At 75.3% G+C, this 56,292-nt stretch carries 50 protein-coding genes and 1 pseudogene (1 of these 51 only partly in view); 21 read left to right on the plus strand and 30 right to left on the minus strand.

Annotated features, from left to right (window positions below):
- Positions 1-424 precede the first annotated feature (424 nt).
- The 8 genes from ACFU5J_RS16100 to ACFU5J_RS16135 all read left to right on the plus strand — a co-directional run bounded on the left by ACFU5J_RS16100 (position 425) and on the right by ACFU5J_RS16135 (position 8,459).
- Entirely contained in the window at positions 425-1,084 is a 660-nt protein-coding gene (locus ACFU5J_RS16100; protein WP_430579385.1) for a GNAT family N-acetyltransferase, read from the plus strand.
- A 203-nt stretch (positions 1,085-1,287) separates the two neighbouring features.
- Positions 1,288-2,484: an inositol-3-phosphate synthase gene (locus tag ACFU5J_RS16105; RefSeq protein ID WP_430579386.1), complete on the plus strand. Its 1,197-nt coding sequence runs from the start codon at positions 1,288-1,290 to the stop codon at positions 2,482-2,484.
- Positions 2,481-3,371 carry an SCO3242 family prenyltransferase gene (locus ACFU5J_RS16110; RefSeq protein ID WP_430579387.1) on the plus strand — a complete coding sequence of 297 codons (891 nt, stop codon included), beginning with the start codon at positions 2,481-2,483 and terminating at the stop codon, positions 3,369-3,371. The genes ACFU5J_RS16105 and ACFU5J_RS16110 overlap by 4 nt, the downstream gene beginning before the upstream one ends.
- Positions 3,368-4,333 (plus strand): sugar phosphate isomerase/epimerase family protein, encoded by a 966-nt coding sequence (locus tag ACFU5J_RS16115; RefSeq protein WP_430579388.1) that lies wholly within the window; start codon positions 3,368-3,370, stop codon positions 4,331-4,333. The genes ACFU5J_RS16110 and ACFU5J_RS16115 overlap by 4 nt, the downstream gene beginning before the upstream one ends.
- Positions 4,330-4,965 (plus strand): EboA domain-containing protein, encoded by a 636-nt coding sequence (locus ACFU5J_RS16120; protein WP_430579389.1) that lies wholly within the window; start codon positions 4,330-4,332, stop codon positions 4,963-4,965. Before ACFU5J_RS16115 ends, ACFU5J_RS16120 begins: the two co-directional genes overlap by 4 nt.
- Positions 4,966-4,967: 2 nt before the next feature.
- Positions 4,968-5,840 carry a TatD family hydrolase gene (locus ACFU5J_RS16125; RefSeq protein WP_430579390.1) on the plus strand — a complete coding sequence of 291 codons (873 nt, stop codon included), beginning with the start codon at positions 4,968-4,970 and terminating at the stop codon, positions 5,838-5,840.
- A gap of 10 nt (positions 5,841-5,850) precedes the next feature.
- Complete coding sequence (eboE, locus tag ACFU5J_RS16130) at positions 5,851-7,047, plus strand: metabolite traffic protein EboE (RefSeq protein ID WP_430579391.1); 1,197 nt, start codon at positions 5,851-5,853, stop codon at positions 7,045-7,047.
- Positions 7,044-8,459, plus strand: a complete 1,416-nt coding sequence (locus ACFU5J_RS16135; RefSeq protein WP_430579392.1) for an alkaline phosphatase family protein — start codon at positions 7,044-7,046, stop codon at positions 8,457-8,459. Before eboE ends, ACFU5J_RS16135 begins: the two co-directional genes overlap by 4 nt.
- Positions 8,460-8,553: 94 nt before the next feature.
- On the opposite strand, the gene ACFU5J_RS16140 is transcribed toward ACFU5J_RS16135, so the two are convergent.
- From ACFU5J_RS16140 to ACFU5J_RS16165, 6 genes are all read right to left on the minus strand, one after another.
- Complete coding sequence (locus ACFU5J_RS16140) at positions 8,554-9,525, minus strand: sugar phosphate isomerase/epimerase family protein (RefSeq protein ID WP_430577369.1); 972 nt, start codon at positions 9,523-9,525, stop codon at positions 8,554-8,556.
- Between the two features lie 74 nt (positions 9,526-9,599).
- On the minus strand, positions 9,600-10,601 hold the full coding sequence (locus ACFU5J_RS16145; protein ID WP_430577368.1) for a sugar phosphate isomerase/epimerase family protein: 1,002 nt from the start codon (positions 10,599-10,601) through the stop codon (positions 9,600-9,602).
- A 53-nt stretch (positions 10,602-10,654) separates the two neighbouring features.
- Complete coding sequence (locus ACFU5J_RS16150; RefSeq protein WP_430577367.1) at positions 10,655-11,884, minus strand: Gfo/Idh/MocA family protein; 1,230 nt, start codon at positions 11,882-11,884, stop codon at positions 10,655-10,657.
- Between the two features lie 44 nt (positions 11,885-11,928).
- Complete coding sequence (locus ACFU5J_RS16155) at positions 11,929-12,996, minus strand: substrate-binding domain-containing protein (protein WP_430577366.1); 1,068 nt, start codon at positions 12,994-12,996, stop codon at positions 11,929-11,931.
- A 116-nt stretch (positions 12,997-13,112) separates the two neighbouring features.
- Positions 13,113-14,117, minus strand: coding sequence for an ABC transporter permease (locus ACFU5J_RS16160; RefSeq protein WP_430579393.1), 1,005 nt, complete (start codon positions 14,115-14,117; stop codon positions 13,113-13,115).
- Positions 14,114-15,595 (minus strand): sugar ABC transporter ATP-binding protein, encoded by a 1,482-nt coding sequence (locus ACFU5J_RS16165; protein ID WP_430577364.1) that lies wholly within the window; start codon positions 15,593-15,595, stop codon positions 14,114-14,116. Before ACFU5J_RS16165 ends, ACFU5J_RS16160 begins: the two co-directional genes overlap by 4 nt.
- 240 nt (positions 15,596-15,835) lie before the next feature.
- Between ACFU5J_RS16165 and ACFU5J_RS16170 the strand changes: the two genes are divergently transcribed.
- From ACFU5J_RS16170 to ACFU5J_RS16180, 3 genes are all read left to right on the plus strand, one after another.
- Positions 15,836-16,975 carry an ROK family protein gene (locus ACFU5J_RS16170; protein ID WP_430579394.1) on the plus strand — a complete coding sequence of 380 codons (1,140 nt, stop codon included), beginning with the start codon at positions 15,836-15,838 and terminating at the stop codon, positions 16,973-16,975.
- 134 nt (positions 16,976-17,109) lie between these two features.
- Positions 17,110-17,775 carry a ThuA domain-containing protein gene (locus tag ACFU5J_RS16175; RefSeq protein ID WP_430579395.1) on the plus strand — a complete coding sequence of 222 codons (666 nt, stop codon included), beginning with the start codon at positions 17,110-17,112 and terminating at the stop codon, positions 17,773-17,775.
- Positions 17,776-17,797: 22 nt separating this feature from the next.
- A complete protein-coding gene (locus ACFU5J_RS16180) occupies positions 17,798-18,700 on the plus strand; it encodes a dihydrodipicolinate synthase family protein (protein WP_430579396.1) in 903 nt (300 codons plus the stop codon).
- A gap of 26 nt (positions 18,701-18,726) precedes the next feature.
- Here ACFU5J_RS16180 and ACFU5J_RS16185 read toward each other — a convergent pair whose 3' ends face one another.
- Both ACFU5J_RS16185 and ligA read right to left on the minus strand, forming a co-directional pair.
- The gene (locus tag ACFU5J_RS16185; RefSeq protein WP_430579397.1) at positions 18,727-19,842 is read right to left on the minus strand and encodes a hypothetical protein; all 1,116 of its coding nucleotides are present in this window, start codon (positions 19,840-19,842) and stop codon (positions 18,727-18,729) included.
- A 22-nt stretch (positions 19,843-19,864) separates the two neighbouring features.
- Positions 19,865-22,381, minus strand: a complete 2,517-nt coding sequence (gene ligA, locus ACFU5J_RS16190) for an NAD-dependent DNA ligase LigA (protein WP_430579398.1) — start codon at positions 22,379-22,381, stop codon at positions 19,865-19,867.
- 110 nt (positions 22,382-22,491) lie between these two features.
- Here ligA and ACFU5J_RS16195 point away from each other — a divergent pair, with 110 nt between their 5' ends.
- Positions 22,492-23,988 carry a flavin-containing monooxygenase gene (locus ACFU5J_RS16195; RefSeq protein WP_430579399.1) on the plus strand — a complete coding sequence of 499 codons (1,497 nt, stop codon included), beginning with the start codon at positions 22,492-22,494 and terminating at the stop codon, positions 23,986-23,988.
- Positions 23,989-24,045: 57 nt separating this feature from the next.
- Here the strand turns inward: ACFU5J_RS16195 and ACFU5J_RS16200 are convergent, their stop codons facing one another.
- The 5 genes from ACFU5J_RS16200 to ACFU5J_RS16220 are packed head-to-tail and all read right to left on the minus strand — an operon-like array spanning position 24,046 to position 28,146.
- Positions 24,046-25,275 carry a hypothetical protein gene (locus ACFU5J_RS16200; protein WP_430577357.1) on the minus strand — a complete coding sequence of 410 codons (1,230 nt, stop codon included), beginning with the start codon at positions 25,273-25,275 and terminating at the stop codon, positions 24,046-24,048.
- A complete protein-coding gene (locus ACFU5J_RS16205) occupies positions 25,272-25,889 on the minus strand; it encodes an ATP/GTP-binding protein (RefSeq protein ID WP_430577356.1) in 618 nt (205 codons plus the stop codon). The genes ACFU5J_RS16200 and ACFU5J_RS16205 overlap by 4 nt, the downstream gene beginning before the upstream one ends.
- Complete coding sequence (locus ACFU5J_RS16210) at positions 25,870-26,229, minus strand: DUF742 domain-containing protein (protein WP_430577355.1); 360 nt, start codon at positions 26,227-26,229, stop codon at positions 25,870-25,872. The genes ACFU5J_RS16205 and ACFU5J_RS16210 overlap by 20 nt, the downstream gene beginning before the upstream one ends.
- 10 nt (positions 26,230-26,239) lie before the next feature.
- Positions 26,240-26,707 (minus strand): roadblock/LC7 domain-containing protein, encoded by a 468-nt coding sequence (locus ACFU5J_RS16215; RefSeq protein WP_430577354.1) that lies wholly within the window; start codon positions 26,705-26,707, stop codon positions 26,240-26,242.
- Positions 26,704-28,146: a hypothetical protein gene (locus ACFU5J_RS16220; protein WP_430577353.1), complete on the minus strand. Its 1,443-nt coding sequence runs from the start codon at positions 28,144-28,146 to the stop codon at positions 26,704-26,706. The genes ACFU5J_RS16215 and ACFU5J_RS16220 overlap by 4 nt, the downstream gene beginning before the upstream one ends.
- Before the next feature lie 190 nt (positions 28,147-28,336).
- Between ACFU5J_RS16220 and ACFU5J_RS16225 the strand changes: the two genes are divergently transcribed.
- The gene (locus ACFU5J_RS16225) at positions 28,337-30,553 is read left to right on the plus strand and encodes a prolyl oligopeptidase family protein (RefSeq protein WP_430579400.1); all 2,217 of its coding nucleotides are present in this window, start codon (positions 28,337-28,339) and stop codon (positions 30,551-30,553) included.
- A gap of 73 nt (positions 30,554-30,626) precedes the next feature.
- On the opposite strand, the gene ACFU5J_RS16230 is transcribed toward ACFU5J_RS16225, so the two are convergent.
- The 6 genes from ACFU5J_RS16230 to ACFU5J_RS16255 form a co-directional block, all read right to left on the minus strand.
- Positions 30,627-31,760, minus strand: coding sequence for a Gfo/Idh/MocA family protein (locus ACFU5J_RS16230; protein ID WP_430579434.1), 1,134 nt, complete (start codon positions 31,758-31,760; stop codon positions 30,627-30,629).
- Positions 31,761-31,792: 32 nt separating this feature from the next.
- Positions 31,793-32,596: a ThuA domain-containing protein gene (locus ACFU5J_RS16235; RefSeq protein ID WP_430579401.1), complete on the minus strand. Its 804-nt coding sequence runs from the start codon at positions 32,594-32,596 to the stop codon at positions 31,793-31,795.
- 159 nt (positions 32,597-32,755) lie between these two features.
- Positions 32,756-33,766 (minus strand): LacI family DNA-binding transcriptional regulator, encoded by a 1,011-nt coding sequence (locus tag ACFU5J_RS16240; protein ID WP_430579402.1) that lies wholly within the window; start codon positions 33,764-33,766, stop codon positions 32,756-32,758.
- A 171-nt stretch (positions 33,767-33,937) separates the two neighbouring features.
- The gene (locus tag ACFU5J_RS16245; RefSeq protein WP_430577349.1) at positions 33,938-36,415 is read right to left on the minus strand and encodes a glycoside hydrolase family 65 protein; all 2,478 of its coding nucleotides are present in this window, start codon (positions 36,413-36,415) and stop codon (positions 33,938-33,940) included.
- Entirely contained in the window at positions 36,412-37,176 is a 765-nt protein-coding gene (locus tag ACFU5J_RS16250; protein ID WP_430579403.1) for an HAD family hydrolase, read from the minus strand. The genes ACFU5J_RS16245 and ACFU5J_RS16250 overlap by 4 nt, the downstream gene beginning before the upstream one ends.
- Before the next feature lie 150 nt (positions 37,177-37,326).
- Positions 37,327-38,364, minus strand: coding sequence for a hypothetical protein (locus tag ACFU5J_RS16255; protein ID WP_430579404.1), 1,038 nt, complete (start codon positions 38,362-38,364; stop codon positions 37,327-37,329).
- Between the two features lie 147 nt (positions 38,365-38,511).
- On the opposite strand from ACFU5J_RS16255, the gene ACFU5J_RS16260 reads away from it, so the two are divergent.
- Both ACFU5J_RS16260 and ACFU5J_RS16265 read left to right on the plus strand, forming a co-directional pair.
- Positions 38,512-38,994 (plus strand): ester cyclase, encoded by a 483-nt coding sequence (locus tag ACFU5J_RS16260; RefSeq protein ID WP_430577346.1) that lies wholly within the window; start codon positions 38,512-38,514, stop codon positions 38,992-38,994.
- A gap of 54 nt (positions 38,995-39,048) precedes the next feature.
- Entirely contained in the window at positions 39,049-39,861 is an 813-nt protein-coding gene (locus ACFU5J_RS16265) for a TrmH family RNA methyltransferase (RefSeq protein ID WP_430577345.1), read from the plus strand.
- Positions 39,862-39,888: 27 nt separating this feature from the next.
- Here the strand turns inward: ACFU5J_RS16265 and ACFU5J_RS16270 are convergent, their stop codons facing one another.
- Positions 39,889-40,455 carry a TetR/AcrR family transcriptional regulator gene (locus tag ACFU5J_RS16270; protein WP_430577344.1) on the minus strand — a complete coding sequence of 189 codons (567 nt, stop codon included), beginning with the start codon at positions 40,453-40,455 and terminating at the stop codon, positions 39,889-39,891.
- A gap of 132 nt (positions 40,456-40,587) precedes the next feature.
- On the opposite strand from ACFU5J_RS16270, the gene ACFU5J_RS16275 reads away from it, so the two are divergent.
- Positions 40,588-41,148: a hypothetical protein gene (locus ACFU5J_RS16275; RefSeq protein WP_430579405.1), complete on the plus strand. Its 561-nt coding sequence runs from the start codon at positions 40,588-40,590 to the stop codon at positions 41,146-41,148.
- Positions 41,145-42,599, plus strand: a pseudogene (locus tag ACFU5J_RS16280) (dihydrolipoyl dehydrogenase family protein). The gene ACFU5J_RS16275 and the pseudogene ACFU5J_RS16280 overlap by 4 nt, the downstream one beginning before the upstream one ends.
- Here ACFU5J_RS16280 and mnmA read toward each other — a convergent pair.
- The 6 genes from mnmA to ACFU5J_RS16310 all read right to left on the minus strand — a co-directional run bounded on the left by mnmA (position 42,596) and on the right by ACFU5J_RS16310 (position 50,133).
- A complete protein-coding gene (mnmA, locus tag ACFU5J_RS16285) occupies positions 42,596-43,735 on the minus strand; it encodes a tRNA 2-thiouridine(34) synthase MnmA (RefSeq protein ID WP_430577341.1) in 1,140 nt (379 codons plus the stop codon). The pseudogene ACFU5J_RS16280 and the gene mnmA overlap by 4 nt on opposite strands.
- The gene (locus ACFU5J_RS16290) at positions 43,732-44,907 is read right to left on the minus strand and encodes a cysteine desulfurase family protein (protein WP_430579435.1); all 1,176 of its coding nucleotides are present in this window, start codon (positions 44,905-44,907) and stop codon (positions 43,732-43,734) included. The genes mnmA and ACFU5J_RS16290 overlap by 4 nt, the downstream gene beginning before the upstream one ends.
- A gap of 174 nt (positions 44,908-45,081) precedes the next feature.
- Positions 45,082-47,328, minus strand: coding sequence for a PhoX family protein (locus tag ACFU5J_RS16295; RefSeq protein WP_430579406.1), 2,247 nt, complete (start codon positions 47,326-47,328; stop codon positions 45,082-45,084).
- Between the two features lie 143 nt (positions 47,329-47,471).
- Entirely contained in the window at positions 47,472-48,593 is a 1,122-nt protein-coding gene (locus ACFU5J_RS16300; protein WP_430579407.1) for a molybdenum cofactor biosynthesis protein MoaE, read from the minus strand.
- Positions 48,590-49,168: a cyclic pyranopterin monophosphate synthase MoaC gene (moaC, locus tag ACFU5J_RS16305; protein WP_430579408.1), complete on the minus strand. Its 579-nt coding sequence runs from the start codon at positions 49,166-49,168 to the stop codon at positions 48,590-48,592. The genes ACFU5J_RS16300 and moaC overlap by 4 nt, the downstream gene beginning before the upstream one ends.
- Positions 49,165-50,133, minus strand: a complete 969-nt coding sequence (locus ACFU5J_RS16310; protein ID WP_430579409.1) for a molybdopterin-binding protein — start codon at positions 50,131-50,133, stop codon at positions 49,165-49,167. The genes moaC and ACFU5J_RS16310 overlap by 4 nt, the downstream gene beginning before the upstream one ends.
- Positions 50,134-50,315: 182 nt before the next feature.
- Between ACFU5J_RS16310 and ACFU5J_RS16315 the strand changes: the two genes are divergently transcribed.
- From ACFU5J_RS16315 to ACFU5J_RS16330, 4 genes are read left to right on the plus strand one after another with little or no spacing between them, the layout of a single operon-like run.
- Entirely contained in the window at positions 50,316-50,711 is a 396-nt protein-coding gene (locus ACFU5J_RS16315) for a molybdopterin-binding protein (protein ID WP_430579410.1), read from the plus strand.
- A 23-nt stretch (positions 50,712-50,734) separates the two neighbouring features.
- Positions 50,735-51,514, plus strand: coding sequence for a molybdate ABC transporter substrate-binding protein (gene modA, locus ACFU5J_RS16320; RefSeq protein ID WP_430579411.1), 780 nt, complete (start codon positions 50,735-50,737; stop codon positions 51,512-51,514).
- Positions 51,515-51,538: 24 nt separating this feature from the next.
- Complete coding sequence (locus ACFU5J_RS16325; protein WP_430579412.1) at positions 51,539-52,360, plus strand: ABC transporter permease; 822 nt, start codon at positions 51,539-51,541, stop codon at positions 52,358-52,360.
- Positions 52,357-53,412 carry a sulfate/molybdate ABC transporter ATP-binding protein gene (locus ACFU5J_RS16330; RefSeq protein WP_430579413.1) on the plus strand — a complete coding sequence of 352 codons (1,056 nt, stop codon included), beginning with the start codon at positions 52,357-52,359 and terminating at the stop codon, positions 53,410-53,412. Before ACFU5J_RS16325 ends, ACFU5J_RS16330 begins: the two co-directional genes overlap by 4 nt.
- Here ACFU5J_RS16330 and ACFU5J_RS16335 read toward each other — a convergent pair.
- The 4 genes from ACFU5J_RS16335 to ACFU5J_RS16350 form a co-directional block, all read right to left on the minus strand.
- Entirely contained in the window at positions 53,400-53,825 is a 426-nt protein-coding gene (locus ACFU5J_RS16335) for a hypothetical protein (RefSeq protein ID WP_430577332.1), read from the minus strand. The genes ACFU5J_RS16330 and ACFU5J_RS16335 overlap by 13 nt on opposite strands.
- A gap of 32 nt (positions 53,826-53,857) precedes the next feature.
- Positions 53,858-54,256, minus strand: coding sequence for a hypothetical protein (locus tag ACFU5J_RS16340; protein ID WP_430579414.1), 399 nt, complete (start codon positions 54,254-54,256; stop codon positions 53,858-53,860).
- Positions 54,253-55,935, minus strand: coding sequence for a polymorphic toxin-type HINT domain-containing protein (locus ACFU5J_RS16345; RefSeq protein ID WP_430579415.1), 1,683 nt, complete (start codon positions 55,933-55,935; stop codon positions 54,253-54,255). Before ACFU5J_RS16345 ends, ACFU5J_RS16340 begins: the two co-directional genes overlap by 4 nt.
- A gap of 146 nt (positions 55,936-56,081) precedes the next feature.
- Positions 56,082-56,292 carry the end of a uroporphyrinogen-III synthase gene (locus tag ACFU5J_RS16350; RefSeq protein WP_430579436.1) on the minus strand. Its footprint extends 890 nt past the window's final position, so the window shows 211 of its 1,101 coding nt (coding positions 891-1,101); the start codon falls outside the window, past its right edge; it ends in the stop codon at positions 56,082-56,084.

The raw sequence follows: 56,292 nt of genomic DNA on the forward strand, positions 1-56,292 counted from the left end.
ATAGGAACCATCAAAGATTCCAAATAATTGGCATTGACTATCAAACACACTGTTGAGTTCTCAAACAACCGACGCACACCCACAAGACCAGAACCCTTCGATTCCGACCCCGCCGGGGCAACCCCTCAAACTTACCAGATTCTTTCCGGCCGTTCCAACCGCCTGTTTTCCAGGTTTCGGACCGTCCGACTTTCATCGGCAAGCCCCACGAACGATGTCCGGGGCGCACGAATGCTAACCCGTTCTCGTAGTGAGTTCCAACCCCGGTCGGCCACCCGAGCTGCCCGGTGTCCCGGTCATGCTCTTCGGTGTCCGTCTCCCTGTCGGGCTGACGTCGTAGAACATTACACGCTCCACGGCACCCGGCCAACTCCGTCCGCGGTGACGCGGCGCACACGCCCTCCGGGCGCGCGAGAATCGTCGCGTGACCACCCCGCCGACCGCCGTCCCGCGCCCCGCGTCCGTCCTCGTCCGCCCCGCCCGCGCCGCCGAGGCGGCCCACGTCGCATGGCTCGCCGCCCTCACGTTCCCGCTCGCCTGCCCGCCCGGGACGCCGGTCGCCACCATGGCCGCGCACGTCGCCGCGCACCTCGCGCCGGCCGACTTCCGTGCGTGGGCCGTGTCCGACCGCCACGCGCTCCTGGTGGCGGTCGACGAGGCGGGCGGCAGGAGGGGCGCGACCTCCGACGACGTACCCCCGCTGCTCGGCTACGCGCTCGTGGCGTTCGGCGAGCCCGCCGGTGCCGAGGAGCGCGCGGTGCTCCGCGCCGTCGCGGGCCCAGGCCCGTACGCGGAGCTGTCCAAGATCTACGTGCACCCCGAGGCGCTGGGCGGGGGCGTCGCGGCGCACCTGCTCGACGGGGCCGCCGCCGCGGCCGCCGAGCTCGGGTCCGCGGCCGGCGTCGCCGCCCCGCTGTGGCTCGGCACCAACGGCCAGAACGTGCGGGCCCAGGCGTTCTACCGCAAGCACGGCTTCGAGGTCGCGGGCACGCGCACGTACGACGTCGGGGGCGTGCAGCACGACGACGTCGTCATGCTGCGTGCCACGGGCGAGCCCGGCACGGGAGCGCGCCCCTCGGCGTGACCCGGGCCGCCGGCGCGCCCGACGCACGTCGGGCGACGGTGCCCACGGCGGAACCTGTCGACCGGACCCCACCATTCGACGGTACGAGATCCATCTTTTGATTGCGGACCGTCAGAAGCCTCGCTAGCGTGGCGGCCGTCGGGGGCAGAGGGGCCCTCGACGTGGTGCTCGGCGCCGAGCACCGCCGACCTCGGGGAGCGACGATGCACCACGCCACAGCGGACCACCACCACCCGACCGGACGTACGGGCCTCTGGCTCGTCGGCGCGCACGGCTCGGTCGCCACGACGGCCACCCTCGGGCTGGCGGCGCTCTCCGAGGGGCACGCCCCCGCGACGGGCTGCGTCACCGCGGGTGCCGGGTTCGAGGACGTCCCGATGCCCGCGTTCGGCGACCTCGTCGTGGGCGGGCACGACCTCTCCCCCACGACGATGACGAAGCGCGCCGAGGGCCTCGTCGAGGCGGGCATGATCCCGCCGCGGCTCCTGGCCGCCACCCACCACGCGCTCGAGGTCGCGGACGCCGACGTCCGCACCGGCTACGACCCGGCCGAGCACCGGGGCAGCCAGCAGGACGCCGCCGACCGGCTCGCCACCGACATCACCGGGTTCCGCGAGCGCCACGGCCTCGCGCGGGTGGTGGTCGTCGACGTCTCGGCGACCGAGCCCCCGGTCACGCCGACCCGCGAGCACGACGACGTGGCCGCGCTGCGCACCGCGCTGACCGACCCGGGCCGCGCCGTGCTGCCGGCGTCGTCCGTCTCCGCGTACGCGGCGGTGCTCGCCGGCGCCCCGTACGCCGCGTTCACGCCGTCGGCGGGGATGTCCCTGCCGGCCCTCACCCGGCTGGCCACGGAGGCCGGGCTCCCCGTCGCGGGGCAGGACGGCAAGACCGGGCAGACCTGGCTGCGCACCGTCCTGGCGCCGGCCTTCACCGCCCGGGGCCTGCGCGTGCTGTCGTGGGCCGGCACCAACCTGCTCGGCGGCGGCGACGGCGCGACCCTGGCCGACCCCGAGGCCGCGCGCAGCAAGCTCGCCACGAAGACCCGCGGCCTGCACGACCTCACCGGCAGCGACGTCACGCCCCTGCACATCGACAACGTGCCCGACCTCGGCGACACGAAGGTCGCGTGGGACCACGTGCACGTCGAGGGGTTCCTCGGCTCGCGCCTGACCCTGCAGACCACGTGGAGCGCCTACGACTCCATGCTGGCCGCCCCCATGGTGCTCGACCTCGCCCGGCTCCTCGCCCTCGCCCACGCCGCCGGCGTCGCCGGCCCCGTCCCGGAGCTCGGGTTCTTCTTCAAGGACCCGTGGGCGTCCTCGGTGCACGACGCCGCGTCGCAGGCCGCCGACCTCGCCGCGTGGGCGGTGCGCGCGGCGGACCAGGCGCGCCGGTGACGCCCCGCGACGCCGCGGAGCTCGTCCGCGCCCCCGCGGCGCTGACGGTGCTCGGCGACACGCTCGCCGGCATGGCGTCGTCGCCCGGGCGCGGCCCCGCCCGCCGCCGGGTGCTCCTGCCCGTGGCGTCGGCGTGCCTGTACCTGGGCGGCATGGCGCTCAACGACTACGCCGACCGCGACCTGGACGCCGTCGAGCGGCCGGAGCGGCCGATCCCCTCGGGCCGGGTCACCCCCGGGCAGGCCCTGGCGACGGGCGCCGCCCTCACCGGCGCCGGCGTGACCCTGGCCGCGCTCGGCGGCGGGCGGGCCGCGCTGACCGTCGCCGTGCCCCTGGCCGCCTGCGTCCTGACCTACGACCTGGTCGCGAAGGACAGCCGGTCGGGGCCGCTCGTCATGGCCGCGTGCCGCGGCCTCGACGTGCTGCTCGGCGCGGCGCCGACCGGCGTGCGGCCCGCCCTGCCCGCGGCGGCCGCGCTCGCGGTGCACACCCTCGGCGTCACCGTGCTCTCCCGCGGGGAGGTGCACGGCACGACGACGGCGGTCGGGACGTCCGCCGCCGTCACCACCGCGGTCGTCGCCGCCGGGACGGCCGCGGCGGCGCTCGCCCGCCCCGGGACCGCCCCCGCCAGGGGGTGGGCCCGCGGGGGCGCGGTCGCGGCGGCGGCCGCGTACGCGGCCGCGTGCCTCCCCGGCCAGCTCCGGGCCGCCCAGGACCGCTCCGCCGGCGCGGCGCGGTCGGCGACGAGGGCGGGGATCCAAGCGATGGTGCCCCTCCAGGCCGCCTGGGCGCTGCGGGGCGGGCGCGTCGAGGCGGTGGCGCTCGCGGGGGCCTCGGCGGCCGCCACCGCGCTCCTGCGCCGGCGGGGCCGGGTGAGCATCACGTGACCGCGCCGACGCCGTCCCCCGGCTCGTCCGCCGGCTCGTCCGCCGACCCGTCCGCCGACCCGGCGGCGCGGCCCGGGTTCCGCCTCGGGTACGGCACCAACGGCTTCGGCGACCACCCGCTGCCGGCGGCCCTCGACGTGCTGGACGAGGTCGGGTACGACGCCGTCGCGCTCACCCTGGGGTTCCCCCACCTCGACCCGTTCGCGCACGACGCCGACGCACAGGTGGCCCGCGTCGCCGCGCGCCTCGCGCGCATGCGGGACGGCGCCGGGGCCGCCGTCGTCGTCGAGACCGGCACCCGCTACCTGCTCGACCCGTGGGTCAAGCACCGCCCCACCCTCGTCGACGCCGACGCCGACGTGCGGCTGCGGTACCTGGAGCGGGCCGTCGACGTGGCGGCCGCCCTGGACGCCCGCTGCGTCTCGTTCTTCTCCGGGATCCTGCCCGCCGGGGACCGCGCCTCCGACGGGTGGGCGCGGCTGCACGACCGCCTCCCCCGCCTGCTCGAGCACGCCCGCGAGCGCGGGGTGCGGATGTCGCTGGAGCCCGAGCCCGGGATGCTCGTCGAGACGGTCGCGGACGCGCTGCGGCTGCGCGCCGAGCTCGGTGCGGCCGGGGACGACCTGGGCCTCACGGTCGACGTCGGCCACTGCCTCGTGGTCGAGCCCGACGGGGTCGTCGGCGCCCTGCGCGCCGCCGCGCCGCACCTGGCCAACGTGCAGCTGGACGACATGCCCTCCACCCACCACGAGCACCGCCCCTTCGGGGAGGGCGAGATCGACCTGCCCCTGGTGCTCGCCACGCTGGCGGACCTCGGCTACTCCGGCGTCGCCGCCGTCGAGCTCCCCCGGCACTCCCACGACGCACCGGACCTCGCCCGCCGGAGCCTGACGGCGCTGCACGACGCGTGGCGGACGGCGTCCACGCGCGAGACGTCCACGACCACGGAGGTCCGACCATGACACCCACCCCCACCAGCGCGGCGACCGCGTGGCTCGAGCAGGCCCACGCGGACGTCGCGCGCGACCCCGACGCGGTCACGCGGGCGTTCGCGCTCGTCCCCCGCCGGGTGGGCCGAGCACCGCTGCACCCCGACGCCGACCCCACCGGCGTCGTGCGCGGCACCGTCGACGACGCGGCCCGGGCCGAGCTCGTCGTCACGCTCGCGGCCTCCTCCGGCGACGGGCTCGGCGACCGGCTCGCCGCCCTCTACCGCGGCGGGGACGCGGCCGAGCGCCGCGGCGTGCTGCGCGGCCTCGACGCCCTCGCGGCGCGTGGCGCGCCGGCGGACGACGTCGTCGCGACCGGCGTCGAGCTCGCCGCTGACGCCCTGCGGTCCAACGACCAGGCGCTCGTCGCCGCCGCCACCGGGACCTTCGGCTCGCGGTACCTCGACCAGCACGCCTGGCGGCACGCCGTCCTCAAGCTCGTCTTCATGGGCGTGAGCCTCGACGCCGTCGCCGACCTGGAGTCCCGCGCGGACCCCGAGCTCGCCCGCATGGCCACCGACTTCGCCGCGGAACGGCGGGCGGCCGGCCGGATCGTCCCCCCGGACGTCGACCGGCTGATCCCCACGACCACCACCCAGGAGTGAGCATGCGCATCCTCGACCCCCACATCCACATGACGAGCCGCACCACGGACGACTACGAGGCCATGTACGCCGCCGGCGTGCGCGTCGTCGTCGAGCCGGCGTTCTGGCTCGGCCAGCCGCGCACCTCGGTCGGGTCCTTCTGCGACTACTTCGACGCCCTCCTCGGCTGGGAACGGTTCCGGGCCGCGCAGTTCGGCATCCGGCACCACGCGACCATCGCGCTGAACCCGAAGGAGGCGAACGACCCGCGCTGCCGGGCGGTGCTCGACGAGATCCCGCGCTACCTGCTCAAGGACGGCGTCGTCGCCGTCGGCGAGGTCGGGTACGACTCCATGACCCCCGCCGAGGACGAGGTGTTCGCCGCCCAGCTGCAGCTCGCCCTCGACGCGGACCTCCCCGTCCTCGTGCACACCCCGCACCGGGACAAGCTCGCCGGCACCCGCCGCACGCTGGACGTGGTGCGCGAGTCCGGGCTGCCGCCCGAGCGGGTGCTCGTCGACCACCTCAACGAGACGAACGTCGCGATGGTGCGCGACGCCGGCTGCTGGGCCGGGTTCTCGATCTACCCGGACACGAAGATGGACGAGGGCCGGATGGTCGCCCTGCTGCGCGAGCACGGCACCGAGCGGATGATCGTGAACTCCGCCGCGGACTGGGGCCGCTCGGACCCGCTGAAGACCGCACGGACCGGGCGCGCGATGCTGGCCGACGGGTACACGCACGGCGACGTCGACCAGGTGCTCTGGCGCAACCCCGTGGCGTTCTACGAGCAGTCCGGGAACCTCGTGCTCGACCCCGTCCCCGGCTTCGTCCCCGGCGAGGCCGCGAGCGCCACGTTCGAGGGCTCCTCCGTCCTTCGCGGCGCACGGGTCTGAGGGGCGCGCGATGCTGCTCTCCTACTGCACCAACGTCCACCCCGCCGAGGACCTCGACGGCGTGCTCGACCAGCTGGCGCGCACCGCCGGGCCGGTGCGCGAGGCCGCCGGGCTCAAGACGCTCGGCGTCGGCCTCTGGCTCCCCGCCGCGCTGGCGCACCGGCTCGACCGGTCCCCCGAGGACCGCGAGCGGCTGCGCCGCGTGCTCGCCGAGCACCGGCTCGTGGTCCACACGCTCAACGCCTTCCCGTACGGGGGGTTCCACGACGAGGTGGTCAAGCACGCCGTCTACTCGCCCACCTGGGCCGAGCGGGCGCGCCTCAACTACGTGCTCGCGTGCGCCCGGGTGCTCGCCGACCTCCTGCCCGAGGGCGTCGACGGCTCGATCTCCACCCTGCCGCTGGCGTGGCGCGCGCCGTGGACGCCCGCGGACGACGACGAGGCCACCCGCGCGTTCGCCACCCTCTCCCGCGGCCTGCGCGACCTCGCGGACCGCACGGGCCGGACGGTCCGCGTCGCCGTCGAGCCCGAGCCCGGCTGCGTCCTCGACACCGTGGACGACGTCGTCGCCTGGCTCGCGGCCCGCACCGCGACCGACCTGCCGGCCGAGCGCCGCATCGACCCGGAGCTCGTCGGGGTCTGCCTCGACACGTGCCACCTCGCGGTGTCGTTCGCGGACCCGGCCGCCGCCGTCGCGCGCATCACGGACGCGGGCCTGCGCGTGGTCAAGGTCCAGGCGTCCGCGGCGCTGCACGTCGACGACCCGGCCGACCCCGGCGCGCGGGAGGCCGTCGCGCGGTTCGCCGAGACCCGGTACCTGCACCAGGTCCGCGAGCGCGGGGCCGACGGGGCGGTCGCCGGTGCCGACGACCTGCCGGAGGCCCTGGCCGGCCGCCTCCCGGCGCACGGGCCGTGGCGCGTGCACTTCCACGTGCCGCTGCACCACGCGCCCGCCGCCCCGCTGGCGGCCACCACCGACGTGCTCCGGGCGGCCGTCGCCGCCGTCGCGGCGGCGCCGCACGGCGACCGGGCGCACCTGGACGTCGAGACGTACACGTGGTCGGTGCTCCCCGCCGACGTCCGCCCCGACGGCCCGGCCGAGCTGGTCGCGGGCATCGCGGCGGAGCTGCGCTGGGCGCGCGACCACCTCGGCGGCGGGGCCGCCGAGCCGAGCACCACCCCCCTGAACGCGAGGAGCGTCGCATGAAGCCCGTCCTGCTGCTCGACGTCGTCGGGCTGACCGCCCGCGCCCTGGCGCACATGCCGCGCCTGCGCCGCCTGGCCGCCGGCGGCTGGTCCTCCGAGCTCGCCACGGTGCTGCCGGCCGTGACCTGCAGCGTCCAGTCCACCCTCCTCACCGGCCTGATGCCGGCGCAGCACGGGGCCGTCGGCAACGGGTGGTACTTCCGCGGCCTCGGCGACGTCCACCTGTGGCGCCAGCACAACCGGCTGGTGGCCGGGGAGAAGCTCTGGGAGGCCGGCCGCGCGGCCGACCCCGAGTACTCCGCCGCGAACGTGTGCTGGTGGTACGCGATGGGGATGACCACCGAGGTCACCGTCACGCCCCGGCCGATCTACCACGCCGACGGCCGCAAGTCGCCCGACGCGTACGTGCGCCCGGCCGCGCTGCACGACGAGCTCGTGGGCCGGTTCGGCGAGTTCCCGCTGTTCACCTACTGGGGGCCGACGGCGTCGATCGACTCGAGCCGCTGGATCATCGGCGCCACGGGCCACGTGCTCTCCGAGCGCGCCGACGACCTCACCCTGGCGTACGTGCCGCACCTCGACTACGACCTGCAGCGGTTCGGCCCCGACTCGCCGCAGGCCGACGCCGCGGCGGCCGAGCTCGACGCCGCCCTCACCCCGCTCCTCGACCAGGCGGAGGCCGACGGCGTGACCGTCGTGGTCGTGTCGGAGTACGGGATCGCGGGCGCGGACCGGCCGGTGCACCTCAACCGGCTGCTGCGCCGCGAGGGGCTGCTCCAGGTCTACGTGCAGGACGGGCGCGAGCAGCTCGACCCGTGGGCGTCCCGCGCGTTCGCCGTCGCGGACCATCAGGTCGCGCACGTGTACGTCGCCGACGAGTCCGACGTCCCGCGGGTCGCCGACCTGCTGCGCTCCGTCCCGGGCGTCGACGAGGTGCTCGACCGCCAGGCGCAGGCCCGGTACGGGCTCGACCACGAGCGCTCCGGCGAGCTCGTCGTCGTCGCGGAGCCCGGGGCCTGGTTCACGTACTACTTCTGGCTCGACGACGCGCGGGCCCCGGAGTACGCGCGGGGCGTCGACATCCACCGCAAGCCGGGCTACGACCCCGCGGAGCTGTTCTTCGACCCGGCGGACCCGCTCGCCAAGGCGAAGGCGGGGCTGAACCTGGTGAAGAAGAAGCTGGGGCTGCGGTACGCGATGAGCACCGTGCCCCTCGACCCGTCCTGCGTGCGCGGCACGCACGGCCGGCTGCCGACCTCCTCGGCGAACACCCCGCTCATCCTCTGCTCGGACGACGCTGTGCCCGCGTCGGTCGCCGCGCTCGTGGCGGCGGACGACCGGCAGGTGCCCGCCACCGCGGTCAAGGACCTCGTGCTGGAGCTCCAGGGGCACGCCGCGCTCACGGCGCGGTAGCGAGGCGCGGCCACCGGCCCGGACAGCAGTGCGGGACGCCACCCGGAGGTGGCGTCCCGCAGTGCTGTCGGCCGTTGGTCGACCGAGGCGAGGGTCAGCCCTTGGCGCGCAGCGCCAGGAGCGCGTCCGCGCTGCGGCCCGCGTTGCCGAGCGAGTCGAGCGCGTGCGGCGGCTCGGCGACCTGGGCGGCGTTGTCCTGCTCCCAGATCCCGTGCTGGCGGCCCGAGCCGCCGAGCGCGCCGAGGAACGCCTGGTAGTCGATGTCGCCCGCGCCGAACTCGACCATGTCGTAGCCCGCGCCCGACGCCGGGTTCGCCTTGCCGTCCTTGAGGTGGAACATCGGGTAGCGGGACCGGTGCGCGAGCACGTAGTCGACCGGGTCGAACCCCGGGTACCGGTGCTGGCCCACGAACGCCCAGTACACGTCCATCTCGAGGTAGACCGCCGCCGGGTCGGTGTTCTCGAGGAAGACGTCGTACAGCCGCACCGACGGGTCGTCGGTGGCGAACCCGAACTCGCCGTCGTGGTTGTGCTGGTAGAACTTCAGGCCGCGCGCGGCCGCGGCCGCCCCGAACCCGTTGAACTGCTCGGCGGCGGCGAGGTAGCCGCCCACGGTCCGGTTCCCCGTGGGGGCGTCCGCCGTCCCGACGTGGGCCATGCCCAGGGTCTGGGCGATGTCGAGCTCGGCCTCCAGGTTCCTGCTGTAGTCGCCGATCCCGCGGTGCGAGCCGACGGCGACCAGGCCGTTGTCGTCGAGCAGCACCCGGATCTCCTCCGGCGTGATGGCGCCGACGGAGCCCTGCGTGTAGCCGGCGAACTCCACCTCGGCGTACCCCAGCGCGGAGAGCCGCTCGAACACCGTGCGGAAGCCGAGCGAGGACACCTTGTCGCGGATGGAGTACAGCTGGATGCCCAGCTTGCCCGGCGGCACCAGGCGTCGCCCGGGCGGCGGCGTCCCCGCCGCGAGCGCCGGCGCGGCGCCGCCGACCACGGCCGCCCCCACGGCGACGGTGGAGCCCGCGAGGCGGAGGAACGTCCTGCGGTCGACCTCGGAACGGATGCTCATGGTGATCTCCCTCGATCAGTGCGGCATGCGGTCTGTGCGGTCATGCGTCGTGCGGGGTCAGCGGTCGCGCACGGTCATCTCGTCGAGAACGCGGCGTCGAACGCTGCCTCGGGGGCGTCGAACGCGAGGCGCCGCACCAGCTCCAGCGCCTCGGGCGCGCCGACGAGCCGGTCCATGCCGGCGTCCTCCCACTCGATCGAGATGGGCCCGGCGTAGCCGATCGTGTTGAGCATCCGGAACGCGTCCTCCCAGGGCACGTCGCCGTGCCCCGTCGAGATGAAGTCCCACCCGCGCCGCGGGTCCGCCCACGGCAGGTGCGACGACAGGCGCCCGTTGCGGCCGTTGCCCATCCGCTTCTTCGTGTCCTTGCAGTCCACGTGGTAGATGCGGTCCTTGAAGTCCCACAGGAAGCTCACCGGGTCCAGGTCCTGCCACACCATGTGCGACGGGTCCCAGTTGAGGCCGAACGCCTCGCGGTGCCCGATCGCCTCGAGGGTGCGGACCGTGGTCCAGTAGTCGTAGGCGATCTCGCTGGGGTGCACCTCGTGCGCGAAGCGCACGCCCTCGTCGTCGAAGACGTCGAGGATCGGGTTCCAGCGGTCGGCGAAGTCCTGGTACCCGGCCTCGACCATGGCCTCCGACGCCGGCGGGAACATCGCCACGTACTTCCAGATCGACGACCCGGTGAAGCCGACGACGGTGTCGACGCCGAGCCGCCGCGCCAGGCGCGCGGTGTGCTTCATCTCCTCGGCGGCTCGCTGGCGCACGCCCTCCGGGTCGCCGTCGCCCCACACGACGTCCGGCAGGATGTCGCGGTGCCGCTCGTCGATCGGGTCGTCGCAGACGGCCTGGCCCTTGAGGTGGTTGGAGATGGCGTACACCTTCAACCCGTGCCGCTCCAGCAGGTCGAGCCGGGACTGGACGTACGCGTCGTCGTCCCACCGCCACGGGTCGAGGTGGTCACCCCAGCAGGCGAGCTCGAGGCCGTCGTAGCCCCAGCCCGACGCCAGCCGCGCCACCTCCTCCAGCGGCAGGTCGGCCCACTGGCCCGTGAACAGCGTGATCGGTCGTGCCATCGTGATTCCTCTCGATCTCAGCGAGCTCTCGGTCTCAGCGGGTCGGGGAGGTGCTACCGCCCGGACGGCGCCGGCGCCGCGGCGGGGGCGTCCTCCCCCAGGCGGACCCACCCGCCCTCGGCGGCGGAGCTGCGCTCGACGGCGTCGAGCACCCGCTGCACGGCGAGGCCGTCGGCGAACGACGGGGTCGGCTGGCGGCCGGCCGCGAGGTCCCCGACGAGGTCGACGACCTGGTGGGTGAACGCGTGCTCGTACCCGAGGCCGTGGCCCGGGGGCCACCAGTGCCCGCCGTACGGGTGGACGGGCTCGGTGACGACGATGCGGCGGAAGCCCGCCACCTCGGCGTCGTCCGAGGCGTCGAAGAAGTGCAGGAGGTTCATGTCCTCGAAGTCGAAGGCGAGCGAGCCGCGGGTGCCGTTCACCTCGAGCCGGATGGCGTTCTTGCGGCCCCAGGCGAAGCGCGTCGCCTCGAAGCTCGCGAGCCCCCCGCCCGCGAGCCGGCCGAAGAACACGGCCGCGTCGTCCACCGTCACCGGGCCGGTCCCCTCGCCCGCCTCCCCCGACAGGCCGGAGAACGACGCCGGCAGCGGCCGCTCGCGGACGAACGTCTCGAGCATCCCGGCCACGCCGACCAGCTGCTCCCCCGTGACGAACTGGGCGAGGTCGACGACGTGCGCCCCGATGTCGCCCAGCGCCCCCGAGCCGGCCTTCTCCTTGTCGAGCCGCCACGACAGGGGCGCCTCCGGGTCGGACAGCCAGTCCTGGAGGTACTGGGCGCGCACGTGCCGCACCTCGCCGATCCGACCCTCGGCGACGAGACGCCGCGCGAGCTGGATCGCGGGCACGCGGCGGTAGGTGAACCCCACCGCCGCGCGCACCCCGCGCTCGGCCGCCGCCTCGGCGGCCCGGACCATCTCCTCCGCCTCCGCCACCGAGTTGGCGAGCGGCTTCTCGCACAGCACGTGCTTGCCCGCCTCGAGCGCCGCGACGGCGATCTCGGCGTGCGTGTCGCCCGGCGTGCACACGTCGACGAGGTCGACGTCGTCGCGCGCCAGCAGCTCGCGCCAGTCCGTGACGGCGTCGTCCCAGCCGAGCCGGTCCGCCGCCTCCCGCACCCCGTCGGCGCTGCGGCCCGCCACGACCCGCATCCGCGGAGCGAGCGGGAGGTCGAAGAACCGCGGCGCCGTGCGCCACGCGTGCGAGTGCGCGGCCCCCATGAACGCGTACCCGACCATCCCGACTCCCAGCGTGGGCGTGCCCCCTGCCGTGGCGTGCTCGCTCATCGAGCGACCTCCTTACGTGGTGCGGATCGTGACGTGCCGGCAGGTCAGGAACGGAAGCCGATCGACTTGTACTGCTCGACGTTGTCCTTGGTGACGACGGGCGCGTACAGCTGCGTGGTGCGCGGCACGCCGGCCGAGACCAGGTCGCCCATGCTCTTGTCGTGCACCACGAGCCGGGCCAGCTTGATGCCGTCGGCGGCCTGCGTGGACGGGTAGACGACCGTGGCCTGGAGCACGGAGTCGCCGGCCTCGATGTGCTCCATGACGTCGAGCGAGCCCGCCCCGCCGACCATGAAGAACTCGTCGCGGTCCGCGTTCTCGATGGCGGCCAGGACGCCGACGCCCTGGTCGTCGTCGTGGTTCCAGATCGCGTCGATCTTCGGCTGCGCCTGGAGCAGGTTCGACGTGGCCGTCTCGCCGCCCTGGACGGTGAAGTCCGCGGCGACGCGGGCGTCGACGTCGAGGCCGCAGTCGGCCAGGGCGTCCTTGAACCCCTTGCTGCGGTCCTGGGTGAGCGGCAGCGAGTCGATGCCGGCGATCTCGGCGACGACGGCGTCGGGCTTGTCGCCGAGCTGCTCGCAGATGTAGGTGCCGGCGCTCACGCCCATGCCGTAGTTGTCGCCGAGCACGGTGGCACGGGCCGCGAACGGGCTGGAGAACTCACGGTCCACGTTGATCACGGGGATGCCCGCGTCCATCGCCTTCTTGGCGACCTCGGTGAGCGCCGCGCCGTCGAACGGCAGGAGCACGATCGCGTCGACCTTGTCGTTGATGAACTGCTCGACCTGGCTGATCTGGACGTTGACGTCGTTGGTGGCCTCGGCCTGGCGGAGCTCGACGTCCTCGTACTGCTCGGCGGTGTCGACCGCCGACTTGGTGATGGCGCCCATCCAGCCGTGGTCGGCGGCGGGGGCGGAGAAGCCGATGACGACCTTCTCCCCGGGCTCGTCGTTGCCCTCGGCGGCGACCTGCGGGGCGGCCGAGGTCGTGTCCTCGGGCGGCTCGTTGCTGGTGCAGCCGGCGGCGAGAAGGACGGCGGTGGTGGCCACGGCGGCGAGCGCGACGGTGCGCCCGCGGCGGTGGAGACGCCCCAGCTCGGTGCGTGCGGACATGTGATCATCCTCGATTCGGTCCGGCCCTGCCGGGCGGAGGGCCCGGTGCGGGTGGTGCGGGTGGTGCAGGGGGTGCGAGCGATGCAGGAGGTACGGGGGTGCGGCGGCCGCGGACGTCAGGTCGACGTCGAGCGCCTGGCGAAGCGCTGCTGGATCAGCACGGCGGCCACGATGATCGCGCCCTTGGCGACGTTCTGGGCGGAGATCGACAGGTTGTTGATCGTGAAGACGTTGGTGAGCGTCGCGAAGATGAGGACGCCGATCACGGTGCCGACGATCGTGCCGCGGCCGCCGATGAGGAGGGTGCCGCCGACGACCACCGCGGCGATCACCTCGAGCTCGTAGTACAGGCCGTTCGTCGAGCTTCCCGCGGTGGTGCGGCCGAGCATCATGACGCCCGCGATGCCGGAGGTCAGCCCAGACAGCCCGTAGAGGTACAGCAGGTGGCGCTGCACCTTGATGCCGGCGAGGCGCGACGCCTCGACGTTGCCGCCCACGGCCACGGTGCGACGCCCGAACGTGGTGCGGTTGAACAGGAACCAGCCCGCCACGGCGACGACGACGAACACCCAGACCAGCACGGGCACGCCGATGACGTCCGCGCGGAAGAAGTCGAGGAAGCCACCGACCTTCACGACCTGCGTCTGCCGGCCGGAGATCATCTCGGCGAGGCCGCGGGCGGCGATCATCATCGCGAGGGTGGCGATGAACGCCACCACCTTGCCGTACGCGATGATCACGCCGTTGATGAGGCCGGCCACCGTGCCCACCACGAGCGCCGTGAGGACCATGATCGACCAGTGCGTGTTCTCGGCCATCGTCTGCGTGGCGAGCGTGCTGGCCCACACGGAGGAGAGGCCGACAAGCGACCCCACGGAGAGGTCGATGCCGCCGGCCGTGATGACGAACGTCATCCCGATGGCCAGCACGCCGGTCACCGACGCGAGCCGGAGGATGGTCATGGTGTTGTCGATGCTGGCGAAGCGCTCGCCGCCCGTGATCACGCCGACGACGGCGAGGAGGACGAGGGCCACGACCAGCCCGATCGTGCGGCCGGCGGAGCCGGACAACCACGAGGTGCGCGACGCCTCCGCGGGCGGCGCTGCGGCCTGGGTGCTCATGCGGCGGTTCCTTCCATGACGAGGTCGAGCACGCGGTGCTCGTCGATGTCCTGCGCCGGTGCACGGTGCACGACGCGTCCTTCGGAGACCACGAGCACGTGGTCGGCGAGCCCCAGGACCTCCGGGATCTCGCTCGAGACGACGACCACCGCCGTCCCGGCGTCGGCGAGCCGGCGCACCAGGGCGTACAGCTCGGAGCGCGCGCCCACGTCGACGCCCCGGGTGGGCTCGTCGAGGAGGAGCACGTCGACGCCGTGCACCACCCAGCGGCCGAACATGGCCTTCTGCTGGTTGCCGCCGGACAGGGTGCGGATGGCCCGGTCGACGTCGGCGGGCCGCAGGTCGAGGGCCGCGACCTGCTCGCGCGCCGCCGCGCGCTCCGCGCGCTCGTCCAGCCAGCCGCCGTGGGCGAGGCGGGCGAACGTCGACAGGGTGACGTTCCGGTAGACCGGCTGGTCGAGCACGAGCCCCTGGCTCTTGCGCTCCTCGGGGCACAGGCCGATGCCGGCGTCCACCGCGGCGGCGACCGAGCCGGCCCGCAGGCGGCGCCCGTTGACCGTGACCGTGCCCGCGGTGCGCCGCCGGGCGCCGTAGAGCGTCTCGAGGATCTCCGAGCGGCCGGCGCCGACGAGCCCCGCGAGCCCGACGATCTCGCCGGCCCGCACCTGGAAGGACACGTCCTCGAACGTGCTGCCGAGGGCGAGACCCTCGACGTCGAGCACGACGGGGGCGTCGTCGGGGACGCCCGGCCGCTGCGGGAACGCGTACTCGACGGCGCGGCCGGTCATGAGGTGGATGAGCTCGGGGGTCGGCGTCGTGGCGGGGAGGTTGCGGCCCACCGTGCGCCCGTCCTTGAGGACCGTGATGCGGTCGCCGATCTCGCGGATCTCCTCCATCCGGTGCGAGATGTACACGACCGCGACGCCCTGCGCGGTGAGCTCGCGCACCACCCGGAAGAGGTTCTGCACCTCGCCCGCGTCGAGCACGGCGGACGGCTCGTCCATGACGATGACGCGCGCGTCGTGGGACAGCGCCCGCGCCATGGAGACCACCTGCTTGCCCGCCGCCGACAGCATGCCGACCTCGCGGTGCGGGGAGATCTCCGGGTGGCCGAGGCGGCGGAGCAGCTCGCGGGTGCGTCGCGTGACCTCGCGCCGCTGCGTGAACCCGCCGCTGGCGAGCTCGTGGCCGAGGAAGACGTTCTCCGCGACGGTGAGCCCGTCGACGACGTCGAGCTCCTGGTAGATCGTGGCGACGCCGAGCCGCAGGGCCGCGACGGGGTGCGGGATGACCGTCTCCTCGCCGTCGAGCACGATCCGGCCCGCGGTGGGCTGGTGGGCGCCGGCGAGCACCTTGATGAGGGTGGACTTGCCGGCTCCGTTCTGGCCGAGCAGGCAGTGCACCTCGCCGGCGACGATGTCGATGTCGACGCCGTCGAGCGCCTTCGCGCCCGGGAAGTGCTTGACGATGCCCTCCATGCGGAGCAGGGGGGCGTCGGGACTCGTGGACGGCGTGCCGGGAGCCGTGTCGGTGCCCGCGGTGTGGGCGGGCTCTCGGCGGGGCTGCGGTGCCTCTGGGGGGTCTGCGTCGACCATGTGCCACAACCTAGGGCGGCTTTTGCCGATCGTCAAGCAAAAGTAGTGGGTTAATCATCATGATTGACTGTGCCCATGGAGGAACTGCTGAAATTCGCGCCCCGACCGACGGGTGCGGGGCACATGTTTCAGATGCTGCGCGACCGCGAGCCGCGCACCCGAGCCGACCTGGCCGCCGCCACGGGGCAGGCACGATCGACGATCGCCGCGCGGATCGACCTCCTCATGGCGGCGGGCCTGATCGTGCCGGCCGGGGAGGCGACGTCCACCGGCGGGCGGCCCCCGGCGACCTTCGCCTTCAACCCCGCCGCCAAGGCGGTGCTCGCGGTCGACCTCGGGGCGACGCACGCCCGGATCGCGCTCACCGACCTCGCCGGCCAGATCCTGGCGGAGGCCGACGCCCCGCTGGCCATCGCCGAGGGCCCCGACGCCGTCCTGGGCTGGGTCGCCGAGCAGGGCGACGCCCTGCTCGCCTCCTCGGGGTGGGGCCACGACCGGCTCGCGGGGGTCGGCGTCGGCCTGCCCGGGCCGGTCGAGCACTCCACCGGTCACCCGATCATGCCGCCGATCATGCCGGCCTGGGACCACGTGGACGCCCCCGGGATCCTGCGCCGGCACTTCGACGCGCCCGTCCTCGTCGACAACGACGTCAACGTCATGGCCCTCGGCGAGCACCGCACGGCGTGGCCGAACGTCTCCGACCTCCTCTTCGTCAAGGTCGCGACCGGCATCGGCTCGGGCATCGTCGCGGACGGCACGCTGACCCGCGGCGCGCAGGGCGCGGCCGGCGACATCGGGCACATCGCGGTGATGGGCGCCGAGGAGGTGCCGTGCCGGTGCGGCAACTTCGGCTGCCTCGAGGCCATCGCGAGCGGTCAGGCGGTCGCGGACAAGCTCCGCGGCGAGGGCCTGGACGCGCACCGCGGCAGCGACGTCATCCACCTCGTGCGCTCCGGCAACCTCGCGGCCAGCGCCGCCGTGCGGCAGGCCGGGCGCGACATCGGGATCGTGCTCGCGGCGTGCGTGAGCATGCTCAACCCGTCCCTCATCGTCATCGGCGGCGTCCTCGCCGACGCCGGGGAGCACCTCATCGCCGGGATCCGCGAGGTCGTCTACCGGCGCTCGCTCCCCCTGGCGACGCAGCACCTGCGCATCGTGACGTCGGAGACCGGCGGCAAGGCCGGCGTGCTCGGGGCGAGCGCCATGGTGGTGGACCACGTGCTCTCGCCGGAGGCGATCGACGCCATCGCGGGGGCCGTCTGACCACAGGGTCGGTGGCCTGCCCGACCCCGCAGCGCGTGATGTTGACGGCGCCCCGCGGCCGGTGAAGCATGTGGGCGAGCGTGCGAGGGGACGGGTGCCCCGAGCACGTCGGGACCGTGCGTCGAGGAGGACACATGACCGAAGCGGGACGTCGCGCGCTGATCGTGCAGGGCGGATGGCCGGGGCACGCCCCGGCGGAGGCGACCGAGCTGTTCATCCCCTTCCTCAAGGAGGCGGGGTTCGACGTGTCCGTCGCCGAGAACCTCGAGGTGTACGCCGACGACGGGTTCATGGCGGACGTCGACCTGGTGGTCCAGTGCTGGACGATGGGCGAGATCCTCCCGGACGAGATCCGGGGGCTGCGCGCCGCCGTCGCCGCCGGCACCGGGCTCGCCGGATGGCACGGCGGCATCGTGGACTCGTTCCGCATGGCGACCGACTACCTCCAGATGACGGGCGGACAGTTCGCCGCGCACGCCCACGACCTCGTGCCGCACAGCGTGGAGGTCGTGGCCGAGCACGCCGACCACCCGATCGTCGCCGGCATCGAGCGGATCGACCTGGTCTCCGAGCAGTACTGGATCCTCACCGACCCGGCGTGCGAGGTGCTCGCCACCACCGAGATCGCCCGGCGCGACGGCGACCCGTGGCACGAGCCCGTCGTGTCCCCGGCCGTGTGGACCCGGCGCTGGGGCGCCGGGAAGGTCTTCGTCTGCACCCCGGGCCACCAGCTCGCCGACCTGGAGACGCCCGAGATCCGCACGATCATCGAGCGGGGCATGCTCTGGGCGAGCCGCTGACCGCGGCCCCTACGATGCGGCCATGACCTCGGCCTTCACCGGACTGCTCGCCTATCCGATCACCCCGCTCGGCGCCGGCGGGGACGTCGACCTGGACGCGCTCGAGGGCCTGGTCGGCCGCGCGGCGGCGGCCGGGGTGGACGGCGTCACCGTGCTCGCGACGTCGGGCGCGGGGGTGTCGTTCGACGACGCCGAGCGCGACGCCGTGGTGCGCGTGGCCGTCGCGGCGGCGGGGACCACGCCGGTGCACGTCGGCGTGGCCGGGGAGTCCGCGCACCGCGTGACCGGGCGGGCCCGGGCCGCCGTCGCGGCCGGGGCGGCGGGGCTGGTGCTGCCGCCGTTCTCCTACCTGCCGCTCGACGACGCGGAGGTCCGGGGGCTCTTCGCACGGGTAGGCGCCGCCGCGGCCGGCGCCCCGGCCTGCTTCTACAACAAGCCGGTGCAGCTCGGCCTCGACGTCTCCCCCGCGCTGCTCGCCGACCTCGCCGCGGACGGCTCGGTCGTCGCGGTCAAGGACCCCGCGTCGCTGCCGTCGCGGCCGGCCGGGCGTGTGGCCGAGCTGCGCGCCGCCGCGCCCGGCGTCGCCGTCGGGCTGAGCGGCGACCCCGCCCTGGCGGGCGGCACCGAGGCCGCCGACGCGTGGCACACCGGGCTCGCCGCCCTCGCCCCCGCGGAGTACGTCGCGGTCCGCGCGGCGCGGGTCGCCGGGCCTGAGGCCGGGGACGGCGGCGCGCAGGCCGCGGCCGCGTGGCTGCTCGACCTGGCGCGCGCCGTGGCCGCCACCGGCCGCGCCGTGACCGCGCTGCACGCCGTCGCCGTGCTCCTGGGTACCCCGACCGCGCCGCCGCGCGACGCGCTCGTGCCGCTCACCGCCGCGGACGAGGCCGCCCTGCGGGACGTCGTCGCGGGGCGCCCCGCGTCCTGACCGGACCCGGCAGGAGGGCGGCGGCGTCAGGCCGAGCGCTCGAGCACCGCGACGTGCAGGTCCAGCAGCGCCGCCGTGCGGTCGGACGGGCCGCGCCCGAAGCCGCACTCCGTCGCCACGCCGACCACGCGGTCGCCGAGCACCTGCGCGGCCGCGGCGAGCCGGCGGGTCGCGCCCTCGACGCCGTCCTCGTGGTGCAGCACGCCGAGGTACAGCTCGGTGGCCTCGTCGAGGGCGAGACCGGCCAGCGGCGCCACGTAGGCGACGTCGTCCCGGTCGATCGGGACCGGCAGGTGCACCCACGTGACCGGGCGCGGCAGGGCCGTCACCAGGGCGTTCGCCATCGCGACCAGGTGGCCGGTGTCCGCCGGCTCGACGAAGTGCTTCTCCGCGACGTCGCCGTAGCAGAGGTGGAACCCGAGCTGCACGCCCTCGGGCACGTGCGCCGCGAACCGCGCGGCCCGGCGGGCGCACCCCTCGACGACGCCCTCGTCCCCGCCCGCGCCGGAGTCGAACCAGGCGCGCGCGGCGCCGCCGCCCAGGTTCGCGCCCTCGACGAACGCGAACTCGGTGGCGAGGTCCACCTGCACGGCGAGGTCCTCGGCCGGCACGGCCGCGCAGATCTCCTCGAGCTCGCGCACGAGCGCCGCCTCGTACACCGGGTGGACGGCCGCGCGGTCGGCCGGGGCGACGAAGGTCGTGACCGCCGCGAGCGGCGACGGGAGGCACACCTGGAACCGCGTGCCCGGCGCGATCACGCCCGCGGCCCGCAGCGCGACGAAGTCGGCGTAGGAGGCGAGCGCCGCCGCCGCGTACCCGAGCGGCCCGAACCGCAGGTCCTCCGCCGGCACGGTGCCGTCGAGCACGTGCGGCCGCACGTCGAAGCCGGCCACGACGACGGGCGCGTCGCCCACGCGCGCCAGGCCGTCGACCGCCTCGAACCGCGAGCCCTGGAACAGGATCCAGTGGAACCGCTCGCCCACCTCGCCGTCGGGCACGCGGCGGGCGTGGGCGCCCAGCCCCGTCGCGACCGTGCGCAGCGTGTCGCGCGCGCTCGGCAGGTTCACCGAACCCACGAGGTGGGCACCGCGCAGGGTCAGGGTCGGGGCGGGGGGCTGGTTCGGGGTGAGGGTGTCCGGCACCCGCGCATCGTAGCCGCGGGCGTCAGTCGTCCCCGGGCTCGTCCGCGGCGACCTCCGCGTCCCCCTCGCCGCCGTCGGACCCGTCGCCCGCCCCGAGCGCGGCGGGGCCGCCCTCCAGCAGGCGCGTGAACGCGGCCTCGTCGAGGACGGGCAGGCCGAGCTCCTCCGCCTTGGCCGCCTTCGACCCGGCGTTCTCCCCCACCACCACGTAGTCCGTCTTCTTCGAGACCGACCCGGCCGCCTTGCCGCCCGCGGCGAGGACCGCCTCCTTGGCGCCGTCGCGGCTGTACCCCTCGAGCGAGCCGGTCACGACCACCGTCAGCCCGGCGAGCGGTCCCGTCGGGCCCTCGTCCGCCTGGGCGGCCATGGCCGCGGGCCCGGGGTGGTCCGGGATCCAGGTGCGGACGCCGGCAGCCTGCCAGCGGTCGACGATCTCGCGGTGCCACTCGACGTCGAACCAGGCCAGGAGCGCGTCGGCGATGATCGTGCCGACGCCCTCCACGGCCGCCAGCTCCTCGCGCGACGCCGCCCGGATCGCGTCGAGCGAGCCGAACCAGCCCGCGAGCGCCCGGGCCGCGACGGGCCCGACGTGGCGGATGTTGAGGCTGACCAGGATCCGCCAGAGGTCCTTGGTCTTGGCGAGCTCCAGCTCCTCGAGGAGCTTGGTGGCCGCGGCCGTCGGCTCGAGCTCGGGCAGGGGCTCCCCCGCCGCCTCGGCCTCGGCCCGCCGGGCCTTCGTGTACGTGACCTTCTTGCGGAACGGCGTCCGGCGCCGCGCGACGCCGTCGTCGTCCATCCTGGGCAGCCCCGTCTCGGCGTCGCGCACCACGACCTCGATGGGCAGCAGCTGCTCCAGCGTGAGGTCGAAGAGGCCGGCCTCGGTGCGCAGCGGCGGGACCTCCGGCACCTCGGGCTGGGTGAGCGCGGACGCCGTCACCTCGCCGAGCGCCTCGACGTCCAGGCCGCCGCGCGAGCCGATGTGCTCCACCCGGCCGCGCACCTGCGCCGGGCAGGTCTCGGCGTTGGGGCAGCGCAGGTCGACGTCGCCCTCCTTCATCGGCCGCAGCGGGGTGCCGCACTCCGGGCACACGGCGGGCATGACGAAGTCCTCGCGCGGGTAGCCGTCGTCGGCCAGCGCGGTGACCGGGCCGAGGATCTCGGGGATGACGTCGCCGGCCTTGCGCAGCACCACCATGTCGCCGATGCGCACGCCCTTGGCCCGCACCACGTCCTGGTTGTGCAGCGTGGCCTGCCGCACCGTGGAGCCGGCCACCAGGACCGGCTCCATCACCGCGTACGGCGTGGCGCGGCCCGTGCGGCCCACGCCCACCTGGATGGCCAGCAGGCGGGTGGTGACCTCCTCCGGCGGGTACTTGTAGGCGATGGCCCAGCGGGGCGCGCGGCTCGTGGCGCCGAGGCGGCGCTGGTCCTCGAGGGCGTCGACCTTGACGACGATGCCGTCGAGCTCGTGCTCGATGTCGTGGCGGTGGACGCCGAAGTGCTCGATCATCTCGACGACGCCGTCCACGCCCTCCACCACCCGGTTGTGCGGCGAGACGGGCAGGCCCCAGCGCGCGAAGTGCTCGTACGCCTCCGACTGCCGCGCCAGCTCGGTGTGCTCACCCGCCGTCCACTGCAGCGCGCCGATCCCGTGCACGTACAGGCGCAGCGACTCCACGCGGGCGACGCCCGCCTCGAGCTCCATGCCCTCCTTCTTGTCGAGCAGCTGGCGCAGGCCGCCCGCCGCCGCGTTGCGCGGGTTCGCGAACTGCGGGAAGCGGCGCAGCGCGGCGACGCGGGCGCGCTCCTCGTCGAACGGGCGCGCGGTCGTCGCGCGGCCGCCGTGCCGCTCGCGCGACTCCGCCACGACGCGGTCGCGCAGCTGCGCCTGCAGCTCGTTGAGGCGCTCGAACGCCGCGACGGGGATGAAGACCTCGCCCCGGACCTCGACGAGGTCCGGGTGGCCCTCGCCCTCGAGGCGCCGCGGGATGTCGGCGATCCGCAGGGCGTTCTGCGTGACGTCCTCGCCCGTGCGGCCGTCGCCGCGGGTGGCGGCGCGCACCAGGCGGCCCTTCTCGTACAGCAGGGCGATCGCCAGCCCGTCGATCTTCACCTCGGACAGGTAGCCCACGTGCTCGGCCGCCAGGTCGCGGGCCACGCGCGCGTCCCACGCCCGCAGCTCCTCGGTGGAGAACACGTTGTCGAGGCTCAGCATGCGCTCGACGTGCTCCACGGTGGCGAAGCCGCCCGCGGCCGCGCCGCCCACCCGCTGCGTCGGGGACTCGGGCGTGACGAGCGCCGGGTGCGCGGCCTCGATGGCCTCCAGCTCGTGCATCCGCGCGTCGTACTCGGCGTCGGACACCCGCGGGGCGTCGTCCTCGTAGTAGGCGCGCTGGTCGGCCTCCACCAGCGCGACCAGCTCCGCCCAGCGGCGCTGGGCCGCGGCCTCGTCGAGCAGGGTGTCCGGCGCGGTGTTCTCGGTGTCCGTCACGGGCCCATCTTGCCGCGTGCCGCCGACACCGGCCGGATCGGGCGCCATGCACGGCCCGACCTGCGAGAAGGCCTGTCCCCGACGCTGTCCGAACCGCTACGATTCTGGCGATTTGGCCCGCTCGACCGATCCCCACCCGACCGACAGCAAGGACGCTCATGAAGATCGCCGTCGTCGGCGCCGGCTTCGCCGGCCTGGCCAGTACCAAGGTGCTCCGCGAGTTCGGGCACGACGTGACCGTGTTCGACAAGACCCCCGACGTCGGCGGCGTCTGGAGCGCCAGCCGCCGCTACTCCGGGCTCACCACCCAGAACAACAAGGGCTCGTACGCCTTCTCGGACCTGCCCATGCCGAAGGACTACCCGGAGTGGCCCAGCGGCGAGCAGGTCCAGGCGTACCTCGAGCGGTACGTGGACCTGCACGACCTGCGCCCCACCCTGCGCCTGTCCACCGAGGTGGTGCGCGCCGAGCTCACGGCCGCCGAGGACGGCTGGCTGGTCACCGCCCGGCGCTCGGGCGAGCCCGTGGGCGACCCCGAGCCGTTCGACCACGTGGTCGTCGCGAACGGCATCTTCTCCGACCCCGTGATCCCCCGCTTCGAGGGCCTGGCGCAGCTCATGCGCGCCGGCGGCAAGGTCGTCGCCGCGAGCCAGCTCACGTCGCTCGAGGACGCGCGCGACAAGCACGTCGTCGTCGTCGGCTACGGCAAGTCGGCCTGCGACGTCGCCGCCGAGATCGGCCCGGTCGCGGCGAGCACCCACGTCGTCGCCCGGCACCTGCTGTGGAAGCTGCCCAAGAAGATCGCCAACGCGCTCAACTACAAGTACCTGCTGCTCACCCGCATGGGCGAGGGCCTGTTCCGCTACCAGACGGTGGCCGGCGGCATGGAGCGGTTCCTGCACGGCCCCGGCGACGGCGTCCGCAGGTCGATGCTGTCCAGCGTGGGCTCGGTCTCCACCAAGCAGCTGCACCTCAAGGAGCTGGGCCTCGTGCCCCGCGGCGAGTTCGCCGACATCGCCCGCTCCACCGTGTCGCTCGCCACGGACGGCTTCTTCGACCAGGTCGCCGACGGCACCGTCCGCGTGCACCGCGACGCCGAGATCGAGCGCCTGGCGACCGACGACGACGGCGCGCCCGTCGCCGTCCTCGACGACGGCACCACCGTGCCCGCGGACCTCGTCGTGTGCGGCACCGGCTTCCACCAGCGCGTGCCGTTCCTCGACGACGACCTGCAGGCCCGCCTGCTCGACGACCGCGGCAACTTCCAGCTCTACCGCCAGGTGCTCCCGCACGACGTGCCGCACCTGACGTTCGCCGGGTACAACTCCTCGCTGTTCAGCCCGCTGTCGGCCGAGGTCGCCGCCCTGTGGACCGCCGCCCACCTGGCCGGCGCGGTGCGGGTGCCGCCGATCCAGGTGCGCCGCGAGCACGTGACGAACCGCGTCGACTGGATGGAGAAGCGCACCGAGGGCAAGCACGCCCGCGGCACCAACGTCATCCCGTTCTCGCTGCACCAGATCGACGAGATGCTCGACGACCTGGACCTGCGCCTCCCCGCCGCCACCCGCGCCGGCCAGTGGCTGCTGCCGGTGGACCCGAAGGCGTACCGGAGCCTGTCGGACAAGCTCCGCCGCCGGGTCGGGCAGGGCGCCTGACCCGCCGCGCGGGCCCCCGGCCGCTCCGCACGCCGCCGTCGGCCGACGGCGGACGGGTCAGACGAAGCGGACCGGGAGCTCGCGCGGGTGGCGCACCCACGCCGAGCGCACCGGCACGACGTCGGCCGGGGGCACCGTCAGCTCCATGTCGGCGACCCGGGCGAGGAAGTGCCCGACCACGGCCCGCGTGATCAGGGGCGCGGTGCGGTGCGCCGGGCAGGCGTGCGCGCCGGTGCCCCAGGTGAGGTGGAACCGGGCGTCGACCTGCTCCCACGGGTCGGCCGCCCGCACCGCGCGGTCCGCGTTGGCCGCGGCGACCGCGGGCACGACGGCGTCGCCCGCCGCGATGGCCTGCCCGCCCAGCTCGCAGTCCGCGAGGGCGTAGCGGGGTCGCAGGTGCGGCAGCGGCGGCGCGTCGCGGGCGACCTCGTCGAGCGCGTCGTCCAGGGAGATGCGCCCGCCGTGCAGCCGCGCCGCGAAGCCCGGGTCCGCGAGCAGGCGCTGCAGGGCGGTGGCGATCCACGCGATCTCCGCGTCGTGGGCCGTGGCGAAGACCAGGCCGACGGCGCCCATCACCTCGAGGTCGTTCTCGTGGGCCGGGTGCGCCAGCAGCGCGGAGGTGAGGTCGTCGCTCGGCTCGGCCCGCCGGGCGGCCACGAACCCCGCCAGCAGGTCCTCGACCTCGACCGACGCGGCGAACGAGTCCGCGGTGCCGGAGCGCTGGACGACGGTGAGCTGGTGCAGGCGGCGCGCGTCGGCGAGCGTCATGCCCAGCAGGTCGGCGAGCACCCGCACCGGGACGTCGACGGCGTACTCGGCCACCATGTCGGCGGTGCCGCGAGCGGCCAGCCGGTCCAGGACGGAGGTGCAGGCGACGTCGACGGTCCGCACCACCCGCTTCTCCTCGACCGCGTCGAGGGCGTCGGCCAGCGGGGTGCGCAGGCGGCGGTGCTCGGCGCCGTCGCGGTCGTGCGCGCTGTCGCGCTGGGCCAGCACCGCGCGCGTGGGCGAGCGCCAGGCGACCTTGCGCTCGGCCTCGTAGCGCCAGCGCCGCGCGTCGCGCGTGAACAGCGCCTCGTTGCGCAGCACGGCGGACACCTCGGCGTGCCCCAGCGCCAGCCACGCCGGCACCCCGGGCTCGAGGTCGACGGGCGCGAGCGAGCCCCAGCGCGAGCGCAGGGCCTCGTACCGCTCGGCCGGGTCGGGCGCGCCCGCCAGGTCGGCCAGGAGCGGCCGGTCGGCGACCTCCTCCAGCGGCACGACGCGCACGGCGCCCGTGAGGCTCACGCGGCCGCGCTCCCGCCCGCGAGCCGCACCGCGTGCGCGACCAGGGCCTTGAGCGCCTCCACGGCCTGGCGCCGCTCGCGCAGGTCGCCCGCCACCACCGGCGTGCCCGGCGGCAGGTCGAGCGCCGCGCGCACGGCGTCCGTCGAGTGCTGCGGGGCGCCGGGGAACTCGTTGACGACGACGGCCACGGGCAGCGCCGTGTGCTCCTCGAGCTGGTCCAGCACCTCGAAGCTGTCCTCCAGGCGGCGGGTGTCCACGACGACGAGCGCCCCGACCGCGCCGTCCGCCAGCCCCACCCACAGGTCCCAGAAGCGCTTCTGGCCCGGCGTGCCGAACAGGTAGAGCGCCGTCGTGCCGCCCACGGTCACGCGGCCGAAGTCCATCGCCACCGTGGTGGTCGACTTCGCGCCGAGGCGGGGGTCGACGCCCACGCTGGCGGCCGTGATCGTCTCCTCGGTGGTGAGCACGGGGATCTCGCTCACCGCGCCGATGAGGGTCGTCTTGCCGACGCCGTAGGCGCCCACGACGAGCACCTTCACCGACCGCTCGACGGTGGCCGCCAGGTGCAGCGCCGCGCCGTCCGCCGCGCCCCGCTCAGAAGCGTCGGAGCCCATCGAGGACCTCCTCCAGCAGGTCGAGGCCGAGCGCGTTCTGCGGCGAGCGGACCGCGAGGTAGCCGGCGTCGAGCAGGTCGGAGGCCAGCACCGCGACAAGGCTCGTGGGCAGCCGCAGGTACGCGGCGAGCTCCGCGAGGGACAGCGTGCCGCGGCACGTCGCGAGGAGCGCGCGCTCGTGCCGGCCGGCCCCGCGCGGCAGCTCGCGCCCGTCGTCCACGGCGCACAGCAGCGTCTCGGGCCGCAGCGTGTTGCGGCTGGGGTGCGCGCGCCCGCCCGTGAGGACGTAGGTGCGCACCGGGTGGTCGCGGAAGCCGTCCGCGGGGGTCTGCGCGGGCATGGTGTGCTCCTCAGCTCTCGGCGTCGGTGGCGGCGCCGGCGGCAGGGCCGGCTCCGGAGGGGCGCAGCACGTCGGTGCCGAGGGTCCGCTCGCCGATCATGAGGACCTGCGCCTGCATCTGCTGCGCCACGAGCCCGGGGTCCACGGTCGCGTCGGTGACGACGGCGAGGCGCGACCCGTCTCCGGCCCGGCGCACGAACAGGAAGCCGCCCTCGAACTCCACCAGCACCTGGCGCAGCCGGTCCCCCGCGCCGAACTCGCGGCCCATGCTCATGCCGAGCGCGACGAGGCCGGCGCACGCGGCGGCGACCTTGTCGGCCGTGTCCGGGTCCGTGACGTCCGTGCGGACCTTGACCAGGCCGTCGGAGCTGAGCACCACGGCGTGCCGCACCCCGCGCACCCCGGCCACCAGGTCGAGCATCCAGCTGTCCGGATGCGCGGCCGGGGTCGGCGTCGTGCCGGTGGTCTGGGTGGTCATGAGTCCTCCGGGTTCGCGTCCGCCGTGGCGGACGACGGCGTGTCGTGGGCGGGGGTGTCAGGGGTGGTCGGTGCCGCGCCGCTCGTCGCGGCGGCGACGGGCTCGTGGTCCGCGCGGTCCGCGGCGAAGAACGCGCCGATCCAGGCGCCGGCCTCCTCGGCCGACTGGTCGGACGCCGGGTCGGGGGCCTGGCCGGGCAGCTCGCCTGCGGCGCCCGGGGCGGCCGGACCGCCCGACGCGACGACGCGCTGCGCGCCGGTGGCCGCGTCGCCGCGGCGCGCGCGCCGCTGCGGGAGCGTGGGCGCGCCGTCCGCGGGGCTCGCCACCCCGGGCGCGACGGCACCGGGTGCGGCGGCGGGCGGGCCGGGCAGGACGTCGCGCGGCCGCTCCGGCCAGGCGTCGTCCACGCTCGGGGCGAGGGTGTCGGGCGCCGCCGCCACGGCGGTGGTCAGCTCGCCGGGCACCATGACGACGGCACGCAGGCCGCCGTAGACGGACTCCATGAGGTCGACGCGCAGGTCGAGCGCGCGGGCGTACGACCCGACCACCGCGAGGCCGGTCTGCGGCACCTCCCCGAGGTCGGCGATCCCGACCGGCCGAGCGCCGGACACCACCGCCCGCACGCGCTCCAGCTCGCGGGTCACCATGCCCACGCCGCAGTCGTCGACCTCGATGACGGCGCCGCGCTGCACCTGCCGGACCGCGACGAGCACCTGCGTGTTCGGCGGGGAGCACTGCGTGGCGTTGGCGAGCAGCTCGGCCACCACGTGCACGATCGGCTCGACGGCGCGGCCGACCACCGCCAGGCCCGGGTCGCCCGAGACCTCGACGCGCTGGAACGCGGTGATGCGGCCCGCGGCGGCGCGGACGACGTCGGGCAGCGGGAGCGGGTCGTCCCAGGTCTGCCCGGGGCGGCGCCCGCACAGCGCGACGAGGTTCTGCGCCTGCCGCGCGTGCTGGGCGGCGGCGTGGTCGATCCGCATCGCCGTCTGCAGCACGTCCGGGTCGGCCGCGTGCCGCTGCACCGTGCGGGCCGCCTCCTCCTGGATGCGGTGCGCCGACGCCTGCACCTTGCGGCCCAGCGCGACGACGGCGGTCTCGACGGCGGAGCGCTCGTCGTCGCGGGCCGCACGCGTGCGGGCCAGCTCGGCCGTCGCGTCCTCCAGGGCGCGGGCCGACGCGGCGAGGTCGGCGGCCAGGACGACGCCCTCGGCCTGCAGGCCCCGCCGCGCCGCCTCGGTACGCCGGGCGGCGCCCGCCAGCAGGGCGGTCGCGAGGACCACCAGGAGGGCGGCCGCGCCGGCCAGTCCCCAGGTCCCCGCGGGGGTCAGCCGGTCGCCGAGCACCGGCCCGGCGACGATGCACGCCACGGCCAGCGCGGCGCAGAGCAGGGCCGGGACGCGCGTCGTGCGCGTACCGGCGGTGGTCGTCGTGCTCACCGCACCCCCGGGGGTGGAAAGGGACGGGTCTCTCGGAACGTCCATACCGGATTTACTGCTCTGACCAGGAGTTTCTACCACGGGCGCCCGGCGGGTGAAAGAGGCCGTGCCGCCCGCGTGGCGGGTCGACGGCCGGGCTGCCGCCGTCGCGCCGGTGTCCCCCGGTCGGGCGGCGGCTAGGGTGCCGAGCATGACCGCCGAGCGCACCACGACCGCACCGACCGACGCCCCGCCGACCCCGCTCGACCCGGCCGCGCCGGACCCGTTCGGGTGGCTCGAGGAGGTCGAGGGCGAGGCCGCGCTGGCGTGGGTGCGCGAGCGCAACGACCACGCGCACGCGACGGTCGGCGCCGCCCCCGGTTTCGGGGCCACGCAGGCCGCCGTCCGCGAGGTGCTGGACTCCGACGACCGCATCCCCGACGTGTCGCGGATCGGCGACCACCTGTACAACTTCTGGCGGGACGCCGCGCACGAGCGGGGCCTGTGGCGCCGCACCACCCCCGACTCCTACCGCACCGACGCGCCCGACTGGGAGACCGTGCTCGACCTCGACGCCCTCGCCGAGGCCGAGGGCGAGAGCTGGGTGTGGCACGGCGCGTCCCTGCTGCGCCCCACGCCCGGGCAGCTCGCGGCCGGCGAGCCGTGGCGCCGTGCCCTGGTGGACCTCTCCCCCGGCGGGTCCGACGCCGACGTCACGCGCGAGTTCGACCTCGTCGCCAAGCGGTTCGTGCCGGCGGCCGACGGCGGCTTCGAGCGCGACACCGCGCGGGCCGACGGCCGCACCGGCGCCAAGGGAGGGCTGGCCTGGGTCGACGAGGACACCGTGTACGTGTTCACCGACTTCGGTCCCGGCACGACCACGCCGTCCGGCTACCCCCGCATCGCCCGGCTCTGGCGGCGCGGCACCCCGCTCGAGGACGCCGCGCTCGTCTACGAGGGCACGGACGAGGACATGTACATCTCCGCCCGCCGGTCGCGTACCCCCGGCTTCGAGCGGGACGTCGTGAGCCGGTCGATCGCGTTCTACCGGTCGGAGACCTACCTCGTCGAGGCCGTCGGGACGCCGGACCAGCGCCTGGTCAGGGTCGAGGTGCCCGAGTCCGCCGAGGTCGGCTTCCACCGCGAGTGGCTGCTGGTCGAGCTGCGCGACGACTGGACCGTGCCGTCCGACGGGGCCGGCCCGGAGCGCAGCTACGCCGCCGGCTCCCTGCTCGCCGCGCCCGCCGACGCGTTCCTCGCCGGCTCCCGCGACCTCACCGTGCTCTTCGCGCCCACGGGGTCGACCTCGCTGGTCGGCGCGGCCTGGACGCGCCACCACCTCGTCGTCAACGTCCTCGACGACGTGAAGAACGCGGTGCACGTGCTCACCCCGCCCGCCGACGCGGCGCCCGGCGTGCCGTGGACCCGCTCCGAGCTGCCGCTGGGCGGCGGGCTGCTGACGGTCGGGGTGCGCGCCGTGGACGCCGTCGACAGCGACGACGTGTGGGTCACGACCACCGGCTACCTCACGCCGTCCACCCTGGCCCTCACGACCGTCGCCGGGCCGGGCGCCGAGCCCGCGGAGCCCGAGGTGCTCAAGTCGGCGCCCGCGTTCTTCGACGCCGCGGGCATGGTGGCGGACCAGCACTTCGCCACGTCCGAGGACGGCACGCGCGTGCCGTACTTCGTCGTGGGCCGCGAGGACCTGGTGCGGCCCGCGGACCCGGCCGCCGGGGGCACCGCGCCGACGCTGCTGTACGGCTACGGCGGCTTCGAGATCCCGCTGCTGCCCGGGTACTCCGGCACGGTCGGCCGAGCCTGGCTCGCCGACGGCGGCGTCTACGTGGTCGCGAACATCCGCGGCGGCGGCGAGTACGGCCCGGCGTGGCACCAGGCGGCGCTGAAGGAGCACCGCCACCGGGCGTACGAGGACTTCGCCGCCGTCGCGCGCGACCTCGTGTCCCGCGGCATCACCACGCCGGCCCACCTCGGCGCGCAGGGCGGCTCGAACGGCGGGCTGCTGGCGGGCAACATGCTCACCCGGTACCCCGACCTGTTCGGCGCCGTCGTGGTGCAGGTGCCGCTGCTCGACATGAAGCGGTACTCGCACCTGCTCGCCGGCGCGTCGTGGATGGCCGAGTACGGCGACCCCGACACCGACGACTGGGAGTTCGTCCGCACCTTCTCGCCGTACCACCTGTTCGACGCCGGCCGCGCCTACCCTCCGGTGCTGTTCACGACGTCCACCAAGGACGACCGCGTGCACCCGGGCCACGCGCGCAAGCTGGCCGCGCTGATGCTCGCGGCGGGCGCCGACGTCACGTCCTACGAGAACGTCGAGGGCGGGCACGGCGGCGCGGCGAACAACGCGCAGGCCGCGCACATGGCCGCGCTCGCCTGGACCTTCCTGCGCGAGCGCCTCGCCTGACGGCGTGGGCGCGTCCTCGGCGTCCTCCGGTCACGACCGGGGGCCGAGGACGCGCCCACCACGCTCCGCGCGGTCAGGGGCGCGCGCCGCGCGCCGCGCCGAGCTCCGTCCCGAGTTCCGTCCCGAGTTCCGTCCCGCGCTCCGTCCCGAGCGCCGCCCGCACCGAGGTCCACGACGCGAGCCGCGCGCGCACGTCCTCCCGCGCCTCCGTGGCCAGCGCCTCGGCGTGGGCCCGCTCGAGGACGTCGTCCACGAGCACCCGCTCCCCCGACGTCGCGGACGCGACGGCCGCCTCGACCATCGCGAGGCTGAGCACGTTCTCGTGCACCTCGCCGCGCGGCACCGGCCCGCCGTCGAGCGCCGCGAGGAAGGCCGTCAGCGCCCCCGCGATGCCCTCGCCGGTGCTCTCGCCCCCGGCCGCCCCGCCCCGCGCCTCCTCGCCGGCCGGCGCGGGCGCGCGCTCCACCTCGGGGTCGTGGTCGCCGTCCCAGGACGCGGTGCCGTGCTCGCCCGACAGCCGCCACGCGCCGTTCCACGAGGTCTCGCGCCACGGGCTGCACCAGCTGCCCGTGTACGCGTACCGCACGCCGCCGGTCATCTCGAAGACGGCGCTCGCCGCGGCGTCGCCGGAGTACCAGCTCCACGGCGGGTTGAACGACTCGCAGTACACCGAGACCGGCTCGGCGTCGAGCAGGTACCGCGCGGTGTCGAAGGGGTGGATGGCCATGTCCACGAGCAGCGGGTGGGCCATCTCCTCGCGGAAGCCGCCGAAGCGCGGGGCCCGGAAGAACTCCGTGGTGAGCAGGCCCGGCCGCCCGAGCGTGCCGGCCTGCCGCCGGAACGCGGCGAGCTGCGGGTTGTAGCGGCGCGACTGGCTGACCATGAACAGCTGCCCGGTGACCTCGGCGGCCGCGACGAGCGAGAGGGTCTCCGCGACCGTCGCCGCCGCGGGCTTCTCCCCCAGCACCGGCAGCCCCGCGAACAGGGCCGCCGTCGTCACGGGGTGGTGGGCCGCCGGGACGGTGACGTCGACGACGGCGCGCGCCCCGGTCGCCCGGGCCAGGTCCACCGCGTCGGTGCCCACCGGGACCCCGGGGAGCCCGGCGTCGGCGAGCGCCCGGCGCGCCGCGTCGACGTCGAGGTCGACGACGCCGGCGAGCTCGGCCCCCGCCTCCGCCCCGACGGCCGCCAGCCAGGCGCGGCCCATGCCGCCCGCGCCGACGAGGACCAGCGGGACGCTCACAGCCCGGCCTCCGTCGCGGCGGCGCGGGCCTCGTCGCTCAGCGCGCCGCCGTAGCCCTGGCCCCCGTAGAAGTCCTCGGTGTCGTACCGCAGCAGCGTGGGGGCGGTGCGCTCCGGGCGCACGGTGACGGCCCACCCGACGGCGTTGGCGATGACCCGGCGGACACCGTCGTGGAAGTACGTCGGGTACTCCTGGTCGCCGGGGCGGAAGTAGAAGATCTTGCCGTAGCCGCGGCGGTACGTGATGCCCGACCGGAAGACCTCCCCGCCCGAGAACGTGCTGAGGAAGACGGTCTCGTCCGGGGCGGGGACGTCGAAGAACTCCCCGTACATCTCGTCCTCCTCGATGATCATCGGGTGCGGGATCCCCCGGGCGATGGGGTGCGTCGGGTCGACGGTCCACACCAGCTCCCGGTCGTGCTCCGCGCGCCACCGCAGGGTGCACGAGGTCCCCATGAGCTTCATGAAGATCTTGGACCAGTGCCCCGAGTGCAGGACGACGAGCCCCATCCCCTCCAGCACGTGCCGGTGGACGCGCTCGACCACCTCGTCGGAGACCTCGCCGTGCGCGGCGTGCCCCCACCACGTGAGCACGTCGGTGTCCCGCAGGACCTCCTCGGTGAGCCCGTGCTCGGGGTCGTCGAGGGTGGCCGTGCGCACCCGCGCGCCGGCGCCGAGGTGGGCCTCGATGCCCTGGGCGACGGCGCCGTGCATGCCGTCGGGGTACCGGGCGGCGACCGACGGCTCGAGCTGCTCGTGCCGGTTCTCGCCCCAGACGGTGACGCGGATCGGTGCGGTCATGGTGTCTCCTTCACTCGGGTGGCTGGTGATCGGGTGGCCGGTTCTCGGATGCGTGCTTCTCGTGGGTGCGTCTCGTAGGTGCTTCTCGGTATCGATGCGCATCGACGTCCTGCGGGGCTCCGCCGCGCCGGCCCTCGGCCGGGTGGCGGTCGGGCCGGGCTAGCCGGCCGCCGGCGCGGTGCGCGTCGACGCGCGCCGCACCAGTACCGCGGGCGCGAGCTCCTGCCCCCCGCCGCGCGGTGCGTCGCCGTCGAGCAGGGCGAAGACGCGCTCCATCACGCGCCGGGAGACGTCGCGCGGCCGCGGCGACGTGGCGGTGAGACCGTGCGGCTCCGCCTCGGCGTCGAGGGCCAGGCCGACGACGTCGACGTCTGCGCCCGGCCGGCGACCCCGGTCGGCCAGCGCGCGCAGCGCCTCGGGGATCGCGGTCGCCAGCACGAGGCCGGGCACCCCGCCGGACGCGAGGGCGCCGTCGACCGCCCGCCGCACGTCCGGCTCCCCGGCCGGCCGGTGCCAGTGCAGCTCGACGCCGCGCGCCGCGGCCGCCGCGCACGCGCCGCGCTCGAACCGCGGCACGAAGTTGATGCCCTGCGCGGTGACGTCCGGCCCCCAGCCCAGCACGTCCACCGTCCGGTGGCCCAGGTCGGCCAGCTCGGCCACGAGCAGGCCGCCCGCGGCCTCGAAGTCGAAGTCGAGGCAGTCGAGCCCCGCGGCGTCGTCGGGGATCCCGATGAACACGACGGGCAGCGGCAGCTCCCGCGCCACGTCGACGCGGTCGTCGTCGGTGCCGACCCCCATGACGACGAGGGCGTCGCACAGCGAGCGTCCCGCGACCCGGCGCAGCCCGGCGGGGCCCTCGTCGGCGGTCACGAGGAGCACGTCGTGGTCGCGCCGACGCGCGGCCAGCAGGATCTCCTCGACGAACACCATGAGGCGCTGCGCGCTGGAGTCCGGGTCGACCGGCACCACGACGGCGACGGTGCTGGTGCGGTGCCCCGCCAGGGCCCGCGCCCCGGCGTGCGGCTCGTAGGTCAGGCGGTCGATGGCCTCCTGGACGCGCCGCCTCGTCCCCGGGGAGATCGGGCGCTTGCCGCTCATGACGTAGGAGACCGTCGACTGCGACACCCCGGCCTCGCGCGCGACGTCGGCGCTGGTCGGCCCCTTCGGCACGTCGTCTCCCGTCGTCGGCGGACGTCGCCGGGTCCCGGCGGCGATCATCGATGCGCATCGACGCACCTGGTCGACGACAGTAGCGATCGCGTCGCGGGGCGGCAAGGGTGCCGGCGAGACCTGCGGGGCGAGCCCGTCGGGACGGCGGTCCCGACGGGCTCGCCCGGCGGCTCAGGAGTGCGGCACCGTCGCGGTGATGAGCGTGCCGTCGTCGCGCCGGTTGCCGGACAGCGCGCGCAGGCTCGGGCGGCCCGGCCGCACCGGTCCCTGCCCGTCGAGGGGGACGCGCACGGACTCGCCCGGCCCGACCTTCACCTGCTCACCGCGCACGGCGACCTGCGCGCCCTCGCCCGTCTCGGCCGTGAGCTCGAGCTCCTCGGCGCGCACGGAGACGCGCAGCCGCGAGCCGTGCCACATGACGCGGAACGTCAGCTCGTCCCAGCCCTGCGGCAGGCGCGGGTCGAAGGTCAGCTCGCCGTCGTGGTCGCGCATGCCGCCGAACCCGAACGCCAGCGCCGACCACGTGCCGCCCGCCGACGCGACGTGCACGCCGTCCGAGGCGTTGTCGTGCAGGTTCGCCAGGTCCACCAGGAGCGACGAGACGAAGTACTCCAGCGCCAGCTCGTGGTAGCCCACCTCGGCCGCGACGATCGACTGCACCACGCCCGACAGCGTCGAGTCCCCCGTGGTCAGCGGGTCGTAGTACTCGAAGTCGGCGAGCTTCTCCTCCGGCGTGAAGTGCTGGCCCTGGAGGAAGAGCGCCAGCACCACGTCCGCCTGCTTGAGCACCTGGTACCGGTAGATGACCAGCGGGTGGTAGTGCAGCAGCAGCGGCCGCTTGGTGACCGGCGTCGCCGCGAGGTCCCAGATCTCCCGCTCGAGGAAGTGCGAGTCCTGGGGGTGGATGCCGATGCTCTCGGCGTACGGGATGGACATGTGGTCGGCGGCGCGCCGCCACTCGGTGGTCTCGTGCACGCCGAGCGAGAGCCGGTCGGCGAGGCGCTCGTAGTCCTCCGGGTGGTCCTCGCGCATCCGCTCGACGACGAACGCCGCCGCGCGCAGGTTGAAGCGCGCCATGACGTTGGTGAAGAGGTTGTCGTTGACGACCGTCGTGTACTCGTCCGGGCCGGTGACGCCGTGGATGTGGAAGTTGTCGTCGCCGTTGGCGCGCCAGAAGCCGAGGTCCTCCCACATGCGCGCGGTCTCGACCAGCAGGTCGGCGGCCTCACGGCGCAGGAAGTCGGTGTCGCCGGTCGCCCGCACGTACTGCACCAGCGCGAAGCTGATGTCCGCGTCGATGTGGTACTGCGCCGTGCCCGCCGCGTAGTAGGCCGAGGCCTCCTCGCCGTTGATGGTGCGCCACGGGAACAGGGCGCCCTTCTGCGACAGCTCCTGCGCGCGACGCCGGGCGGCGTCGAGCATCTGGTAGCGGAAGCGCAGCGCGTTGCGGGCGTACCGAGGGCTCGTGTACGTGAGGAACGGGAGCACGTAGATCTCCGTGTCCCAGAAGTAGTGCCCCGAGTAGCCGCTGCCCGTCAGCCCCTTCGCGGGGACGCCGGAGCCCTCGGCGCGCGCCGTCGCCTGCGCGAGCTGGAAGAGGTTCCACCGCACCGCCTGCTGGATCTCCGGGCGCCCGGCGATCTCGACGTCGGACCGGGTCCAGAAGTCGTCCAGCCACTCGCGCTGGTGGTCGAACTGGGCCTGCACCCCGCCCGCGCGGACGCGGTCCAGCGTGCGGCGGCAGCGGTCGACGAGCTCGCGCGTGGGGACGCCGCGGGACGTGTGGTAGGTGACCACCTTGGTGAGGCGGATCCGGTGGCCGGCCTTCGCGTCCACGCGGAACACGTGCTTGGCGAGGTCGTCGTCCACCTGCGTGCGCACGTCCCACTCGTCCTCGGTCTCGAGGCGGTGGTCGGCGGCGACGGCGAGCGTCATGCCCGAGTTGGTGCTCCGGTAGGACAGCACGAGGCGCTCGTCGTCGCCCCAGCGGGTCTGCGGCTGCAGCACCCGGCCCGCGAACGCCTCCGCCTTGCGCGGGTCGAACCCCTCGCCGAGGGACGCGGCCGGCACGTGGTACTCGTCCTGGCCGTCCTGGCGGTTGAGGATCTGCGAGGAGATCGCGACCGGGGCGTCGGAGTCGAGCAGCGTGACCTCGAACGTCATCACGGCCAGGTGCCGCTCGACGAACGACACCATGCGCTCGGAGCTGACGCGCACCCGCTTGCCCGACGGCGTGCGCCACAGGATCTCGCGACGCAGCACGCCGTCGCGCAGGTCGAGGGCGCGCTCGTAGTCGATGAGGTCCGCGACGGGCAGGAGCAGGGGCTCGTCGTCGACGTACAGCCGGATCACCTTGGTGTCCGGGGCGTTGACGATCGTCTGGCCCACCTTGGCGAAGCCGTACGCCTCCTCGGCGTGGTGGATCGGCCAGGTCTCGTGGAACCCGTTGACGAACGTGCCGTGGGCGTGGGACTCGCGCCCCTCCTCGACGTTGCCGCGCATCCCGAGGTAGCCGTTGGCCACCGCGAAGAGCGACTCGGTGACGCCCAGGTCCTCCGCGGAGAACTCCGCCTCGACGAGTCGCCACGGCTCGGCCGGGAAGCGCATGCGGTCCACGGACCGCTGCTCGTCGGCGGTGCGCTTGATCATGCCTGCTCCCCCAGCTCGTGGTGCTCGTCGGCCCGGGCGGCGGGCGCGTCGAGGACGGACGCGTCCAGCTCGCCCAGGTCGCCGACCACGCGGTCCGCGCCGTGCGCGACGAGGGCCTGCGCGCCGACGCCGCGGTCGACGCCGAGCACGAGGCCGAACGGGCCCGCGGCGCCGGCCTGCACGCCGGACAGCGCGTCCTCCACGACGACGGACTGCTCCGCCGGGACGCCGAGGAGCGCGGCGGCGCGCAGGTACGTGTCCGGGGCGGGCTTGCCGGCCAGGTGCTCACGGGCCGCGACGTTGCCGTCCACGACCACGTCGAAGCGGTCCGCGAGCCCGGACGCGGCGAGCACGGCGGGGGTGTTGCGCGACGACGAGACCACGGCCACCTGCGCGCCCGCCGCCGTCACGGCGTCGAGGAAGCGCACCGAGCCGGGGTACGGCGCGATCCCCTCCTCGTCGAACATCCGGTTGACGATCGCGTCCTTGCGGTTGCCGAGCGCGCTCACGGTGTCCTCGCCGGGCGCGTCCTCGGCCGTGCCGCGCGGCAGCTCGACGCCGCGCGACGCGAGGAACGCGGCCACGCCGTCGTAGCGGGGCTTGCCGTCGATGTGCGCGAAGTAGTCCGCGGACGTGTACGGCGCGAGGCCACGCTCCTGGCAGTAGGGCGCGAACAGGCGCTCCCACGCCCGCATGTGCACCTCGGCGGTCGGGGTGAGCACGCCGTCGAGGTCGAACAGCACGGCTCGGAGGCTGGTCACGAGGGTCCTTCGCAGGTCGGGGTCAGGTCGCGGGCACCGCACCCCTCGGGCCGACGCCGTGGTTCAGCCTACGCAGTCGGGGGGCACGTCCGGGAGCCCGACGGGCACCTCGACGAGATCTCCCTCGATCGGGCCCCGGTCGGTCCCCGGTCAGGCCGTGGCGCGCTCGGCGATCGCCTCCGCCACCCGGCCGAGGTTCGCGAGCTCGGCGCGGTGCGTGTCGACGTCCGCCGGCCGGCGGCGCGGCGCCGCGAGCAGCGTGACGTCGGCGAGCCCGGACGCCGGCAGCCCCACGCGCCGCCACGGCTCCGCGACCATCCGCACCAGCTCCCCGAGCTGCGGCCCGGCGCACTGCGAGACCGTGGCGGGCGGCAGCCCCGCCCACAGCCCGACGCCCCGCTCCGTGGCACGGGCGAGCAGCTCCCAGGCCCGCTCGTTCCAGCCGTCCGGGCCCACGTCGGCCAGGGCCAGCCCGACGGCGTCGGCCCCCGCGAGCGCCACGGGCGGCACCCCGACCCACGTGGCGCCGAGATGCACCACCACCCGCGCGCCGGCGTCGTGCGCCGCCTCGATCACGGGACGCAGGCCCTCCACGACGTCGGGCCCGGGCACCGCGCGCAGCCGGGAGTAGCCCGAGAAGCTGGGCAGCACCCCGGCGTGCACCTGGCCGAGCAGCGGCTCGGTGAGCTGCACGACCGGCGCCGCGCCCGGCACCTGCGCGCGCACATCGGCGAGGTGGGTGCGCACGGCTTCGGCCAGGGCGAGGGAGAGGTCGCGTCGCGCCCCGACGTCGGCGAGCACGCGGTCCCCGCGCGCCGACCAGAGCTCCGCGGCGAGCGTCCACGGCCCCACCAGCTCGACGGCGAGCGGGCCGTCGTGCCCGACGGCGGCGACGGCGAGGGCGGACAGGTCCTCGCGCAGCAGCGCGTCGGCGCGCCGCAGGTCGACGCCCGGATGGTCGGTCAGCTTCCAGCCGTGCGCGCCGAGCTCCACCGGCATCCCGGCGAGCAGCGCCGCCGTGCGGCCCACCGGGTCCGCGCCGGGGCCGCGCCCGGTCAGCTGCGCGAGGAACGGCACCGGGTCGACGCCGGTCGGCAGGGACGCCAGGTCGTCGAGGACGGTCTGCTGCGCCACGAGCTCGTCGCGCGCGCCGCCGGGCCACGGGCCGTGCCCGGAGACCGCCGTCACGACGCCGCCCCGCGGGTCGTCGCGAGTTTCACCACCACGTCACCTCCCCCGCCGCGTCACGTCGCGGCGGCTCGCTGCTCTCGAAGATAGAGCGGCCGTCGTCGGCGCTCACCGGGAGCACCGTAACGGCCGGACGAAGGAGTCCCGATGTCCGTCATCCTCGACCAGGCGCCCGCGTCGCCCGCGGGCACGGTCCCTGCGCACCCCCTGACGGGCCCGGACCACCTGCCGTCCACCGCCCGCGCCGTGGCCACGCGCGTCCACGCCAACGCGATGCCGTCCGGTGCCGAGGCGGTGCTGCGCCGCCAGCTGGCGCCGGGCTTCCGCAACCACGACGTGCTGCCCGGCTGCACCGGCGGCCCCGACGCGCTGGTCGCCACGATGCAGTGGTTCCACGACGCGTTCGACGAGCAGCGCGTCGAGGTGCTGCACGCCATCTGCGAGGGCGAGCTCGTGGCCCTGCACGTGGCGTTCAGCGCGCTGCACGCCGGGTTCTTCCTCGGGGTGCCGCCGTCGCACCGCCGCTTCACCGTGCGCGAGATGCACCTCGCGCGCGTGACCGACGGGCTCGAGGTGGAGCACTGGGTGACGCGCGACCAGGTGTGGTGGGAGCACGAGCTGCGACGGTGATCCCCGCGCCGGGCGACGCCCGGAGCCCCCGCGCCGTCGTGGGAGACTGCCGCCATGCGGATCACCGTGCGCAACGCCCGTTTCCAGCAGCTGCAGACGTTGCTCACCAACCGCACCAAGCGCGGCCGCGCCGGCGAGTTCCTGGTGCAGGGCGTGCGGCCCATCACGATGGCCGTCGAGCACGGCTGGCAGGTGCGCACCCTGCTGCACGAGACCGACCGCCGGCTGTCGTCGTGGGCGCAGGACCTGCTGCAGGCCACCGGCGCCGAGACCATCGCGATGTCGCCCGACCTGCTCGCCGAGCTCTCCGAGAAGGACGCCGGGGCCTCGGAGCTGCTCGCCGTCGTCGCCATGCCCGCCGACGACCTGGGCCGGGTCCCCGTGGGGCCGTCGTTCCTCGGCGTCGTCTTCGACCGCCCCACCCAGCCGGGCAACATCGGCGCGGTCGTGCGGTCCGCGGACGCGTTCGGCGCGGACGGGCTCGTCGTGACCGGGCACGCCGCCGACCCCTACGACCCGAAGTCGGTGCGCGCCTCCACGGGCTCCCTCTTCGCGCTGCCCGTGGTGCGCGCGGCGTCCCACCACGAGGTCCTCGACTGGGTGGGAGCGCGGCGTGCCGCGGGCACGCCCGTCACCGTCGTCGCGACCGACGAGGACGGCGACGCCGCGCCCGCCGACGTCGACCTCACCGGCCCGGTGCTCCTGGCCGTCGGCAACGAGACCGCCGGCCTGTCGAAGGGGTGGCGCGAGGCCGCCGACGTCACGCTCGCCATCCCCATGGCCGGGTCGGCGAGCTCGCTCAACGCGTCCAACGCCGCCTCGATCGTGCTCTACGAGGCGCACCGGCAGCGGCTCGCGCGGGGCTGACACCCTCGGACCCGCGGGGGGACGGCGTCAGGCGCGGACGACCGCCCGGCAGCTGCGCAGGAACGAGGCGGCGACCCGGGCGGGGTCGCCGAGGTAGCCCGCGACCATGACGCCGTCGCGCAGCAGCATCAGGTCCTCGGCGACCGCGGCCGGGTCGGCGGGCGCGAGCGGCGCGACGAGCCGCTCGAACGCGCTCGCCCACCACCGCCGGTGCGCGTCGACGGTCGCGCGGACCGCGCTGTCGGCGTCGGGGTACTCGGCGGCGGCGTTGATGAACGGGCAGCCGCGGAACCCGGGGCTGCACGCGAGGGCCCCGGTGCCGTCGGCGACGAGGCGCAGCGTGGCGTCGACGTCGCCCGCCCCCGCGGCGAGGGCCGCCTCGACGCCGTCGCGCTCCAGCGCCGCCCGGCGCTCGAGGTACGCGACCACGAGGTCGTCCTTGCTCTTGAAGTGCCGGTAGAAGGTCACCTTGGTGGTCCCGGCCCGGTCGATGACCTTGTCGACGCTCACGGCGCGCAGCCCGCGGCTGTAGAACAGCTCGCTCGCCGCCTCGACCAGGCGCTCTCCCACCGACCCCTGCACGGTCGCGATCATACGTGTCCTCCTGCCCCTCCCGGCCGGCCGCCGGGGCGGTCCCTCTTGCGCGGGACGACCGGCCGTGTGTACGGTCACGCTCGGTAGAGTGACTAGTCAGTCTACCTCCGTCCCCACCCAGGAGAGAGCCCCGTGACCACCACCGTCGAACCATCCACCGCCACCGCCTCGGCGCTGCGGAACCTCTACCTCGTCCGCTTCGGCTTCGCCGTCGTCTGGGCCGTGCTGCTGTTCCTCACGGCGGCGACCGTCGGCCCGGTGAGCGCGACGCTGCTCGTGCTGTATCCGCTGTTCGACGTCGCCGCAGCGGTCGTCGACCTGCGCGCCTCGAAGGCCGCCCGCCCCGCCGTCGGGCTCCGGGTCAACGTCGTCCTCAGCCTGCTGGCCGCCGTCGGCCTGGGCGTCGCCGTCACGTCGGGGATCCCCGCAGTGCTGCGCGTCTGGGGGGCCTGGGCGATCGCCGCCGGGCTCGTGCAGCTCGTCGTGGCCGTCCGGCGCCGCGGGCTCGGCGGCCAGTGGGCCATGATCCTCAGCGGCGGCATCTCCGTGCTCGCCGGCGGCGGGTTCGTCATGATGGCCGGCGGCCCGGACGCGGCGCTGACCCCGCTCGCCGGGTACGCCACCCTCGGCGGCATCTTCTTCCTCGTCTCCGCGCTGCGGCTGCACCGCGTCGTGCAGGGCGCCGCGCGATGACCCGCACCGTCGTCGACGTCGTGGTCGTGGGCGCCGGCCCGGTCGGGGAGAACGTCGCCGACCGCGTGGTGCGGGGCGGCCTCACGGCAGCCGTCGTGTAGCGCGAGCTCGTGGGCGGGGAGTGCTCCTACTGGGCTTGCATGCCCATGAAGGCCCTGCTGCGCGACGCCGCCGCGCTGCGCGCCGCCCGGAGCCTGCCCGGCGCCCGCGCCGCCGTGACCGGCGAGCTCGACGCCGCGGCCGTCCTGCGCCGTCGGGACGGCTTCGCCGCCCACTGGGAGGACGACGGCCAGGTCGCCTGGCTGGAGGGCGCCGGGATCACGCTGGTCCGCGGCACCGGGCGGATCCGCGACGCACGCACCGTCGAGGTGACGGGTGCCGACGGGTCCACGACCGCGCTCGAGGCGCGGCACGCCGTGGTGGTCGCCACGGGCAGCGGCGCGCGCCTGCCGGAGGTCGCGGGCCTGGCCGACGCCGCCCCGTGGACCAGCAGGGAGGCGGCCTCCGCCCCGGCGGTGCCGCGCCGCCTCGTCGTGGTCGGCGGCGGCGTCGTCGGCGCCGAGTCGGCCACCGCGTACGCGGGCCTCGGAGCGCGCGTGACCCTGGTCGCCCGCGGCCGCCTGCTCCCCGCCGTCGAGCCGTTCGCCGCCGCGCTCGTCGCCGACTCCCTCAAGTCGGCCGGCGTCGAGCTGCGCGAGGGCACCGAACCCGTCGCCGTCCGCCGCGACCGCCACGGGGTCCGGGTCGACCTCGCGGACGGCACCGCCCTCGGGGCCGACGAGATCCTCGTCGCCACCGGGCGGCGCCCGCACACGGACGACGTCGGCCTGGAGCGGCTCGGGCTCACCCCGGGCGACTGGTTGCGGGTGGACGACTCCCTGCGGGTCCTCGGGCCCGACGGCCGCCCGGTCGGCGACGGCCGGGTCTACGCCGCCGGCGACGTCAACCGGCGCGCCCTCCTGACCCACCAGGGCAAGTACCAGGCCCGCGCCGTCGGCGACACGATCGTCGCGCGGGCGCGGGGCGCCGCCGTCGACCTCTCCCCCTGGGGCCGGCACGCCACCACGGCCGACCAGAGGGCCGTGCCGCAGGTGGTCTTCACCGACCCGGAGGTCGCGACCGTCGGGCACACCGCCGCCTCCGCCGCGGCGGCCGGGCTCCGCGTGCGGACCGTCGAGCACGACCTCGGGTCCGTCGCCGGCGCCGCCCTGCGCGCCGACGGGTACACGGGGCGGGCCGGCATGGTCGTCGACGAGGACCGGCAGGTGGTCGTCGGCTTCACCGCCGTCGGCCCGGACGTCGGCGAGCTGCTGCACGCCGCGACGATCGCCGTCGCCGCGGAGGTGCCGCTCGACCGGCTGTGGCACGCGGTCCCGGCCTACCCGACCGTCAGCGAGGTCTGGCTGCGGCTCCTCGAGGCGTACGGGCGGGACGCGGCCTCGGCGGCCTAGCCGCGCCAGGCGTCGGCCACGGTCGCCTGGCCGAGCACCTGGGTGCCGCGGTAGACGACGGCGGACTGCCCGGCGGCGACGCCCCGCAGAGGGGTGCCCGTGAGCCGCAGCTCCATGCCGGGCGCGCCGTCGTCGCCCACCGACCCGTCCCGCGCCGGCGTGCCGGTCGTCGCGCGCACCCGCGCGGGGACCGGCGCGCCGTGGGCGCGGATCTGCAGCTCGGCGTCGACCCAGCCCTGCGGCGCCGGCGCGAACCACACGGCCCGCCCCGCGGCGACGCGGTCCACGCTGAGCAGCTCGGCAGGGCCCACGACGACCGTGTTGGACGACGCCTGCACGTCCACCACGTACCGCGCGCGGCCGTCGGCGGCGGGGCGACCGAGGCCGAGCCCCTTGCGCTGGCCCACCGTGAACGCGTACGCGCCGTCGTGCTCGCCGACGACGTTCCCGGCGGTGTCCACGACCTCGCCCGGCCGGGAGCCGAGCCGGTCGCGCAGGAAGCCGCGGGTGTCGCCGTCGGCCACGAAGCAGATGTCGTAGGAGTCGGGCTTGGCGCTCACCGACAGGCCGCGCCGCTCGGCCTCAGCGCGCACCTCGGCCTTGGTGGCGAACCCGCCGAGCGGGAACATCGCGCGCGCCAGGCGGTCCGGCCCCATGACCGCGAGCACGTACGACTGGTCCTTCTCGTCGTTCGGGGACCGGTGCAGCTCGCGCGACACCGTCCCGTCCTCGGCCTCGTGCGTGACGACGCGGGCGTAGTGCCCGGTCGCCACGGCGTCGAACCCGAGCGCCGTCGCCTTGTCCAGCAGCGCCTCGAACTTGATGTGCTCGTTGCAGCGCACGCACGGGTTCGGGGTGCGGCCCGCCTCGTACTCCGACAGGAAGTCGGCGACGACGGTCTCCTCGAACCGCTCGGACAGGTCCCACACGTAGTACGGGATGCCGAGCACGTCCGCGGCCCGGCGTGCGTCGCCGGCGTCCTCGATGGAGCAGCAGCCGCGCGAGCCCGTGCGGAACTGGTCCCGGTTGCGGCTCAGGGCCATGTGCACGCCCACCACGTCGTGCCCCGCCTCGACGGCGAGCGCCGCGGCGACGGCCGAGTCCACGCCGCCCGACATGGCGGCCAGGACCCTCACGCCGTACCTCCCGACCGCGCGGACACGAGGCCCGCCGCGCGCGCCCGCTGCACCACCTGGGGCAGGGCCGCGACGAGCCGCTCGACGTCGTCGTCGGACGACGTCGCGCCGAGCGTGAAGCGCAGCGCGCCGCGCGCCTCCAGCTCGGGCACACCCATCGCGAGCAGCACGTGCGACGGCTGCGGCACGCCCGCCTGGCACGCCGACCCCGTCGACGCCTGCACGCCCGCCGAGTCCAGCAGGTACAGCAGCGAGTCGCCCTCCGCGCCCGGGAACGTGAAGTGGGCGTTGCCGGGCAGCCGCGCCGCGGCGCCGTCGTCGGACGCCGGGTCGGGGCCGCGGAGCACGGCCTCGGGGTCCGCGGCGCGCACGCCCGCGACGAGGGTGTCGCGCAGCGCCGCCAGGCGCGCCGCGCGCTCCCGCCGGCCGCCGACCGCCTCCGCCAGCGCGACGGCGAACGAGCGGATCGCGGGCACGTCCAGCGTGCCCGAGCGGACGCCGCGCTCCTGGCCGCCGCCGTGCAGCACCGCCTCCAGCGGCAGGTCCCGGCGGGCGAGCAGCGCGCCCACGCCCAGCGGGCCGCCCAGCTTGTGGGCCGTGACCGTCAGCGCGTCCACGCCCGACGCCGCGAAGTCGACCTCGACCTGCCCCACCGCCTGCACCGCGTCCGTGTGCACGGGCACCCCGTGCTGGTGCGCGAGCCGCACCACGTCGCGCACCGGCTGCAGCGTGCCCACCTCGTTGTTGGCCCACATCACCGAGACGAGGGCCACCTCGTGGGCGTGCTCGGCCAGCTCCGCGCGCAGCGCCGCCAGGTCGATCCGGCCGTCGCCGTCCACCGGCAGCAGCACGATCTCCGCGCCCGCGTGCCCCGCCAGCCAGAACGCCGGGTCCAGCACGGCGTGGTGCTCCACGGCGGACACCAGCACCCGGGTGCGGCGCGGGTCCTGCCGGCGCCGGCCCCAGAAGATCCCCTTGATGGCGAGGTTGTCCGCCTCCGTGCCGCCCGCGGTGAAGATCACCTCGCTGGGCCGCGCGCCGAGCGACGCCGCCACCGACTCGCGCGACTCCTCCACCGCCCGCCGGGCCCCGCGCCCCGCCGAGTGCAGCGAGCTCGCGTTGCCGGTGTGGCCCGCCTCCGCCACGTACGCCTCGAGCGCCGCCCGCGACATGGGAGTCGTGGCGGCGTGGTCGAGGTAGGCGCCCGCGGGCGCCTCGGGGGTGGTCACGGTTCCCCAGTCTACGAACTCCGCCGGCAGGCAACGAGCGTGCTGATTTCGTCCTCGAACGGGCGGTACGAGGACGAAGCCAGCACGCTCGATGCGTCAGCCGGGGTCAGCCGGGCGTCAGCGGTGGCGGGGCCAGGGGAACGGGCCCGGGCCGTCCCAGCCGTCACCCTTGCCGTGACCGTGCCCGTTCCCGTGGCCGTTCCCGTGGCCGTTCCCGTGGCCCGGGTGCTCGCCGCGGCCGGTCCGGTAGACCTGGACGGTCGACGGGCGCGGGCCGCGCCAGGCGCCGGCGGGGGCGCGCTCGCCCTCACCGAGGTAGTCCGGGAAGTACGAGTGCTGGTCGGCCGTGCTGCCGTTCTCGCCCGGGTGCTGCACGTTGACGTAGACCATCTGGTCGCGCGAGTCCACGACCGGGCCGCAGGTCTCCGCCTCGCGCGGCACCGACAGGAACTGCTCCACCCGCCCGCGCTGGCGGCCCGTGAGGGTCACCTTGAACAGGCCGTCGCACTTCTGGATGGTCGACGGGGCGCCGTCCGTGGAGATCCACAGGTTGCCGTCCGCGTCGAACGCGAGGTTGTCCGGGCAGGAGATCGGCGAGACCTGGTCGGCCGGGAAGCCGGAGAAGTAGGTCGAGTCGTTCACCGACGGGTCGCCCGCCACGAGGAGCAGGTTCCAGGTGAACGTCGTGGCGGTCTGGTCGCCGCGGTCCTCGATGATCTCGACGACGTGACCGTCGCGGTTGGTGTTCCGCGGGTTCGGCTCGGTGGCGCCCTCCTTGCCCGCCTTGCCGCGGTCGGTGTTGTTGGTGCACGCCACGTAGATGCGGCCGGTGAGCGGGTTCGGCTCCACGTCCTCCGGGCGGTCCATCTTGGTGGCGCCCACGGCGTCGGCCGCGAGGCGCGTGAAGACGAGCACCTCCTCGACGGTCATGCCGGGCACCCGCGACGCGCCGTCCTGCACCAGCGGCACCCACTCGCCCGTGCCGTCGAAGGCACCGTCGGAGGGCACCACGCCCGTCCCGTCGATCTCGGCGGCCGGGGAGTCGCCGGCGAACCGCGCCACGTACAGGTCGCCCTCGGACAGCAGCGTCTTGTTGTGGCGGCGCGCGGCGCGGCTCGCGCCCTCGCGGAACCGCTCCTTCGACACGTACTTGTAGACGTAGTCGAACCGCTCGTCGTCGCCCATGTACGCCACCGCGTGCCCGCGCTTCGACAGGATGACGTTGGCGCCCTCGTGCTTGAAGCGGCCCATCGCCGTGTGCTTGACCGGCGCCTCGTCGGGCTCGTACGGGTCCACCTCGACGATCCAGCCGAAGCGGTGGTTCTCGTACTCGTAGCCGGGGTTGTTGCCGTCGAAGCGGGGGTCGTCGAGCTCCCAGCCGTAGCTCGTCGCCTTGTCGGCGAGGCCGTAGCGCGCGTCGCGCGGGTCCTTGCCGTTGACGCGCAGGTTGGCGTTGAAGTTCTCCTCGCCGGAGACGACGGTGCCCCACGGCGTGGTGCCGCCCGCGCAGTTGTTGAGCGTGCCGCGCACGCGGGTGCCGCTCGGGTCCGCGACGGTGCGCAGGAGGTACGACCCGGCCGCCGGGCCGTCCACCCGGAACTCGGTGTCCACCGTGATGCGGCGGTTGAAGCGGCTGAGACGCGAGTACGTCCACGGCGAGCCCTCGCGGTCGCGGCGCACCTCGACCACGGACATGCCCCACGCCGCCCGCTCGATGGCGCGGCGGGTGGCGGCGTCGTACGACGCGTCGAACATGATGCCCGCGTTGGTGTACTCGTGGTTGCTCACGAGCAGGCCGCGACGGCCGCGCTTCGTCTTCCCCTGCGGGCGGACGTCGCCCGGGTCGGCGGGGAGGATGTCGAGGTAGTCGACGTTGTAGCCGAACTGCTTGGCCTGCTGCTCCGGCGTCTGGCGCGACGCGTCGAACGCGCGGCCGCCGGGCAGGATCGGGTCGCCCCAGCGGATGATGGGCGACCACTCGTAGCCCTCGGGGACGACGAAGGCGTCGACGCCCGCGTCCTGGGGGGCGATCGCGCCGAAGGCGAGGCCCTTGCCGGTGCCGCGGCCCGTGGCCGCGCCGGCCGACGTGGCGGCCGAGGCGACGGGCGCGCCGGCCACCTGGGCGCCGACGACGACGGTGGCGGCCGCGGCGGCGAGGCCGCCCAGCATGACGCGGCGGGACAGCGCCCGGGCGGCGACGTCGCGGAAGTACTCGTTGGCGGACTCGTTGGGTGCCGGGTGCGAGCACGCGTCCGCGCACTTCAGCCGACAGGTGACCGCGCTGCGCTTGCCGCGCGCGTAGTGGGGGCCGTGAGGCGTGGTCGCGAGCTCCAGCATCGGGCGCGACTCGGGGGCGATCGTCATCGGGGGCTCTCCTGAGGTAGGGCGGTGACGAGACCGGGGGTGACGCGCCCGACGCTAGGGAGCACCGGTGGCCGCCTGTCGTCGTGACCCCGACCCTCAGGTGAACAGCAGGTGACCCCCAGGGTGCGCCCGCCCGGCGGCCCTCAGCCCAGCGAGGCCACCCACTCGGACGTGCCGTCGGAGAAGCCCTGCTCCTTCCAGATCGGCACCTCGGCCTTGAGCTCCTCGACCAGGTCCGACGCCGCGGCGAACGCGGCCTGCCGGTGCCCGGCGGCGACGGCCGCCACCACGGCGACGTCCCCGATGCCGAGGTCGCCGGTGCGGTGCACGACGGCGGCCCGCACGCGGTCCCCGGTCGCCGCGGCCGTGCGGCGCGCGACCCGCTCGGCCACCGCCCGCAGCACCGCGGCCGCGTCCGGGTGCGCCTCGTAGTGCAGGCGCGCGACGCGACGTTCATGACCGGGCGCGCCGTCGTGGTCGCGCACGTATCCGGTGAACGTCGCCACGGCCCCGCACGCGTCGTCGCGCACCAACGCGCTCAGCTCGGCGACCAGCGGGTCGAGCGGAGTGTCGACGACGTCCGCGCGCAGGACGGTCGCCGATGCCGAGGTCGAGCCGGAGGCGTCCCGGTCGGGCCCCGCGCGCTCGACCTCGGCACCGGAGGTTCGACCTCGCGGCACGGGGGGCGCCGGATGATCACCACCGGCGAGCTGGTCGACGGCGTGCGCGAGCACGTCGGCGAGCGCGTCGAGCCCGTCGACGACCCCGCCGACGGAGCCCGGCAGGTTCACGACCAGCGTGCGCCCGGCCACCCCGGCCACGCCGCGGGACAGGGCCGCCGCCGGGACGGCCCGCTTCGCGGGATCCGTGGGTGCGAGCGACCGGGCGCGCACCAGCTCCGCGATCCCCGGCACCTCCCGGTCCAGGACGGCGCGCGTGGCCTCCGGCGTGCGGTCGCGCGGCCCGAGGCCGGTGCCGCCGCTGGTGACGACCAGGTGCGGCACGTCCTCGGGCGCTGCCACGAGCAGCGCGGCGATCGCCTCGCGCACCGGGTCGCCGTCGGGCACCACGACGGGCGCGGTCGTGCGCCACCCGCGTTCCGCGAACCATGCGACGGCCGCCGGGCCGGAGCGGTCCTCGTACTCCCCCGCCGCGGCCCGGTCCGACGCGACGACGACGGCGACGCGGCGCTCCGGCCGCTGGCCTCCGTCGTGCCCGTGACCCTGCTGGTGCTGGTGCGGCGAACCGTGCGCGTGCGCGCTCATGCGCCCTCCCCGTCCGCCGCGGTGGCCGACGCCGCCCGCGTCCAGTCGCCCGACTTCCCGCCCGACTTCGCCACGACCTGCACGTCCGTGAGCACGGCCGCCTTGTCGACGGCCTTGATCATGTCGTAGAGCGTCAGCCCGGCCACGGTCACGGCGGTGAGCGCCTCCATCTCGACGCCCGTGCGGCCGGTGGTGCGCACCGTGGCGCGGATCTCGACGGTCCCGGCGCCGCCCGGGCCGGAGCCGTCGGACGGGACGACGTCGATCTCGACGCCCGAGATCGGCAGCGGGTGGCACAGCGGCACGAGGTCGGGCGTGCGCTTGGCGCCCATGATTCCCGCGACGCGCGCGGTGGCGATCGCCTCCCCCTTGGGCAGGTCGCCCGACGCGATGCGCGCGACGACGTCCCGCCGCGTGCGCAGCACGGCCGTGGCGGTCGCCTCGCGGCGGGTCACGTCCTTGGCCGACACGTCGACCATGTGCGCGGCGCCGTCGGCGCGGTAGTGGGACAGGCCCACGTCCGGGTCGGTCGTCGGGTCGGTCGTGGGGTCGGGCTGGTCGGGCTGGTCGGTCAACGGAGCTCCTGGTAGTCGACGAGGTCGCCGGCCTCGAGGCGCGCGACGCCGGGCGGCACGGCCACGTGCCCGAACCAGGCGTCGGTGAGGGTCTGGCGCACCACCTCGTACGCCCCGGCGGACACGCCCCCGGTCGTCACGACGAGCGCGACGTCGTGCGGGGCGTCCGCGAGCACCTGGCGCAGCGCGTCGGGGCGGTCCGGCGCGACGCGGGTCGTGACGCGCGCGCCGGCCTGCGCCAGCGCGGCGGTGAGGGCGGCGCCGTTGGCGTCGTGCACCTGGGCGGGGCCGAGAGCCGCCCCGGCGGGCGCGAGCTCCGAGCCGGTGGAGACGAGCAGCACGTGCGGCGGCGCCGCGACGTCGACGGCGGTGACGCCGGCCGCCACGAGGGCACCGAGCTGCGGCGGGCCCAGCGGCGTGCCGGCCGCCAGGAGCAGACGGCCCTGCGCGACGTCGGAGCCCGCGGCGCGCACGAAGGTGCCCGGCGCGACGGGGGCGGCGAACCGCACCGCCGCCGCGGTCCGCGGGTCCGGGAAGCGCGGCGGGTCGGCGTCCTCGACCCGCACCACGGCATCGGCCCCGACGGGCACCGGCGCCCCGGTCATCACCGGCGCCGCGGTGCCCGGCGCGAGCGGCGGCGGCCGCGTGCCGGCGGGGACCGGCGCCGCGACGGGCAGCGTGACCGGGTCCCGCGCCGTCGCCGCGGCGAGGTCGGCCGCGCGCACCGCGTACCCGTCCATCTGGGAGTTGTCGAAGCCGGGCAGCGCCACCGCGGCCACCGCGTCGCGGGCCAGCACCCGCGGCGCCAGCGCGGCCCCCGCCGCGACCTGCGTCAGGAGCGTCGCGAGGTCGACCCTGGCCGCGCCGCGCCCGCGCGCCGCCGTCAGGGCGGGCTCGACCAGGCCGGCCACCGCGGCCGTGTGGTCGACCACAGGTCTGCGGCCGTGCGTCACGTCGTCATGCACGGGCGTCAGCCTATGTTCTCCGCCGCCCGCGGTCCCCGGCGGGGCACGCCCCGCCCGCGCTGCCTCGTGCGCCGGCGGGCGAGGGGGTCCACGTCCCCCCACCGGGCACGAGGGCGCCGGGATCGGTCGAAGCGGCGAGATCAGCCTCCCGGTCCCGCAGGTGCGGGGATATGCTCCTGCTCGTGCCGCACATGCGAGTTTCGGAAGCGTCCGTCTACCTCGGCGTCAGCGACGACACGGTGCGCCGCTGGATCGACCGCGGCCTGCTCGGGTCCACCACGGACGCGGCGGGGCGCAAGGTCGTGGACGGGTACGAGGTGGCGATGGTGGCGCGCGAGCACGCCACGCCCCCGGCGCTGCCGGGCGGGATGAAGAGCTCGGCGCGCAACCGCTTCGTCGGGCTCGTCACGGACCTGCAGGTGGACACCGTGATGGCGCAGGTGGAGCTGCAGTGCGGGCCGTTCCGCGTGGTGTCGCTCATGAGCAGCGAGGCCGTGCGCGACCTCGGGCTCGAGCGCGGCTCCGTCGCGGTGGCGGTGATCAAGTCGACGACCGTGGTGATCGAGGCCGAGGCGTGATCGGCCCAGGACAGAGGAGACGCATGAGGAAGCACATCGCCGCCGCCGGGGTGGCGGCCCTGGCCGTGACCGCGCTGGCGGGCTGCAGCACGTCGGGCGGGGACGACGAGGCCGCCGGGACCGACGGCGGGACGACGACGCTCACCGTGTTCGCGGCGGCGTCGCTCAAGGGCTCGTTCGAGGACCTCGCCCAGCAGTTCGAGGCCGCGCACGACGGCGTGGACGTGCAGCTCAGCTTCGCCGGGTCGTCCGACCTGGTGGCGCAGATCCAGCAGGGTGCGCCGGCCGACGTGTTCGCCTCGGCCGACACGGCCAACATGGACAAGCTGACGGCCGACGACCTGGTGGGCGAGCCGCAGGACTTCGCGACCAACACGCTCGAGATCGCCGTCCCGCCGGGCAACCCGGCCGGCGTCGAGACGCTCCAGGACCTCGCGGACCCGGACGTCGCCCTCGTGACCTGCGCGCCCGAGGTGCCGTGCGGGGCCGCGTCCGCCAAGGTCGCCGACGCCGCGGGCCTCGACCTGAAGCCCGTGAGCGAGGAGCAGAGCGTCACCGACGTGCTCGGCAAGGTGATCGCGGGCGAGGCGGACGCCGGGCTCGTGTACGTCACCGACGTCGCCGCCGCGGGCGACGACGTCGAGGGGGTCGAGTTCCCCGAGGCGTCCGAGGCGGTCAACACCTACCCGATCGCGCCCGTCGCCGACGCGAAGCAGGCGGACCTCGCCCAGCAGTTCGTCGACCTCGTGCTCTCCGACGACGGGCAGCAGACGCTGGCCGGGTTCGGCTTCGCGGCGCCGTGACCCCGTCGCTCCCGTGACCTGCCCATGACCACGACCCGTACCGACGACCGCCTCCGCCCCAGCCCGGAGGCGGCCGTCGGCCTGCCGCGGTGGGCCTTCGTGCCCGCCGCGCTGGGCGGGCTGTTCGTGGTGCTGCCGCTGGTCGCGATGGCCACGCGGGTCGACTGGTCCAGCTACTGGTCGCTGATCACCAGCGAGTCGGCGCGCGCGGCGCTGGTGCTGAGCCTGCAGACGTCGGCCGCCAGCACCGTGGCGTGCCTGGTCCTCGGGATCCCGATGGCGCTGGTGCTCGCCCGCTGCCGCTTCCCCGGGATCGACCTGCTGCGCTCCCTGGTGATGGTGCCGCTGGTGCTGCCGCCCGTGGTGGGCGGCATCGCGCTGCTGTACACGTTCGGGCGGCGCGGCCTGCTCGGGGAGACGCTGGAGGTCGCGGGCCTGCAGGTCGCGTTCTCCACGACGGCGGTGGTGCTCGCGCAGACGTTCGTCGCGCTGCCGTTCCTCGTCATGAGCCTGGAGGGCGCGCTGCGCACCGCGGGCGCCCGCTACGAGGTGGTCGCGGCGTCCCTCGGCGCCCGCCCCACCACCGTGCTGCGTCGTGTCACCCTGCCGCTGGTGTGGCCGGGGCTGCTGGCGGGGGCCGTGCTGTCGTTCGCCCGCGCCCTCGGCGAGTTCGGCGCGACGATCACGTTCGCCGGCAGCCTGCAGGGCGTCACGCGCACCCTGCCGCTGGAGATCTACCTGCAGCGCGAGTCCGACCCCGACGCCGCGGTGGCCCTGTCCCTGCTGCTCGTGGTGGTCGCCGTGCTCGTCATCGCCGTCACCCGGCGGGACCGGGGCGTCCTGTGACCCTCACCCTCGCCGCCACGCTGCCCGCCCGCGGGTTCGACGTCGAGCTCGACGTCGCCGAGGGGCGCACCCTCGCGCTGCTCGGCCCGAACGGCGCCGGCAAGTCCACCGCGCTCGGTCTCGCGGCCGGGACGCTGCGCCCGCACGACGGGCACGTCACCCTCGACGGCCGGACGCTGGTCCGCGCGGAGGCCGGCCGTACCCGCACCTGGGTGCCCCCGCACGCCCGGCAGGTCGCGCTCCTCGCGCAGGAGGCCCTGCTGTTCCCGCACCTGTCCGTCCGGCAGAACGTCGCCTTCGGCCCGCGCTCCCAGGGCGTGCAGCGGCGGGACGCGGACGACGCCGCCCTGCGCTGGCTGGAGCAGATCGGGCTCGCGCACCTCGCCGACCGTCCGCCCGCGACCCTGTCCGGCGGGCAGGCGCAGCGGGTCGCCGTCGCCCGCGCGCTCGCCGCCGAGCCCCGGCTGCTGCTGCTCGACGAGCCCATGGCCGCCCTCGACGTCGACGTCACGCCCGCGCTGCGCCAGGCGCTCAAGCGGCTCCTCGCCGACCAGACCGCGATCATCACGACCCACGACGTCCTCGACGCCCTGCTCCTGGCCGACGAGGTCGCCGTCGTCGAGGGCGGGCGCGTCGTCGAGCGGGGCCCGACGGCGCAGGTGCTGGCCCGCCCGCGCAGCGCGTTCGCGGCACGCATCGCCGGGCTCAACCTGCTCACCGGCTCGTGGACCGGCGACGGCGTCCGCACGCCCGCCGGAGAGGTGGTGCACGGCCACGCGCCGGGCGACGGCCTGGCCGGCGGCGCACCCATGACCGCCGTCTTCCGCCCCGCCGCCGTCTCCGTCTACCTCGACGAACGGCACGGCTCCCCCCGCAACACCTTCCGCGGCACGGTGACCTCGCTGGAGCCGCGCGGCGACCTCGTGCGCGTGCGCACCGACCACCTCGCCGCCGACGTCACGCCGCAGGCCGCCGCCGAGCTCGCGCTCGCGCCGGGCACGCCCGTGTGGCTGTCCGTCAAGGCGGCAGAGGTGGACGTCTACCTGGCGTGACGCCTCGCGGAGACGAGGATCCAGGTCTCCTCCTCCTCGGACGTGACCGCGACCGTCACGTCCCGGCCCACGTTCGTGGCGACGAGGTCCGGTTCGCCATCGTGCGGCCCGAGATCGAGAACCCGGGCATCAGCACCAGCCCGCACACGAAGCCACGCTGCGTCGTGAGTACCGGTCGCGCTGACGCTGAGGAGGAACTCGCCCGTCGACGACACCAGGCCGGTCGAGGCGACGACCCGAGTCCACGCGGTCTCGACAGCCGACGGATCGGGGTCGTCGTCGGCGATGCGGACGGTCGGGACCGCTGAGGCTGATGAGAATTCCCGCCAGACGTCACGCACCTCGTCGACGGTGCCCTCCGTCCCGAGAACCTCGAAGCCCGCACGTCGAACGATCTCGTCGGGGGCGGTCATGACGTCGGTCCTTCCTGCGCGCGGCCCGGTGGTCAGGAGGGCGACCCGGGCGTCGTGCCGTAGAAGGGGCGGACGACCCGACCGAGCTTGCGCTGGATCGTGCGCAGGAGCCGGATCGTATCGTCGTCGTCCATGCCGGTCGTGGTGCGCCAGTCCGTCCCGGAGCCGACGAGGTCGCTGGCGAAGACGATCTCCACGGCGAGGAGGACTCGCGCCCAGTCCGCCGCCTCGAGAGGGACGTCCTGCTTCAGCTCCGCACCGAGCGCGGCGCACCGCTGCACCAGCGTGCGGCCATCGGCGAACCCCATCCCTTGCGCGAGGAGGTCGCTGGCGTGAGCAGGACCGCCCCACTCGACCAACGCTCGCGACAGGAGCGCGATCTCGTGCGGGTCGAGCAGGCTGCTCGGGCGCTCGTCGTGCAGAGCCGTCATGTGAGGTTGTTCTCCCAGTAGTCGTCTATAGAGGTCGGATCGCGCCGGAACACGGTACCCACGTCCTCGTGCATCGGGTCGTGGATGACGATCGTCGAGCCGTCCTTGCCCTGGTACGCCCGGCGGAGCCGAGACAGGTCCTTCGCTCGTGCAGGGTCCGACATGACGCTCGACGTGTGACGGGTGAGGTCGTCGACCGACATGCCGGGGAAGTCGCCGGCGTGCTTCGACCCAGCGTGCCCTGCCGCGATGTCCGCAGCGTCCGCGATCCGGTCGGCCTCGGGGATACCGCCGTGCCCGGCGGCGTTGTGGACCAGGACGGGCAGGTCGCCGGCCAGGACGTAGTAGTTGTGGTGGGTCTCGACGTGGACGTTGTAGACGGTGACCGGGTCGGCGGGGTCGCGGTGCTCGATGTCGATCCGGTCCAGGGTGACCGTCCCGTCAGGCGTCACCAGGATGTCGCCGGGCTGCAGGTCGCGGACGAGGATCCAGCCCATGTTGGCGACCATGAACGGGTGCTCGTCCGTGGTCGTGACGGTGTGCCCGGCGATGGTCAGGTGGAACAGCGTGGTGGTGGTGCGGACGAAGGTCTCCATGACGAGCTGCAGCTCGTCGGCCCCGGTGGCCAGGTCGTGGGCGTAGACCTTGTCCCCGGCCCGGATCTCTTCGATGGGCTTGTCGCCGTCGACGGTGCGGACCAGGGTGCCGGCGGTGAAGCAGGTGCCGAACCCGACCTTGCACCACGCCTTCTTCGCCCCCGACTTCAGCCCGGACTTCATGCCCTGCTTGAACGCGGCCTTCGACAAGCCCGTGGCGGCCTTCGCCGCACCACCCAGCCCGATCACCGACAGGGCCGCGCCGGCGATCGCGATGCCCGCCTCCGCCCACGAGCGTTCCCCCGTGGCCGCGAGCGTGATGTTCGCCAGCGCGGACACGATGGCCGCGACCGCGGCGACCACGATCAACACCCCCGCCAGCGCCGTCCCGACCACGGGGATGAACGCGACCACGATCGCGAGCAACCCGGCGATCGTGGAGATCATGTCCGCGATGTCCGCGATCGCGGCCACGACCTTCGAGCCCCAGTCGTCCCACCACGAGTCGTTCAGGTCATCACCGGAGGTGATGTCCTCGATCCGGGACACCGCATCGCTGGCGGCCCGGTCCCGGTCGGCGACCGACCCCTCGATGTCCGAGCGGGCCGCCGCGGCCTGACCGTTCGCGTCGTCCGCGTTCCCGCCCGCGGCATCCGCCTGCTGCTGGTACTCCCGCTTCTCCTCCACGTCCGTGGCCTGGTCCGCGAGGTCCTGGTACCGGTCCCGCGACCCGGCCGCGGAGTCCGCCGCGTCCCGCGCCGACCTGGCCTTCTCCAACGCCGCCAGCGTCTCGGCCTGCACCCGGTCCAACGTCCGCGCGTAGTCCACCAACGCCTCACCCGTGGCCTGGTACCGCGAGTGCGCGCGCCGGATCTCCGAGACCGTGTCTTCCTTGGTCTCCATCAACGCGTCCACCGCCTGGGAGACCGTGCCCGCCACGTCCAACCGCGACATCGCGCCCGCCGCGTCGTCGATCGACCCCGCGACCTCCAGATAGTCCTGACCGCCCGCCAGCACCAGCACCGGATCCCCCGGCGTCGGGTCCGAGTCCAGACCCACCGGCGACCAGTCCGACGGCCTCACGCTCTCGCCTCGACCTTGTGCACGATCACGTCCAGGTCCCCCCGCAGGTCAGCCACCGGTTCTCACCCTCTGTCGCCACGAAGAGAGTAACGAGAGGGGCCCCTGATGCACCACGGGGAGAACTGCCCGTCGCCGCTGGTCGGCGACTACGCGAGGGGCGCGAGCTCCAGCCGGTAGCCGCGCTTGACGACGGTCCTGACCAGGTCACGACGGCCCGTGGCCTCGCGCAGGCGTGCGACGGCGACCTCGACGGCGTGCGGGTCGCGGGACGTGCCGGGCAGCACGTCGAGCACGCGCTCGCGCGGCACGACGTCCCCGCCCGCGGACGCGAGCAGCCGCAGCACCTCGACGCCCGTC

Source organism: Isoptericola sp. NPDC057559, from assembly GCF_042801555.1.
Lineage (GTDB): Bacteria > Actinomycetota > Actinomycetes > Actinomycetales > Cellulomonadaceae > Isoptericola.

Coding starts and splice junctions, on each gene's coding strand:
- ACFU5J_RS16105 (WP_430579386.1), top strand. CDS start 1,288: ATGCACCACGCCACAGCGGACCACCACCACCCGACCGGACGTACGGGC.
- ACFU5J_RS16120 (WP_430579389.1), top strand. CDS start 4,330: ATGACACCCACCCCCACCAGCGCGGCGACCGCGTGGCTCGAGCAGGCC.
- ACFU5J_RS16125 (WP_430579390.1), top strand. CDS start 4,968: ATGCGCATCCTCGACCCCCACATCCACATGACGAGCCGCACCACGGAC.
- eboE (WP_430579391.1), top strand. CDS start 5,851: ATGCTGCTCTCCTACTGCACCAACGTCCACCCCGCCGAGGACCTCGAC.
- ACFU5J_RS16135 (WP_430579392.1), top strand. CDS start 7,044: ATGAAGCCCGTCCTGCTGCTCGACGTCGTCGGGCTGACCGCCCGCGCC.
- ACFU5J_RS16140 (WP_430577369.1), bottom strand. CDS start 9,525: ATGAGCATCCGTTCCGAGGTCGACCGCAGGACGTTCCTCCGCCTCGCG.
- ACFU5J_RS16145 (WP_430577368.1), bottom strand. CDS start 10,601: ATGGCACGACCGATCACGCTGTTCACGGGCCAGTGGGCCGACCTGCCG.
- ACFU5J_RS16150 (WP_430577367.1), bottom strand. CDS start 11,884: ATGAGCGAGCACGCCACGGCAGGGGGCACGCCCACGCTGGGAGTCGGG.
- ACFU5J_RS16155 (WP_430577366.1), bottom strand. CDS start 12,996: ATGTCCGCACGCACCGAGCTGGGGCGTCTCCACCGCCGCGGGCGCACC.
- ACFU5J_RS16160 (WP_430579393.1), bottom strand. CDS start 14,117: ATGAGCACCCAGGCCGCAGCGCCGCCCGCGGAGGCGTCGCGCACCTCG.
- ACFU5J_RS16165 (WP_430577364.1), bottom strand. CDS start 15,595: ATGGAGGGCATCGTCAAGCACTTCCCGGGCGCGAAGGCGCTCGACGGC.
- ACFU5J_RS16170 (WP_430579394.1), top strand. CDS start 15,836: ATGTTTCAGATGCTGCGCGACCGCGAGCCGCGCACCCGAGCCGACCTG.
- ACFU5J_RS16175 (WP_430579395.1), top strand. CDS start 17,110: ATGACCGAAGCGGGACGTCGCGCGCTGATCGTGCAGGGCGGATGGCCG.
- ACFU5J_RS16180 (WP_430579396.1), top strand. CDS start 17,798: ATGACCTCGGCCTTCACCGGACTGCTCGCCTATCCGATCACCCCGCTC.
- ligA (WP_430579398.1), bottom strand. CDS start 22,381: ATGGCGCCCGATCCGGCCGGTGTCGGCGGCACGCGGCAAGATGGGCCC.
- ACFU5J_RS16195 (WP_430579399.1), top strand. CDS start 22,492: ATGAAGATCGCCGTCGTCGGCGCCGGCTTCGCCGGCCTGGCCAGTACC.
- ACFU5J_RS16205 (WP_430577356.1), bottom strand. CDS start 25,889: ATGGGCTCCGACGCTTCTGAGCGGGGCGCGGCGGACGGCGCGGCGCTG.
- ACFU5J_RS16210 (WP_430577355.1), bottom strand. CDS start 26,229: ATGCCCGCGCAGACCCCCGCGGACGGCTTCCGCGACCACCCGGTGCGC.
- ACFU5J_RS16215 (WP_430577354.1), bottom strand. CDS start 26,707: ATGACCACCCAGACCACCGGCACGACGCCGACCCCGGCCGCGCATCCG.
- ACFU5J_RS16225 (WP_430579400.1), top strand. CDS start 28,337: ATGACCGCCGAGCGCACCACGACCGCACCGACCGACGCCCCGCCGACC.
- ACFU5J_RS16230 (WP_430579434.1), bottom strand. CDS start 31,760: ATGGGCCGCGCCTGGCTGGCGGCCGTCGGGGCGGAGGCGGGGGCCGAG.
- ACFU5J_RS16235 (WP_430579401.1), bottom strand. CDS start 32,596: ATGACCGCACCGATCCGCGTCACCGTCTGGGGCGAGAACCGGCACGAG.
- ACFU5J_RS16245 (WP_430577349.1), bottom strand. CDS start 36,415: ATGATCAAGCGCACCGCCGACGAGCAGCGGTCCGTGGACCGCATGCGC.
- ACFU5J_RS16260 (WP_430577346.1), top strand. CDS start 38,512: ATGTCCGTCATCCTCGACCAGGCGCCCGCGTCGCCCGCGGGCACGGTC.
- ACFU5J_RS16265 (WP_430577345.1), top strand. CDS start 39,049: ATGCGGATCACCGTGCGCAACGCCCGTTTCCAGCAGCTGCAGACGTTG.
- ACFU5J_RS16270 (WP_430577344.1), bottom strand. CDS start 40,455: ATGATCGCGACCGTGCAGGGGTCGGTGGGAGAGCGCCTGGTCGAGGCG.
- ACFU5J_RS16290 (WP_430579435.1), bottom strand. CDS start 44,907: ATGTCGCGGGCGGCGCTCGAGGCGTACGTGGCGGAGGCGGGCCACACC.
- ACFU5J_RS16295 (WP_430579406.1), bottom strand. CDS start 47,328: ATGACGATCGCCCCCGAGTCGCGCCCGATGCTGGAGCTCGCGACCACG.
- ACFU5J_RS16300 (WP_430579407.1), bottom strand. CDS start 48,593: ATGAGCGCGCACGCGCACGGTTCGCCGCACCAGCACCAGCAGGGTCAC.
- modA (WP_430579411.1), top strand. CDS start 50,735: ATGAGGAAGCACATCGCCGCCGCCGGGGTGGCGGCCCTGGCCGTGACC.
- ACFU5J_RS16325 (WP_430579412.1), top strand. CDS start 51,539: ATGACCACGACCCGTACCGACGACCGCCTCCGCCCCAGCCCGGAGGCG.
- ACFU5J_RS16335 (WP_430577332.1), bottom strand. CDS start 53,825: ATGACCGCCCCCGACGAGATCGTTCGACGTGCGGGCTTCGAGGTTCTC.
- ACFU5J_RS16340 (WP_430579414.1), bottom strand. CDS start 54,256: ATGACGGCTCTGCACGACGAGCGCCCGAGCAGCCTGCTCGACCCGCAC.